The sequence below is a fragment of the Arthrobacter sp. Cza30 genome (genome assembly GCF_059090765.1).
On the sequence record NZ_JBNHGA010000001.1, the window covers coordinates 1,079,871 to 1,135,604 of the forward strand.

53 protein-coding genes and 2 riboswitches (2 of these 55 running past the window's edge) are annotated in these 55,734 nt (G+C 70.5%); of the genes, 30 read left to right on the forward strand and 23 right to left on the reverse strand.

The features are described from left to right. Window positions 1-656, reverse strand: the 5' portion of a protein-coding gene (gene fbaA, locus AC5RVZ_RS04930; protein ID WP_494064638.1) for a class II fructose-bisphosphate aldolase. It extends 376 nt beyond the left edge of the window; the window shows 656 of its 1,032 coding nt (coding positions 1-656); the start codon lies at window positions 654-656; its stop codon lies beyond the left edge, outside the window. Window positions 657-879: 223 nt separating this feature from the next. On the opposite strand from fbaA, the gene glpX reads away from it, so the two are divergent. Both glpX and AC5RVZ_RS04940 read left to right on the forward strand, forming a co-directional pair. After that, window positions 880-1,869 (forward strand): class II fructose-bisphosphatase, encoded by a 990-nt coding sequence (gene glpX / locus AC5RVZ_RS04935; RefSeq protein ID WP_494064639.1) that lies wholly within the window; start codon window positions 880-882, stop codon window positions 1,867-1,869. A 172-nt stretch (window positions 1,870-2,041) separates the two neighbouring features. Further along, window positions 2,042-2,254: a UDP-N-acetylmuramyl pentapeptide phosphotransferase gene (locus AC5RVZ_RS04940; protein ID WP_494064640.1), complete on the forward strand. Its 213-nt coding sequence runs from the start codon at window positions 2,042-2,044 to the stop codon at window positions 2,252-2,254. A gap of 4 nt (window positions 2,255-2,258) precedes the next feature. Here the strand turns inward: AC5RVZ_RS04940 and AC5RVZ_RS04945 are convergent, their stop codons facing one another. Both AC5RVZ_RS04945 and AC5RVZ_RS04950 read right to left on the reverse strand, forming a co-directional pair. After that, window positions 2,259-3,554, reverse strand: coding sequence for a DNA recombination protein RmuC (locus AC5RVZ_RS04945; RefSeq protein WP_494064641.1), 1,296 nt, complete (start codon window positions 3,552-3,554; stop codon window positions 2,259-2,261). A 60-nt stretch (window positions 3,555-3,614) separates the two neighbouring features. Next, window positions 3,615-4,217, reverse strand: coding sequence for an exonuclease domain-containing protein (locus AC5RVZ_RS04950; protein ID WP_494064642.1), 603 nt, complete (start codon window positions 4,215-4,217; stop codon window positions 3,615-3,617). 83 nt (window positions 4,218-4,300) lie between these two features. Here AC5RVZ_RS04950 and AC5RVZ_RS04955 point away from each other — a divergent pair, with 83 nt between their 5' ends. The 3 genes from AC5RVZ_RS04955 to AC5RVZ_RS04965 all read left to right on the forward strand — a co-directional run bounded on the left by AC5RVZ_RS04955 (window position 4,301) and on the right by AC5RVZ_RS04965 (window position 6,927). Continuing rightward, on the forward strand, window positions 4,301-5,059 hold the full coding sequence (locus AC5RVZ_RS04955; RefSeq protein WP_494064643.1) for a class I SAM-dependent methyltransferase: 759 nt from the start codon (window positions 4,301-4,303) through the stop codon (window positions 5,057-5,059). A gap of 64 nt (window positions 5,060-5,123) precedes the next feature. Continuing rightward, complete coding sequence (gene ychF, locus AC5RVZ_RS04960) at window positions 5,124-6,197, forward strand: redox-regulated ATPase YchF (RefSeq protein WP_494064644.1); 1,074 nt, start codon at window positions 5,124-5,126, stop codon at window positions 6,195-6,197. A gap of 55 nt (window positions 6,198-6,252) precedes the next feature. Next, window positions 6,253-6,927 (forward strand): alpha/beta fold hydrolase, encoded by a 675-nt coding sequence (locus AC5RVZ_RS04965; protein ID WP_494064645.1) that lies wholly within the window; start codon window positions 6,253-6,255, stop codon window positions 6,925-6,927. Window positions 6,928-6,974: 47 nt separating this feature from the next. On the opposite strand, the gene AC5RVZ_RS04970 is transcribed toward AC5RVZ_RS04965, so the two are convergent. After that, window positions 6,975-7,562 carry a TetR/AcrR family transcriptional regulator gene (locus tag AC5RVZ_RS04970; RefSeq protein WP_494064646.1) on the reverse strand — a complete coding sequence of 196 codons (588 nt, stop codon included), beginning with the start codon at window positions 7,560-7,562 and terminating at the stop codon, window positions 6,975-6,977. Window positions 7,563-7,626: 64 nt separating this feature from the next. Between AC5RVZ_RS04970 and AC5RVZ_RS04975 the strand changes: the two genes are divergently transcribed. The 3 genes from AC5RVZ_RS04975 (at window position 7,627) to AC5RVZ_RS04985 (ending at window position 10,380) form a co-directional block, all read left to right on the forward strand. Next, window positions 7,627-8,217 (forward strand): hypothetical protein, encoded by a 591-nt coding sequence (locus AC5RVZ_RS04975; protein ID WP_494064647.1) that lies wholly within the window; start codon window positions 7,627-7,629, stop codon window positions 8,215-8,217. A 170-nt stretch (window positions 8,218-8,387) separates the two neighbouring features. After that, a complete protein-coding gene (locus AC5RVZ_RS04980) occupies window positions 8,388-9,269 on the forward strand; it encodes an NAD(P)-dependent oxidoreductase (protein ID WP_494064648.1) in 882 nt (293 codons plus the stop codon). A 349-nt stretch (window positions 9,270-9,618) separates the two neighbouring features. Continuing rightward, complete coding sequence (locus AC5RVZ_RS04985) at window positions 9,619-10,380, forward strand: SDR family NAD(P)-dependent oxidoreductase (RefSeq protein ID WP_494064649.1); 762 nt, start codon at window positions 9,619-9,621, stop codon at window positions 10,378-10,380. A gap of 42 nt (window positions 10,381-10,422) precedes the next feature. Here AC5RVZ_RS04985 and AC5RVZ_RS04990 read toward each other — a convergent pair whose 3' ends face one another. The 3 genes from AC5RVZ_RS04990 to AC5RVZ_RS05000 all read right to left on the reverse strand — a co-directional run bounded on the left by AC5RVZ_RS04990 (window position 10,423) and on the right by AC5RVZ_RS05000 (window position 14,895). Next, the gene (locus AC5RVZ_RS04990) at window positions 10,423-11,715 is read right to left on the reverse strand and encodes a hypothetical protein (protein ID WP_494064650.1); all 1,293 of its coding nucleotides are present in this window, start codon (window positions 11,713-11,715) and stop codon (window positions 10,423-10,425) included. Between the two features lie 162 nt (window positions 11,716-11,877). Further along, window positions 11,878-13,047, reverse strand: coding sequence for an aminotransferase class I/II-fold pyridoxal phosphate-dependent enzyme (locus tag AC5RVZ_RS04995; RefSeq protein ID WP_494064651.1), 1,170 nt, complete (start codon window positions 13,045-13,047; stop codon window positions 11,878-11,880). Window positions 13,048-13,161: 114 nt separating this feature from the next. Continuing rightward, a complete protein-coding gene (locus AC5RVZ_RS05000) occupies window positions 13,162-14,895 on the reverse strand; it encodes an L-aspartate oxidase (protein WP_494064652.1) in 1,734 nt (577 codons plus the stop codon). Between the two features lie 76 nt (window positions 14,896-14,971). On the opposite strand from AC5RVZ_RS05000, the gene AC5RVZ_RS05005 reads away from it, so the two are divergent. After that, a complete protein-coding gene (locus AC5RVZ_RS05005; protein ID WP_494064653.1) occupies window positions 14,972-15,910 on the forward strand; it encodes a LysR family transcriptional regulator in 939 nt (312 codons plus the stop codon). Between the two features lie 73 nt (window positions 15,911-15,983). Here the strand turns inward: AC5RVZ_RS05005 and AC5RVZ_RS05010 are convergent, their stop codons facing one another. Together AC5RVZ_RS05010 and AC5RVZ_RS05015 are read right to left on the reverse strand one after the other, a co-directional pair. Then, window positions 15,984-16,265 (reverse strand): GlsB/YeaQ/YmgE family stress response membrane protein, encoded by a 282-nt coding sequence (locus tag AC5RVZ_RS05010; protein WP_494064654.1) that lies wholly within the window; start codon window positions 16,263-16,265, stop codon window positions 15,984-15,986. Between the two features lie 164 nt (window positions 16,266-16,429). Next, entirely contained in the window at window positions 16,430-17,182 is a 753-nt protein-coding gene (locus AC5RVZ_RS05015; RefSeq protein WP_494064655.1) for an EI24 domain-containing protein, read from the reverse strand. Between the two features lie 118 nt (window positions 17,183-17,300). Between AC5RVZ_RS05015 and AC5RVZ_RS05020 the strand changes: the two genes are divergently transcribed. Beyond that, window positions 17,301-18,023 carry a hypothetical protein gene (locus AC5RVZ_RS05020; protein WP_494064656.1) on the forward strand — a complete coding sequence of 241 codons (723 nt, stop codon included), beginning with the start codon at window positions 17,301-17,303 and terminating at the stop codon, window positions 18,021-18,023. Here the strand turns inward: AC5RVZ_RS05020 and AC5RVZ_RS05025 are convergent. Further along, window positions 18,012-18,230: a hypothetical protein gene (locus tag AC5RVZ_RS05025; protein WP_494064657.1), complete on the reverse strand. Its 219-nt coding sequence runs from the start codon at window positions 18,228-18,230 to the stop codon at window positions 18,012-18,014. The two genes, AC5RVZ_RS05020 and AC5RVZ_RS05025, sit on opposite strands and share 12 nt — an antisense overlap. 236 nt (window positions 18,231-18,466) lie before the next feature. Here AC5RVZ_RS05025 and AC5RVZ_RS05030 point away from each other — a divergent pair, with 236 nt between their 5' ends. The 3 genes from AC5RVZ_RS05030 to corA all read left to right on the forward strand — a co-directional run bounded on the left by AC5RVZ_RS05030 (window position 18,467) and on the right by corA (window position 22,632). Further along, a complete protein-coding gene (locus AC5RVZ_RS05030) occupies window positions 18,467-19,630 on the forward strand; it encodes a glutamate--cysteine ligase (RefSeq protein WP_494064658.1) in 1,164 nt (387 codons plus the stop codon). 191 nt (window positions 19,631-19,821) lie between these two features. Then, window positions 19,822-21,585, forward strand: coding sequence for an aa3-type cytochrome oxidase subunit I (ctaD, locus tag AC5RVZ_RS05035; RefSeq protein WP_494064659.1), 1,764 nt, complete (start codon window positions 19,822-19,824; stop codon window positions 21,583-21,585). 48 nt (window positions 21,586-21,633) lie between these two features. Beyond that, on the forward strand, window positions 21,634-22,632 hold the full coding sequence (corA, locus tag AC5RVZ_RS05040; protein ID WP_494064660.1) for a magnesium/cobalt transporter CorA: 999 nt from the start codon (window positions 21,634-21,636) through the stop codon (window positions 22,630-22,632). A gap of 92 nt (window positions 22,633-22,724) precedes the next feature. On the opposite strand, the gene AC5RVZ_RS05045 is transcribed toward corA, so the two are convergent. Next, on the reverse strand, window positions 22,725-23,138 hold the full coding sequence (locus tag AC5RVZ_RS05045; RefSeq protein WP_494064661.1) for a CBS domain-containing protein: 414 nt from the start codon (window positions 23,136-23,138) through the stop codon (window positions 22,725-22,727). Window positions 23,139-23,326: 188 nt separating this feature from the next. Here AC5RVZ_RS05045 and AC5RVZ_RS05050 point away from each other — a divergent pair, with 188 nt between their 5' ends. Genes AC5RVZ_RS05050 through AC5RVZ_RS05060 form a run of 3 tightly spaced genes read left to right on the forward strand, consistent with a single transcriptional unit; the run spans window position 23,327 to window position 24,694 of the window. Continuing rightward, on the forward strand, window positions 23,327-23,515 hold the full coding sequence (locus AC5RVZ_RS05050; protein WP_494064662.1) for a hypothetical protein: 189 nt from the start codon (window positions 23,327-23,329) through the stop codon (window positions 23,513-23,515). Window positions 23,516-23,534: 19 nt separating this feature from the next. After that, the gene (locus AC5RVZ_RS05055) at window positions 23,535-23,819 is read left to right on the forward strand and encodes a hypothetical protein (protein WP_494064663.1); all 285 of its coding nucleotides are present in this window, start codon (window positions 23,535-23,537) and stop codon (window positions 23,817-23,819) included. Between the two features lie 38 nt (window positions 23,820-23,857). Beyond that, window positions 23,858-24,694: a DNA-formamidopyrimidine glycosylase family protein gene (locus AC5RVZ_RS05060; RefSeq protein WP_494064664.1), complete on the forward strand. Its 837-nt coding sequence runs from the start codon at window positions 23,858-23,860 to the stop codon at window positions 24,692-24,694. 184 nt (window positions 24,695-24,878) lie between these two features. On the opposite strand, the gene AC5RVZ_RS05065 is transcribed toward AC5RVZ_RS05060, so the two are convergent. The 3 genes from AC5RVZ_RS05065 to AC5RVZ_RS05075 form a co-directional block, all read right to left on the reverse strand. Beyond that, complete coding sequence (locus AC5RVZ_RS05065; protein ID WP_494064665.1) at window positions 24,879-25,484, reverse strand: carboxymuconolactone decarboxylase family protein; 606 nt, start codon at window positions 25,482-25,484, stop codon at window positions 24,879-24,881. A gap of 86 nt (window positions 25,485-25,570) precedes the next feature. Continuing rightward, window positions 25,571-27,088 (reverse strand): DHA2 family efflux MFS transporter permease subunit, encoded by a 1,518-nt coding sequence (locus AC5RVZ_RS05070; RefSeq protein ID WP_494064666.1) that lies wholly within the window; start codon window positions 27,086-27,088, stop codon window positions 25,571-25,573. A gap of 148 nt (window positions 27,089-27,236) precedes the next feature. Then, window positions 27,237-27,446 (reverse strand): hypothetical protein, encoded by a 210-nt coding sequence (locus tag AC5RVZ_RS05075; RefSeq protein WP_494064667.1) that lies wholly within the window; start codon window positions 27,444-27,446, stop codon window positions 27,237-27,239. An 81-nt stretch (window positions 27,447-27,527) separates the two neighbouring features. On the opposite strand from AC5RVZ_RS05075, the gene AC5RVZ_RS05080 reads away from it, so the two are divergent. After that, a complete protein-coding gene (locus tag AC5RVZ_RS05080) occupies window positions 27,528-29,585 on the forward strand; it encodes an ABC transporter transmembrane domain-containing protein (RefSeq protein WP_494064745.1) in 2,058 nt (685 codons plus the stop codon). Between the two features lie 3 nt (window positions 29,586-29,588). Here AC5RVZ_RS05080 and AC5RVZ_RS05085 read toward each other — a convergent pair whose 3' ends face one another. Genes AC5RVZ_RS05085 through AC5RVZ_RS05110 form a run of 6 tightly spaced genes read right to left on the reverse strand, consistent with a single transcriptional unit; the run spans window position 29,589 to window position 36,371 of the window. Then, complete coding sequence (locus tag AC5RVZ_RS05085; protein WP_494064668.1) at window positions 29,589-30,554, reverse strand: glycosyltransferase family 2 protein; 966 nt, start codon at window positions 30,552-30,554, stop codon at window positions 29,589-29,591. After that, window positions 30,551-31,696: a cysteine desulfurase family protein gene (locus AC5RVZ_RS05090; RefSeq protein WP_494064669.1), complete on the reverse strand. Its 1,146-nt coding sequence runs from the start codon at window positions 31,694-31,696 to the stop codon at window positions 30,551-30,553. The genes AC5RVZ_RS05085 and AC5RVZ_RS05090 overlap by 4 nt, the downstream gene beginning before the upstream one ends. A gap of 10 nt (window positions 31,697-31,706) precedes the next feature. Continuing rightward, entirely contained in the window at window positions 31,707-32,564 is an 858-nt protein-coding gene (gene nadC, locus AC5RVZ_RS05095; protein ID WP_494064670.1) for a carboxylating nicotinate-nucleotide diphosphorylase, read from the reverse strand. Then, window positions 32,558-34,279 (reverse strand): L-aspartate oxidase, encoded by a 1,722-nt coding sequence (gene nadB, locus AC5RVZ_RS05100; RefSeq protein WP_494064671.1) that lies wholly within the window; start codon window positions 34,277-34,279, stop codon window positions 32,558-32,560. The genes nadC and nadB overlap by 7 nt, the downstream gene beginning before the upstream one ends. Beyond that, window positions 34,276-35,628 (reverse strand): quinolinate synthase NadA, encoded by a 1,353-nt coding sequence (gene nadA, locus AC5RVZ_RS05105; protein ID WP_494064672.1) that lies wholly within the window; start codon window positions 35,626-35,628, stop codon window positions 34,276-34,278. The genes nadB and nadA overlap by 4 nt, the downstream gene beginning before the upstream one ends. A 23-nt stretch (window positions 35,629-35,651) precedes the next feature. Next, the gene (locus AC5RVZ_RS05110) at window positions 35,652-36,371 is read right to left on the reverse strand and encodes an NUDIX hydrolase (protein ID WP_494064673.1); all 720 of its coding nucleotides are present in this window, start codon (window positions 36,369-36,371) and stop codon (window positions 35,652-35,654) included. Between the two features lie 130 nt (window positions 36,372-36,501). Here AC5RVZ_RS05110 and AC5RVZ_RS05115 point away from each other — a divergent pair, with 130 nt between their 5' ends. The 4 genes from AC5RVZ_RS05115 to gcvP all read left to right on the forward strand — a co-directional run bounded on the left by AC5RVZ_RS05115 (window position 36,502) and on the right by gcvP (window position 42,482). Then, on the forward strand, window positions 36,502-37,677 hold the full coding sequence (locus AC5RVZ_RS05115; RefSeq protein ID WP_494064674.1) for a MarP family serine protease: 1,176 nt from the start codon (window positions 36,502-36,504) through the stop codon (window positions 37,675-37,677). A 43-nt stretch (window positions 37,678-37,720) separates the two neighbouring features. Further along, window positions 37,721-37,817: riboswitch (glycine riboswitch) on the forward strand. A gap of 1 nt (window position 37,818) precedes the next feature. Further along, a riboswitch (glycine riboswitch) is annotated at window positions 37,819-37,942 on the forward strand. 45 nt (window positions 37,943-37,987) lie between these two features. Then, window positions 37,988-39,160, forward strand: a complete 1,173-nt coding sequence (locus AC5RVZ_RS05120; RefSeq protein WP_494064675.1) for a glycine cleavage system aminomethyltransferase GcvT — start codon at window positions 37,988-37,990, stop codon at window positions 39,158-39,160. Further along, the gene (gene gcvH, locus AC5RVZ_RS05125; RefSeq protein WP_494064676.1) at window positions 39,157-39,564 is read left to right on the forward strand and encodes a glycine cleavage system protein GcvH; all 408 of its coding nucleotides are present in this window, start codon (window positions 39,157-39,159) and stop codon (window positions 39,562-39,564) included. The genes AC5RVZ_RS05120 and gcvH overlap by 4 nt, the downstream gene beginning before the upstream one ends. Window positions 39,565-39,575: 11 nt before the next feature. Further along, complete coding sequence (gene gcvP / locus AC5RVZ_RS05130; protein WP_494064746.1) at window positions 39,576-42,482, forward strand: aminomethyl-transferring glycine dehydrogenase; 2,907 nt, start codon at window positions 39,576-39,578, stop codon at window positions 42,480-42,482. A 128-nt stretch (window positions 42,483-42,610) separates the two neighbouring features. On the opposite strand, the gene AC5RVZ_RS05135 is transcribed toward gcvP, so the two are convergent. Then, window positions 42,611-43,384 carry a hypothetical protein gene (locus AC5RVZ_RS05135; RefSeq protein ID WP_494064677.1) on the reverse strand — a complete coding sequence of 258 codons (774 nt, stop codon included), beginning with the start codon at window positions 43,382-43,384 and terminating at the stop codon, window positions 42,611-42,613. A gap of 418 nt (window positions 43,385-43,802) precedes the next feature. Continuing rightward, window positions 43,803-44,648, reverse strand: a complete 846-nt coding sequence (locus tag AC5RVZ_RS05140; protein ID WP_494064678.1) for a CPBP family intramembrane glutamic endopeptidase — start codon at window positions 44,646-44,648, stop codon at window positions 43,803-43,805. Between the two features lie 163 nt (window positions 44,649-44,811). Here AC5RVZ_RS05140 and AC5RVZ_RS05145 point away from each other — a divergent pair, with 163 nt between their 5' ends. The 3 genes from AC5RVZ_RS05145 to AC5RVZ_RS05155 all read left to right on the forward strand — a co-directional run bounded on the left by AC5RVZ_RS05145 (window position 44,812) and on the right by AC5RVZ_RS05155 (window position 49,521). Next, window positions 44,812-46,647, forward strand: a complete 1,836-nt coding sequence (locus AC5RVZ_RS05145; RefSeq protein ID WP_494064679.1) for an ABC transporter family substrate-binding protein — start codon at window positions 44,812-44,814, stop codon at window positions 46,645-46,647. A gap of 174 nt (window positions 46,648-46,821) precedes the next feature. Then, entirely contained in the window at window positions 46,822-48,339 is a 1,518-nt protein-coding gene (locus AC5RVZ_RS05150; protein WP_494064680.1) for an ABC transporter permease, read from the forward strand. Beyond that, on the forward strand, window positions 48,340-49,521 hold the full coding sequence (locus tag AC5RVZ_RS05155) for an ABC transporter permease (RefSeq protein ID WP_494064681.1): 1,182 nt from the start codon (window positions 48,340-48,342) through the stop codon (window positions 49,519-49,521). It abuts the gene before it with no gap. Between the two features lie 10 nt (window positions 49,522-49,531). Here AC5RVZ_RS05155 and AC5RVZ_RS05160 read toward each other — a convergent pair whose 3' ends face one another. Next, window positions 49,532-50,140: a PH domain-containing protein gene (locus tag AC5RVZ_RS05160; protein ID WP_494064682.1), complete on the reverse strand. Its 609-nt coding sequence runs from the start codon at window positions 50,138-50,140 to the stop codon at window positions 49,532-49,534. Window positions 50,141-50,171: 31 nt separating this feature from the next. On the opposite strand from AC5RVZ_RS05160, the gene AC5RVZ_RS05165 reads away from it, so the two are divergent. The 6 genes from AC5RVZ_RS05165 to fdxA form a co-directional block, all read left to right on the forward strand. Next, window positions 50,172-51,977, forward strand: coding sequence for a dipeptide ABC transporter ATP-binding protein (locus tag AC5RVZ_RS05165; RefSeq protein ID WP_494064683.1), 1,806 nt, complete (start codon window positions 50,172-50,174; stop codon window positions 51,975-51,977). Window positions 51,978-52,117: 140 nt separating this feature from the next. Then, the gene (gene typA, locus AC5RVZ_RS05170; RefSeq protein WP_494064684.1) at window positions 52,118-54,031 is read left to right on the forward strand and encodes a translational GTPase TypA; all 1,914 of its coding nucleotides are present in this window, start codon (window positions 52,118-52,120) and stop codon (window positions 54,029-54,031) included. A 118-nt stretch (window positions 54,032-54,149) separates the two neighbouring features. After that, entirely contained in the window at window positions 54,150-54,923 is a 774-nt protein-coding gene (locus tag AC5RVZ_RS05175) for an AzlC family ABC transporter permease (protein ID WP_494064685.1), read from the forward strand. After that, entirely contained in the window at window positions 54,920-55,234 is a 315-nt protein-coding gene (locus AC5RVZ_RS05180; protein WP_494064686.1) for an AzlD domain-containing protein, read from the forward strand. The genes AC5RVZ_RS05175 and AC5RVZ_RS05180 overlap by 4 nt, the downstream gene beginning before the upstream one ends. 51 nt (window positions 55,235-55,285) lie before the next feature. Next, a complete protein-coding gene (locus AC5RVZ_RS05185) occupies window positions 55,286-55,651 on the forward strand; it encodes a histidinol dehydrogenase (RefSeq protein WP_494064687.1) in 366 nt (121 codons plus the stop codon). A gap of 74 nt (window positions 55,652-55,725) precedes the next feature. Further along, window positions 55,726-55,734, forward strand: the beginning of a protein-coding gene (fdxA, locus tag AC5RVZ_RS05190; RefSeq protein WP_494064688.1) for a ferredoxin. Its footprint extends 315 nt past the window's final position; only the first 9 of its 324 coding nucleotides appear in the window; it begins with the start codon at window positions 55,726-55,728; its stop codon lies beyond the right edge, outside the window.

Here is a 55,734-nt window from a genome sequence, read left to right on the forward strand (position 1 = left end):
CCCGGCTTGTACACGCCGTGCACGTTGCCGAAGGTCAGAGCCGAGATGTAGCGGCCGTTCTCGCCGAGACCCAGCGCCTCGACCGCCTTCGTGACGTCGCCCACCGTGGTGTACAGCGCCTCGTTCGAGCCTTCGTGCTTGATCCCGTCCTCTTCGCCGCCGACGACGCCCACCTCGATCTCGAGGATCGCGTTGATGTTCTTCAGGCGAGGGAGCAGCTCCTTGGCGATCTCGATGTTCTCATCGAGCGGCACAGCCGACCCGTCCCACATGTGCGACTGGAAGATGGGGTTGCGCCCGGCGCGGACCTCCTCCTCTGACGCCTCGAGGAGCGGCAGCACGAAATTCGGCAGCGCCTCCTTGGGGCAGTGGTCGGTGTGGAGCGCGACCGTGATGGGGTAGTTCTTGGCGACCTCGGTGGCGTACCTCGCGAAGGCGAGGGCACCGGTCGCGCGGGCCTTGACGGTGTGGCCGGCGAAGTAGTCGGCGCCGCCCGTCGTGACCTGGATGATGCCGTCGGAGCCGGCTTCGGTCAGGCCCTGCAGGACGGCGTTGATGGTCTGCGAGCTGGAGACGTTGATCGCGGGATACGCGAAGCCACCGGCCTTCGCGCGGTCCAGCATGTCGGCGTACTGCTCGGGGGTGGCGACGGGCATGAGTGCTCCTTGTGAGTGCCGGGGCGGTGAGTGCGGGCGCTGTGCGACGAGCGCGGCGTCACGGGAAAGCCTAGCGAAGGGGACTTCATGCGGCGGCGGCGCGAAGGCAGCGGAGGCCGCCGGAACCCCAGGTCCTGCCGGTTGTGAAAGATTCCCGATTCCTTCGCCGCGGCGACGGGGTAAATCGCCGTCGTGGCGCGGGACGCTGGCTAGGCTCGAGCGCATGGTGAGCCTGACCGCGGACATGAGCCCGCTGCATCCCGACCGGAACCTCGCACTCGAGCTCGTTCGCGCCACGGAGGCGGCGGCGATCCGCGCCGTCCCGTTCATCGGCCGCGGCGACAAGGAGGCCGCCGACAAGGCCGCCGTCGACGCGATGCGGGCGTTCTTCACCACCGTGAACTTCGACGGCACCATCGTGATCGGCGAGGGGGAGAAGGACGAGGCGCCGATGCTGTTCAACGGCGAGCGCGTCGGCAACGGCCGCGGCCCCAGGGCGGACGTGGCCGTCGACCCGATCGACGGCACGTCGCTCACGGCGGCCGGACGCAACAACGCCCTCTCGGTGATCGCGGTCTCCGACAGCGGCACGATGCTCGACGCATCGAGCGTGTTCTACATGGACAAGCTCGTCACCGGTCCGGCGGGCGTCGGAGTGGTCGACATCCGGCTGCCGATCGGCGAGAACATCCGCCGTCTCGCCAAGGCGCTGGGCAAGCCGGTCGACGAGATCGTCGTGTCGGTGCTTCACCGTCCTCGGCACGAGCGCCTCATCGAGGACATCCGCGCGGCGGGCGCCGGCACCCGTCTGATGTCGGACGGCGATGTCGCGGGCGGCATCAACGCCGCGCGGCACAACGCCCGCACGGACATGTGCGTGGGCGTCGGCGGCAGCCCGGAGGGCATCGTGACGGCGTGCGCCATCAAGGCGCTCGGCGGCCACATCCAGGGGCGCCTGTGGCCGCGCGATGACGACGAGAAGCAGAAGGGCGTGGACGCGGGACTCAAGCTCGACGGTTTCGTGTACGAGGCCGACGACCTCGTCAAGGGCAACAACACGATCTTCGTCGCAACCGGCGTGACGGACGGCCAACTCGTAGCGGGCGTCCGGCGCGAGGGAGGCTACGTCTACACCGAGAGCGTGGTGCTGCGCGGCGCCTCCGGAACGCTCCGCCGCGTGTCGTCCGAGCACCTCGTCTCCAAATGGCTCTGATGCCATAGGGCACCGCGGGGCCGCCGTCAAGGGTCTGTGATCAGAGTTCACCACTGTGGCGGGTGTGAACTCGTGATCGTTTCGTAACGGCCGTTCTCAGGCTTGCCTGGCACAATGGGAGGCGTGTCGAGGGGGACACGTCGTTGTTTCCCAAGTCCGTAGGGGGTTCTCGATGGCCGCAACCACCGTTGGCCAATCTTCACCTCAGACCGGCGCTCACGCCGTCGTAAAAGACGCCGTCGACCCCGCTCGCCGCCCCGATGTCCTCCTTCGCGTGCGCCGCGAAGAGGGCCAGGAGATGAGCGCGTGGTGGATGATCGGCGCCTTCTTCGGCGTATCCGCAGCGGTCATCGTGCTGCTGAGCTTCGTGCCCGGCGGCGCCTGAGGCGTCAATCCTGCGCCGCGAGGCGCGCGCGCACGTCGCCCAGGTCGGCGAGTCCGCTGGGTTCGGCGAACTCCAGGGTCTGCTCGAGCAGTTCGGGTGCCGTGAGTCGCCGCGGGGTCTTCTCGATCGTTCGGGCCTCCTCGACGGCGTCCAGCTTCGTCGCGTCGATGCCGGGGAACTTCCGCGCGCTGACGAGCACCCGCGATTCGAGTGAGCCTGCGAACCGGTTGTAGCTGTCGACCGTCCGCTCGATCGCACGACGCAGATCGTCGGCGTGCGCCGCCAGCGATCCCAGCCGCTCATACAGCTGGTTGCCGAGGTCGAACAGCGTGCGGGCCTCCTGCGACACGTCCTGCTGCGTCCAGGTGTAGGCCACGGTCTTGAGCACCGCCCACAGATTCACCGGCGAGGCGAGGGCCACGCGCTTCCCGAAGGCGTAGTCCAGCAGTGCCGGGTCCTCCTCCAGCGCCGCGGCCAGCAGCGACTCGCTCGGCACGAAGCACACCACGAACTCCGGGCTCGAGCCCAGTCCCGCCCAATACGTCTTGCGAGCGAGGGCGTCGACGTGCGCGCGCACCGCCTTGACGTGCTTGTCCAGCAGGGTTCGCCGACGTGCCGCCTCGGCGCCCTGCGCCGTCAGCGGGATGGCGCTCGCCTCGAGGTACGCGTCCAGCGGCACCTTCGCGTCCACGGCGATGGACTTGCCACCGGGAAGGCGGATCACCATGTCGGGACGGCCGACTCCGGCGTCCGTGCTGATCGAGGTCTGCACGTCGAAGTCGACGTGGCGGGTCAGACCCGCCGCCTCCACGACCCGGCGCAGCTGCGTCTCGCCCCACACCCCTCGCGTGCTGCCCGAGCGCAGCGCGCTGGCGAGCGACTCGGTCGTCGAGCGCAGCGCCTCGTCGGACTCCTGGGCGCGCCGCAGCTGCTCGGCGAGCGTGCCGAACTGCGTGTGGCGGTCGCGCTCGAGCTCGTCGACCTTCCGCTGCATGGCCGTGAGGGTCTCCTGCACGGGCGCAAGAGCACGCAGCACCGTCTGCTCACGCCGCTCCCGTTCCTCACGGGCCGCCTGATCATGACGCGCCTGACCGGCCAGCTCCCGGTACAGCGCCTGCTGATGCTCGAGCTGCGCCTGCAGGCCCTGGCGTGCCGCCTCGGCGGCGGCGACCCGCGCCTGAAGGTCGGCGCGCTCGCGTCCCGTCCGCGCGACGCCGCGTGCCAGCCCCGCGGCCCAGCCGGCGACAGCGCCGAGCAGCAGCATCGCCACCGCGATCATCGAGACCAGAAGTGCATCCATGAGCTCAGGATGCCCGCAGCCCCCGACATCGCCGCGGACCGCGGCGCGGCATCCGGATGCTCACGCGAAGGCGACCGACAGCGCCGGCGCCTCGGCGACCACGATCTGCGAGACGCGGACGCCGGCTGCCTCGGCCAGCCCGTCGACGCTGTCCACGGCCAGGCGCCGAGCCGCGTCGATCATGACGTGTGCGCAGGCGAGCGCGTCGGCTGTGGCGTTGTGATGGGGAAAGTCGGCGAAGCCGGCTTCTGCGGCGACGAAGGGAAGGCGGTAGGACTCGAGGCGGTAGACCTTGCGGGCGACCTGCAGGCTGCACGCGTACCGGTACGGCGGGCAGTCGTCGCCCGTCGCCTCGCACGCGCGCTTGAGCACGGCCATGTCGAAGCCGGCGTTGTGGGCGACCAGCACGTCGCTTCCCGCGAAGGCCGCCAGCTCGCGGAGCTGCTCGCTCCACGTGGGTGCGTCCACCACATCGTCGGCGCAGATGCCGTGGATCCGCGTGTTCAGCTCGAAGAAGACGTCGTGACCCGCGGGCGGCCGGATCAGCCATCCCGTCTGATCGACCACGACGCCGTCGCGCACCCGCACCAGGCCCACCGCGCAGGCCGACGCGCTGCTGGAGTTCGCCGTCTCGAAGTCGATCGCGGTGAAGTCCAAGGGCACGGGCTCAGCCTCGCCCGAGGTGTCTGCGGCGCCACGAAGGCGCGCCGGAGACGTGGCGCATCGGTCGGCATAGGCTCGAAGGCATGGCAAGCCGCGAGGAGATGTCCACGTCGTTCGGCACCGCCGCGGGCGCCTATGAGTCCGGTCGACCCGACTACCCCCGCGAGGCGGTCGACTGGATGCTCGCGCCCGTGCGCCGGGACGCTCGCGCCCTGCGCGTGGCGGACGTCGGCGCCGGCACCGGCAAGCTGACGCGCACGATCGTCGAGACCGGCGCCGAGGTCGTCGCCGTCGATCCGGATGCCGGCATGCTCGCCGCGCTGCGCGAGCACGTCCACGGTGTCCCGACTTTCGTCGGAACGGCCGAGCGGCTTCCGCTGCCCGATGCCTCGGTGGACGCCGTGCTGCTGGGTCAGGCATGGCACTGGGTCGATCCCGTCGCCGCCTCCGCCGAGGCGGCGCGCGTCCTCCGCTCCGGTGGCGTCCTGGGACTGGTGTGGAACATCCGCGATGAATCCGTGCCGTGGATCGCACGACTGACGGCGGCCATGCACGGCAGTCATGCGGAGGAGATGATCTCCAGCGACGGCGTCCGCGTCGCCGAGCCGTTCACCGGCATCGAGGAGATGAGCCGGCGCTGGACGCGGACGGTGGACCGCAGCGCCTTCCTCGACATGGTGTCCTCGCGCAGCTTCGTCATCACCGCCTCGGAGGACGATCGCGCGCGCATCCTCGCACAGGCGGGGGAGCTGTTCGACGCGAACCGCCGCCGCGACGACGCCGGCGCCGATGTCGTCGACGTCCCCTACGTGACGCGCGCGCACCGCAGCATCCGTCCCTGACCGTCGCCGCGGCCGGGCCGCCGGTCGGCGGTCGCGGCGGCGCGCCCACGTAGACTGGATGCCCGTGGCTCTCACCATCGGAATCGTCGGTCTCCCGAATGTCGGCAAGTCGACCCTCTTCAACGCGCTGACCAAGAACCAGGTGCTCGCCGCGAACTACCCGTTCGCGACCATCGAGCCGAACGTCGGCGTGGTGAACCTCCCCGACCCGCGCCTGGACAAGCTCGCGGAGATCTTCCACTCCGAGCGCATCCTGCCCGCGGCGGTGTCGTTCGTCGACATCGCGGGCATCGTGCGCGGTGCCAGCGAGGGGGAGGGGCTGGGCAACCAGTTCCTGGCCAACATCCGCGAGGCGGACGCGATCGCGCAGGTGGTGCGCGGCTTCGCCGACGACGACGTCGTGCACGTCGAGGGCGCGGTGAACCCGAAGAGCGACATGGAGACGATCAACGCCGAGCTGCAGCTGGCCGACCTGCAGACGCTCGAGAAGGCGATCGCCCGCTATGAGAAGGAAGTGCGGGGGAAGAAGACCGATCCGGTCGTGCTCGAGACGGCGCTCGCCGCCAAGGACGCCCTCGAGCGCGGCATCCTGCTCTCGGCGGCGGGGATCGACCTGGCGCCCATCCGCGAACTCGGCCTCCTGACGGCCAAGCCCTTCATCTTCGTCTTCAACGTCGACGAGGCGGTGCTGACGGATGCCGCGCGCAAGGCGGAGCTCGAGGCGCTCGTGGCGCCGGCGAAGGCGGTGTTCCTCGACGCCAAGATCGAGTCCGAGCTCATCGACCTCGACCCCGACGACGCTGCGGAGCTGCTCGCGTCGACCGGCCAGGAGGAGTCCGGGCTCGACCAGCTCGCCCGCATCGGGTTCGACACGCTGGGTCTGCAGACATACCTCACGGCGGGACCGAAGGAGGCCCGCGCGTGGACCATCGGCAAGGGGTGGAAGGCGCCTCAGGCGGCCGGCGTCATCCACACCGACTTCGAGAAGGGCTTCATCAAGGCCGAGGTCATCTCGTTCGACGATCTCGTCGAGGCCGGCTCCGTCGTCGAGGCCCGCGCGCGCGGCAAGGCGCGCCTGGAGGGCAAGGACTACGTCATGCAGGACGGCGACGTGGTCGAGTTCCGCTTCAACGTCTGACGCTCGCTGCTCGAGCGAGCAATGCGCGATCCCACACCCCATGGAAGGACCCCCGGTGACCGACATCCGCATCTTCGAGCCCGACGGCCGCGCGATCCCCTACGTCGACGAAGGGCAGGGGCCCGCACTGGTGCTGATCCCCGGTCGCGGCCTGAAGGTCGGCTACCTCGGCACGCTGGCGGGTGCCCTGGCCGAGGAGGACTTCCGGGTCGTGCGGATCGGCGCGCGCCGCCCCGTGCCGGAGGCCGCCGTCACGATGCACGACCTGGCACAGGACGTCATCGACGTGATGGAGCACATCGGCCTGGCCGCCGCGTGGGTCGGGGGCCACTCGTTCGGCGGCGCAGTCGCGCGCACGGTGTCGCTCGACCACCCGGAGCGGGTCAGCGGCGTGCTGCTGCTCGGCGTGGAAGGGCCGGCCGACGCAGCGGACTCCGACTCCTCCGAGATCTCGCCGAACGCGCGGGATGCCGCCGTCGAAGCGATGCAGCGTGCGGCCGAGGCCGCCACCGCGGACGTCGAGTGGCTGACCCTCGCGCCGTCGTTCCCCGTGCTGGTGGTCCAGGGGACGGAGGACACGGTGACGCCGCCGGCCAATGGCGAGCGGCTGCGGGCGTCGGCGCCGCAGCTGGTCAGCGTCGTGTCGGTGGAGGGCGGCGGGCACCTGTTCCCCCTCACCCACGTGGGCGAGACGTCATGGGCGATCGAGGACTACCTCGACTGGGACTGAGCGCGTCGGCGTGACGAACGCGCGATGCGATCCGCCTCGACGACGGTTCATCCCACTGTCGTGATCCGATCGAGTTCCTCTCGCAGCGTCCCAAGCGCGCGAGCTCGTCCGCTGCCCGGGTCCTCCACGAGCAGGTGAAGCGCGAGACCGTCGACGAGGGCATGCAGACGTCGCGCTTCGGCATCCGCGCGGCGCGGATCGAGGTCGGGACCGACCAGGCTCACGACGTGCGCGCAGAGCATCCGCAGCTGCGCGTGCGCGTGATCGCGCACGGTCGTCAGCTCCGGCAGCGCCGGCGCCTCGGCGAACAGCGCGATGTTCACCTCCAGCTCGGCCCTGCTGTCGGGCTCGAGAGGCAGGACGTGGGACAGCAACGCCAGAGCGTCGGTGGTCGCGTCGCCCGTGCGGGGCGTGTCGGCGATGCGCTCGGTCGCCCGTCGCACCATGAGCTCCGCCGAGAACTGCAGCAGTTCCCCGCGGGTGGGGAAGACATGGCGCAGCGACCCGACCGCGACCCCGGCCTCCGCGGCGACGGTGCGGACCGAGACGGCACCGATGCCGCGATGGCGGATCGTGGCCCACACTGCCTCGGCGAGCTGCTGCCTGCGTTCGTCGAGGTCGATGCGTCGTGGCACCCCAGCAACGTAGCACGCCCGTGCTAGCTTGTTGCCAGTACAGGTGTGCTAGCAAGGAGGATCCGTGATCGTCGGCGTCATCGTGGTGTGCGAGATCGGCTTCTGGCTGCTCATCGTCCTCGGGCTGGCCGCGCGATACATCCTTCGGCGGCCGCGCGCCGGGGCGGCCCTGCTGCTTCTGACGCCGGTCGTCGACGTGGTGCTGCTTCTCGCGGTCGCGATCGACCTGAGCGCTGGCGGCACAGCGACCTTCGCGCACGCCCTGGCGGCGATCTACCTCGGGTTCTCGCTGGTCTACGGCCACCGCATGATCCGGTGGGCGGACATGCGGTTCGCCCACCGCTACGCCGGCGGTCCCGCACCCGAGAAGCTGCATGGTCTCGCGTACACGCGCGCCTGCTGGCTCGACGTGCTGCGTACCACGGCCGCCGTGGCCATCGCGGCGGCCGTGCTGTGGCTTCTGACCGTGCTCGCCGCAGACCCGACCGCCACCAGCGCCCTCACCGGAACGTCAGCGGTCCTCGGCGCCATCCTGGCGATCGAACTGCTGTGGGCGGTCAGCTACACCGTCTGGCCGAAGGGTGCGCCGCGGGAGCGCGAACCCCGCGCTCGCGGGCAGCGGCGAAGCGGACTCCTGTCGGATCACACGGGCTGATGGCGTGCCTGCGACCGCTGTCGCCGGCATGAGTCCAGAAGGTGCGATTGGACCGCGCGAGGGCCATCCGTGGTGCGGTCGGCTCTGATCGGCGGACGTGGACGGCGGAAGGCGTACGGGATGAGGGTGCGAGTGCTGCCGGCGCTCGTCGACGGCGAGGGGCCGAAGCCATGACCGATGGGGTCGGGTTCATCGGCCTGGGGCTGATGGGCTCGGCGATCGCGTCCCGCATGCTGCGCGCCCACTCGCTGCTCGTGTGGAACCGCACCGCGGCCGCATGCGCACCCCTCGCCGAAGCAGGAGCCTCCGTCGCCGCGTCGGCGGCCGAGGTGTTCGCCTCATGCCGCACCGTGTTCATCATGGTCACCGACGAGGTCGCCGTCGACGATGTCCTCGGCGCGGACGACGCCGCGCTGCGCGACAGGACGCTGGTGCAGATGAGCACCGTGCCGCCGGGATACTCGGGCCGTCTCGCGCGGCGGGTGGCAGGCGCCGGAGGTCGTTACGTCGAAGCGCCCGTCTCGGGGTCGCGGCAACCCGCGCTCAACGGACAGCTCATCGCCATGCTCGCCGGCGCCGACGCGGTGCTGGACGAGGTCGCCGTGCTGCTGCAGCCGGTCTGCGCGAGGGTGTTCCGGTGCGGGCGGCCGCCTCAGGCGATGCGCATGAAGCTCGCGGTGAACACCTTCCTCATCACGCTGGTCACCGGGCTCGTGGAGTCCTTCCATTTCGCCGAGGAGCACCGTCTGCCCGCCCCGCTGCTGGCCGAGATCCTCGACGCCGGTCCCATGGCGTCCTTCGTCTCTCGGGCGAAGGCGCACGCGCTCGTGACGGCGGACTACTCGCCGCAGGCGGCCATCCCGGACGTGCTGAAGAACGCCGACCTCGTCGTGGCCGCTGCGCGCGAGCAGAGGATCGCGTCCCCGCTGATGACCGACACCGCCGACCTGTTCGCCGAGACGCTCGCTCTGGGCCACGCTGCCGACGACATGGCCGCGGTCATCGCGGCGTACCGCGCGCGCACCGCCCGCCTGCGCGGCGCCGACGGCTAGCCCGGTCGCAGCGCGGGGCCCGTCCACTTCCGGGCACTGGATCGCGTGGCGCGGCGCGAGGACGTGATTGCCTGCGGTGGTGACCGCTGCCCTTCCTGTCCTGGAGTACCTGCGACGGCAACTCGCCGGCGAGCTGGATGCGGATGGATCTGGCAGGCGACGCTCACAGCGACCGCATCGGCGGTGCGAGCCGGCCGCACGATCAGCCACTACCGGTGCGAGATCCGCGACGACGCGGGTCGCGTCGTGGCCACGGCGGACGGCTCGGTCATGACACTGCGCGGTGAGGCGGCACTGGAACGGAAGCGATCGACAGGCCACGATCGAGGGAACGAAGGAGACGGACTGCATGCACGCAACGGTTCGTGAGGCTCTCGGCACCGTGGCCGTCGTCACCGGTGGCAGCCGCGGCATCGGCCGTGCGGTCGTGGAGCGGCTGTCGCGACGCGGTCACGTCGTGGTCTTCACCTACAGCGACGACGACGAGGCCGCACGCGCGGTGCGGCGGGATGTCGGTTCGTCGGTCGTGCCGCTGCGGTGCGATGTCACAGCGCCGGACGCGCCCACCCGGATCCTCGATGCGGCGCAGGCGCACGGCGAGGTGACGATCCTCGTCAACAACGCCGGTGTCACCGGCCCCATCGGACCGCTCGCCACGGTGAGCGACGAAACGATCCGCCGCGTGCTGGAGGTCAATCTGACCGCCACGCTGCGGCTGTGTCGCGAGGCGGTCACCCGCTGGCAGGTGGGCGACATCCGCAGCGACCGCAGCATCGTCAACATCTCGTCGGTCGCCGCTCGCACCGGGGCACCGGGGGAGTACATCTGGTACGCGGCGTCCAAGGCGGGCGTCGAGACGCTCACCGTGGGGCTGGCGAAGGAGATCGCGCCGCTCGGCGCGCGCGTCAACGCGGTGAGCCCGGGAACCACCGACACCGCCATCCATGCCCGCGCCGGCCGCCCGGGTCGCGCAGCCGACGTCGGCATGCGGACCCCGATGGGCCGTGCTGCCGCGCCCGACGAGATCGCAGCCGCCGTGGATTGGCTCACCACCGCGGACGCCTCCTACGTGACCGGCAGCGTGATCAGCGTCAGCGGAGGGATGCCGTGAGACTCGGCGCCACCGCGGACCGGCGTGCCGCCGTCCTGGCGGTCACGGGTTGGCAAGGGTCCAGAGCAGGAAGACGGCGACGGCCTGCAGCACGATGCACGCCGTGACGAGCCAGCGCCGGCGACGGGGTGTCGTGGACAGTCTGCTGTCTGCCAGGAGCGGCGCCAACGGCATGACCAGGCGCGGCAGGCTCTGGGTCGGCAGGAACACCGCCAACAGGTAGAGCGTGTAGCTGAAGGCGAAGCCCACGATCTCCAGACCCAGCATCCGGATCGGGCGGGAGAGCGTCCACCGGAACGCCGCCAGTGCGACGCCGAGGATGACCAGCACGCCGACCGGGCCGAGCCAGACCCAGCCCATCACCACGCCCGGCGCGAACGGCACGGAATGCCCGTCGCCGAGGAACGGCTCCCACCACGCCATCTCGGTGCGCACATACGCCGACGGCGATCCGGTGACCGCATCGGCGACGACGGGCCACATCAGTCCGGCGGCCGCCGTGGACAGACCCGACACGATGAGGCCGACGAGCTCGGGCCTCGAGATCGGGTCGCGTGAGCGCAGCATCAGTCGCCCGACCAGGAGGATGCCGAGTCCCAGTGCCAGCGCGAGGGCCCCCGGCCGCGTGAACGCGGCGACCACGCCCAGCGGTGCGATCAACAGGTACCGGCGACGGACCGCGAGCAGCAGGGCGGCGAACAGAAGGAGGAGGAAAAGGGACTCGGCGTAGCCGACCACGAACACGAAGGACAGCGGCGCCAGGGAGAACAGCACGACGGCCCATCTGGCTGCCTCCGGTGCCGTGACATGACGAAGCAGCGCGTAGAGGACGACGGTGGCGGCGCAGGACGCCCCCATGCTGAGGAGCACGCCTGCGACCTGCCACGGCATGCCGAACGCATCGGAGAGGAGGCGCTCCAGCAGCGGGAAGACCGGCAGGAACGCCCAGTTGTTCATCAGCACGTCGCCGTCGGCCCCGACCGGCAGCGTCACGGGATAGCCCTGCATGGCGATGCTGCCGTAGCGTGCGGCATCCCACCCCGAGAGGAAGTCCAGGAAGGTCCTCGCGCGCTCGCCGTCGGGGCCGAACGTCCAGCCGGACTGCGTCGACACCAGGAATGCGGCGTACAGGAACGACAGATTCAGCGCCCGGCCGGCGGCCCAGACGAGGATGACGGAGCGGGCCCACCCGCGCTCCAGAGGGACGGCGTGCGCCCGTCGGCCGAGCAGCTCGGCGGCCCTCAGGCGCGCGATCCTTCGCCATGGGCTCTGGGCGGCGGGAACGAGCTCACGCTCGCCCGCGCCGCGGCGGACTGCGGATCTCTGGTCAGTCATAGGCGTCAACGTGTCCTGTCATGGCGTCTCCTGACCCGAAGCGGAGACCTCCAGATTCCGCACGCGCCGCGTCGAAGGCAAAGGGGTTGACGCCGCCCGGGCCGGGCGCCATGACGGCCGTGGCGCACGCGCCGATGCCCGAGCCGGGGACGAGCGCGGCGCTCAGCTGAGGTCGGCGGCCACCTCCACCAGGCGGGGGAGAGCCTGGTCGATCATGTCCATCGTGGCGGTCAGTGAGATCCGGAAATGGTGCGGCTGCGAGAACAGCGTGCCGGGCATGACGTAGACACCGCGTTGGGCGAGGGCATCGCAGAATCGGGTCGCGTCGCCGCCCGGGGCTCTGCCCCACAGGTAGAAGGTCCCCTCGGGGCGCGTGACGGCGATGCCGGCATCCGTCAGGGCGGCGTACAGGCGGTCGCGCTTGCGGGTCAGCTCCTCCAGATCGATCGAAAGCGTCTCCAGCTGCGGAACGGCGTACTGCATGACGGCGTCGGGGAAGCCCCACCCGATCGCAAGGCCCAGCGGCATCAGCCCCGCGCGCAGCTCATCCCGCTCGTCGACGGGGATGAGCGGCGAGAGCGCGAGATACCCGAGCCGCTGTCCGGGCGCGAGCAGCACCTTCCCGTAGCTGTAGTCGATGAGCGTCCACGGGTACACGGCGGCGGGACTCGTGAAGGCGATGCCGTCGAATCGGATGCGGCGGTACGGCTCATCCGAGAGCAGCCAGATGCGCCGCCCATGCTCCCGCGAGGCCCGTTCGAGCACGTCGGCGAGCGCCTCCCACGAGGATGCCGGGTAGACCCGGCCGGTCGGATTGGCGGGGGAGTTCACGATGACGATCCGGGTGCGCGGGGTGATCGCTCGCGCGATGGCGTCCACGTCGAGGTCGAACGTCTCCGTGTCCAGTTCCGCCCGGACGGGCACCAGATCCGCAGCATGGAGCATGGGCTCGTAGCAGAACCAGCCGGGGACGGGGACGATCACTTCGTCGCCGGCATCCGTCAGCAGGGCCAGCGCGAGCGAGATCGCACCGAACGCGCCCTGCGTCATGGCGATGTCCTCGGGTTCGAACGGCAGTCCCAGCTCAGCGGCGAGCCCCGCGGCGACGACCCGCTGCGCCTCGGGCTCGCTCGTCTTGTACGCGAACCAGTCCACGGACCGCGGCTCGGCGTGCGTGCGTATCGCCGCCGACAGCCCGGGCAGCGCCGTCTCGTGCGGATTGCCGAAGGTGAAGTCGAGCGCCTCCGGGTCGCTCGCCAGGGCCTGGATGCGGCCGAAGAAGGCGGTGACGATGTCCACCGCGGCCTTGGCCTGCGTTGCCCGCGTCGACATCCCCACAGCCATCACCTCGTCCCCAGCGCCGTACGTGATCCCGTCAGGATCCCAAGCGGCCGGGGTCGCGTCAATGGCCGACGCCGCGCGGCCGTCGCTCGGGATCCGGGAGCTCTACTCGACGAGCTTGCCGGCGACGGAGACCTCGCGCATCAGCGCGGCGATCTCCGCGGGGATCGGCGGGATCTCTTCGCGCACGACACCGGTTCGCGGCGACCACACGAGGTTCACCTGCAGCTCGGGGTCGAGGTCGGGATAGTCGCTCCGATTGTGACAGCCGCGCGTCTCCCGCCGCTCGAGGGCGGCTTCGAGGGTGGCGCGGGCGGCCAGCGCGGCCGACTTGAGGTCGAAGGCGTGCGCGAGGTCGTGGTAGCCCGCGATGTCGGGATGCACGCCGATGTCGGCCATGCGGGCCTCGATCACGTCGAGCTCGGCCAGACCGGTCAGCAGGCCCTGCTCGTCGCGGACGACGCCGGCGTACTCGGTCATGGTGTCGCGGATCGCGCGCTGCAGCGCCCGGACGTTCTCGGTGCCGGATGCCGCCAGCAGGTCGGCGATCTCCGCCCGAGCCGTCTCGACGGCGGCGCGGGACCGCTTCTGCGCCGGAAGCGACGCCGAGTATGCGGCGGCCGCCTGACCGACGATCCGGCCGAAGACCAGCAGCTCGATCAGCGAGTTGCCGCCGAGGCGATTCGCGCCGTGGAGGCCGGAGGACGCCTCACCGATCGCGTAGAGGCCCGGCACGTCGGTGGAGTGGTCCGACGAGCGGACCCACACCCCGCCCATCGAGTAGTGCGCCGTCGGCGCGATCTCGATCGGCTCCTTCGTGATGTCGAGCATCTGCAGCTCGAGCATCGTCTGGTACACCCGCGGCAGGCGGGTCATGATCGTCTCGCGGGGCAGATGCGAGACGTCCAGCCACACACCGCCGCCCGGGGTGCCGCGGCCCTCCTTGATCTCGGTGTAGCAGGCCAGTGCCACGCGATCACGGGTGGACAGCTCGAGGCGCTCGGGGTCGTACTTGTGCATGAAGCGCTCGCCGAGGCCGTTGCGCAGGATGCCGCCCTCGCCACGTGCCGCCTCGGAGATGAGCGTGCCGGCCGCGCTCTCGGGCTCGATGATGCCGCTGGGGTGAAACTGCACCAGTTCCGGGTCGCGCAGTCGGCCGCCCGCCTCGACCGCGAGGCGGAACGAGTCGCCGGTGTTCTCGTCGCGTCGAGACGATGTGCGACGCCAGATGCGGTTGTGGCCGCCCGCGGCGAGGATCACCGCGTCGGCGTGGATGAGGTACCGCGTGCCGTCCTCGAGGTCGAACCCGTACGCGCCGAAGACGGCGCCGTCGTCGTTGACGAGGATGCGGCTGACGTACACCGTGTCGAGCACGGGCACGTGCAGCTGGGCGGCCCGGTTGACGAGGGTGCGCTGGATCTCCAGGCCCGTGTAGTCGCCGGCGAACGCGGTGCGACGGTAGGTGTGCGCGCCGAAGAAGCGCTGCGAGATCCGCCCGTCGGCTTCGCGTGCGAACGGCATCCCATAGCGCTCGAGGTCCTCGATGCCGCGCGCGGCGCCGGAGGTCACGATCTGAACGGTCTCGGGATTGGCGAGCAGGTAGCTCTCCTTGAGTGTGTCCGCGGCGTGCTGCTGCCAGCTGTCGTCGGCGTCCATCGTCCCGAGCGCGGCGTTGATGCCGCCCGCGGCCAGCGAGGTGTGCGCGTCGGACTTGGGCCGCTTCCCCAAAGCGAGGACGTCGACGCCTGCTTCGGCGAGTTCAATGGCGGCGCGGAGGCCGGAACCGCCCGTGCCGATCACGAGGACGGTGGTGGAAAGCTGGCGCTCGGAAGTGTTCACTCTTCAACGGTAAGAACGCGGGTGCGATTACTCCAATGAATCTTCCTGCTCACCGCCATAGCGATACGCTATACGTATGAACCTGGAGCAGCTGCGCGGGTTCGTCGCCGTGGCGCGACTGGGCAACTTTACCCGTGCCGCCGAGCAGCTCCATCTCGCGCAGCCGTCCCTGAGCCGCCAGATCGCGACCCTCGAACAGGACCTCGGAGCCGAGCTGTTCCACCGCGCGCGAGGCGGCAGCACGCTCACGGCTGCCGGCGAGGCGCTGCTTCCGTTAGCGCGTCGGATGCTGGCCGACGCCGCATCGGTGCGCCGCGACCTCGACGAACTGGCGGGACTCCGGCGGGGTCGCGTGCGCCTGGGGGCGACGCCGACGCTGTGCATCAGCCTCGTCGCGGAGGTGCTGAGCACGTTCCATACCGACTACCCCGGGGTCGAGCTGCACATCACGGAGCAGGGCTCCCGCCGGCTGCTCGACGACCTGGCCGGGGGAGAGCTCGACCTCGCCCTCATCACGACCTCGGGCGGGGCATCCGCCGACCGGTTCACGGTGACCCCTCTGCTCGTCGAGGAGCTCGTGGTGATCTCCTCGAGCAGCGCACCGCCGATCACCGAGGGAGGCAGCATCCCGCTGTCGGCGGTCGCCCGCCTGCCGCAGGTGGTCTTCAGCTCCACCTACGATCTGCGAAGGACGACGGATGCGGCATTCCGAGCCGCGGGGCTCAGTCCGGACGTCTCCGTCGAGGGGGCCGAGATGGATGCGGTGCTGCGGTTCGTGGAGCGGGGGATCGGGGTCGCGATCGTCCCGGCTGTCGTCCTCATCGACCGGCCCGGACTTCGAGCCGTGCGCCTGTCGGAGCCGACACTGACACGGACCATCAGCATCGCCCGTGTCAGTGACATCGCTCCGGCGGCCGCGGTGGAGGTGATGCAGCAGACGATCGTGCGCACGGCGACCGACCTGGCGGCCCGCCCCGAGGCGACCATGCGGCGGGCAGACCCTCGCAGCGAGTGATCCTCGCCGCCATCAACGCCGTCAGCCGCCCGCAATGTGCGGACGGCTGACGGGCGCGCGGAGGAGCTGCGCGTTATCGCGTGTGCGGCTGGCGGCGACGCGTCGCGAAGACGTAGATGCCCAGCACGATGATCGACCCGAGGATCGAGCCGATGATGCCCGACGGCTGCAGGAATCCGCCGTTGGGGTCGCTGCCGAAGATCAGGAATCCGAGGAAGCCGCCGACGAACGAGCCGACGATTCCGAGGACGATCGTCATGAGGATTCCCATGCTTTGCTTGCCGGGGATGATGGCCCGGGCGATGAAGCCGGCGATGAGGCCGATGATGATGAGGCCGAGGATGGTCCAGAGCATGATCTCTCCTTCGGGTCGAGTACGCCGGAGGTGATCCGGCGCATCAGTTGAGACGCTGTTTTCGGTGCCCTCAACGATGGCGGACCGCAAGATTCGGCAGCCCGCTCTTCACATCGAGCCGGCACCGCTGTATCATCCGGCCGCCCGGAGAAGCGATGCGCGGGTCACGCCCGTTCGCGGGCGCGGCCGGGCGCCGCGTCGAGCAACGACCGGGCCAGCAGCGTGGATCCCGCCACGGCGGCCGGCATCGCCGCGACCGCGCCGAGGGGCACGAGGAAGCAGAGCTGGGTGGCGACGCCGAATCCGAGGACGCGACCGCGATGCCTCCGCATCAGCCTTCGGCGATCGGCGCGCGGCATCCCTCGGGCGGTGAGCGCGCGAGAGACCAGCTCGTCGGCCAGAAGCCAGCCGGTGAGCAGCGCGGCGATCACGGCGCTGAGGATGCCGCCGACGAGGGGGATGAAGCCGATCAGCACGGTGACGAGGGCGACGGCGACCCCGCGCGCGATCAGGGCGACGGCATCGCCCACGGACCGCCAGAAGCCGTACGGGGCCTCGAGGTCCACATCCCCCTGGTCTGCTTCCACGGCGCGCCAGATCCGCTCGTAGAAGGGCTCGCCGATGAAGAGCGTGACGGCTGTGAACGACACCGCGACCACGACGACGGCCGCCCCGAACACCGCGGTTCCGACCGCGATGCGAAGGACGCCCGCCCAGAAGTCGGGCCAGTCGGCGGCGAACGGTGTGACCGTCTCAGTGATCGTCGGCAGGAACAGCGCGAGCGCGATCAGTCCGGTGAGGAAGACCGCCCCGACGATCAGCGCCGGCACGATGCCCAGTGCCATGAGGCCCGGGCGCCGCCGCCAGTACGCGAATCCCCGCCCCAGCAGACCGACACCCCGGGTGAATTCGCGCACCGCCTCAGACTACGTCGCCGGCCTCGCACCAGCCCCGGCGCGCACGGCATCGTAGCGGGAGGATCGGCGCCGGGCCACGGGGCGGTGCGGAAGCCGTCGGTCCGGCGATACTGACGACGTGCTCACGCGATTGGCCGCCACCGGAGGAGCGGCTCTCCGCTTCGTCTTCGGCGCCATGCTCCTGGTCCGGCGGCCACGGCCCATCCATGCGCACGGGATCGTGCTGACGGGGGAGCTCGCACGGATGGGCACGACGGCGACCTCGGGCATCCGGTGGATCGACGCCGAGCCGGGGGAGGCCGAACCGGTCGTGGCGCGGCTCTCGCGCTCGATCGGCCTTCCGTCCTGGGCGCCGGATGTCATCGGGCTGGCGCTGCGGTTCGAAACGCCCGTCGGGCCCGCGGACCTCGAACTGTCCACCACGGGCATCGGCGTACCCGGTCGCTTCGTGCTGGTGCCGCGCCGCTCACCTGCCGGGGCCACGTTCGGGACGCTGCTTCCGTATCGGGCAAAGAACGGAGCGATCCTCGTGTGCGCGCGCAGTGCGGCCGATCAGCCGCTGCCGGCGGACCTGGACGGCATCGCGGATTCCCTCCGGTCGCATCCGTGGCGGCTGCGCCTGTACTTCGCGTCCCCGACCGGGAGATGGCATCCGTTCGCCGACCTCGCCCTCCGGTGCGGCGCGGACCGGGACGACGCCGAGCTGCGCTTCGACGCGGTGCGTCGCCCGCTTCCCGGAGCGGGATCGTACGCGTGGGTGCGGCGTCTTCGGCAGCCGTCGTACCTTCTCGTCCAGGACGGGAACGGCCGCCCCTCGCCGCCTCGCTCGTCAGCCGGCTGAGTCGTCACCGGGGATGGGGATGAGCGCGACCGGGGTCCCGGACGTGAGCAGCAGGTAGGCCTCCTGCAGGCCACCTTCGCCATGGTTGACCTTCAACCAGTAGCCTCCGTCGGCGACCCCTCGCGTGATCTCCGCCTGCAGCTCGCCCAGGTCGCGTCCGCCGACGCTGTAAGCGCCGTCGCCGTAGAGGATGTCGGTGCGTTTCATGTCAGTCCCTGCCCTCGCGTCCGCGGTGGTCCCGCGTGCACCCACCCTGCCGGTGCGCCGGGGGCGCGGCTCACACGATTGACAGGGAGGCGGATCTGTGCCGTCGCGCCGCCGGCACCGGCTCGGACGCCGCGGGGAGTACACAACGGGCGCCGGGAAATCAATCCCCACCCGATGTCGGCCGTGATGGCACAAGCTGGCGCCAGACAACCTCACAAGACGGGAGCGAGGACGCCATGACCATCGTGCAATCCCCGCGGGTCGGGGAGAGCGGATCGACGTCTGCCCCCGCGCTCCGGTCGGTGGGCGTCGAGGAGGAGCTCCTCCTCGTCGACGCGCGGACGCTCATGCCGACGCCTGTCGCCGAGGCGGCGCTGGGTGCTTCGGCCGCTCGGCAGGCGCTTCGCGCCGGCGCGGCGCCGGCTGTGCCGATCGCGCTGGAGTTCGAGGTGAAGCGCGAGCAGATCGAAGTCGTGTGCCCGCCGCTGCACACCGCTGCCCAGCTCGCCGACGCGATCCTGGAGGGCCGGCGGCTGGCCGATGAAGCGGCCCAGGCGGTGGGCGCGCGCGCCGTGCCGCTCGCGACCGCGCCGTCGCGCTGCGAGACGCACGCCGTGTCCGCGCCCCGCTACGAGATGATGCGCGAGCGGTTCGCCTACACGCTCGACAACCAGCTCACCTGCGGGTTCCACGTGCACGTCGGGATCTCCTCGGAGGACGAGGGGGTGGCCATCCTCGATCGCGTGCGCCCGTGGCTGCCGGTGCTGCTCGCCCTCACCGCGAACTCCCCGTACTGGCATGGTGCCGACACCTCCTTCGCGAGCTATCGGTACCAGGCGTGGGGGCGGTGGCCGACCGCCGGCCCCACGGACCTCTTCGGCAGCTCTGCCGCCTATCACGCGTCGGTGATGGACGCGCTGGCCACCGGAGTGAGCCTCGACGCGGGCATGATCTACTTCGACGCCCGCCTGTCGTGCCATGTTCCGACCGTCGAGGTCCGCATCTCCGACGTGTGCCTGAAGCCCGAGGATGCAGCGACCGCCGCCGTTCTGGTCCGCGCCCTCGCGGAGCGGGCGGTCGCGGACTGGCACGCCGGCGGGACGCCGGACGGCGTCGGCGCGAACGTCCTGCGCCTGGCGAGCTGGCGGGCGAGCCGGTACGGGCTCCAGGGAGAGCTCGTGCACCCCGCGACGCATCGCCTGGTGCCCGCGAAGGATGCCGTCGTGGCGCTCCTGCGGCACATCGACGGCTTCTTCTCCGACGCCGCCGAGCGCGAGTTCGCCCGCCGAGGTGTCCAGACGATCCTCCGCCGCGGGAACGGCGCGGCGCTCCAGCGCGAGGCGGTGGGGGAGTCGGGCGACCTCACGCGGGCGGTGGCTGCGGCGATCGCGACCGGCTAGGGGAGACGACGCCCGGCGTCGCGGCGTGCGTGAGGCGCCAGCGGCGCCGCCGCGACGGCGATCGCGAAGCGAGCGGCGCTACGCCATGGCTGCGGCGCCGCACAACCCCCATGGAGTAATCGCCCGCAGAGTCTTACCATTCGGACGGCATCGTCGCCGCGCGGGCGAGATGCGATCGTGAGGAGCACGCGATGGTGACGACGGAGCCGGGCACTGCGCAGACGGGCACGCGCCCGACGACCATGCCCCCGCGCCAGGCCGCACTGCTGAGCAGGACGCGCGTTCAGCACAAGGGCAACATGATGGTCAAGTGGGTCACCTCCACCGACCACAAGACCATCGGGTACCTGTATCTGATGGCCTCGGTGCTGTTCTTCCTGCTCGGGGGCGTGATGGCCCTGGTCATCCGGGCGGAGCTGTTCGAGCCCGGCATGCAGCTGGTGCCGACGAGGGAGCAGTACAACCAGCTGTTCACGATGCACGGCACGATCATGCTGCTGATGTTCGCGACGCCGCTGTTCGCGGGCTTCGCCAACGCCATCATGCCGTTGCAGATCGGCGCACCCGACGTGGCGTTCCCACGCCTGAACGCATTCTCGTTCTGGCTGTTCCTGTTCGGATCCATCATCGTGGTCGCCGGCTACCTCACCCCGCAGGGTGCCGCGTCCTTCGGATGGACGGCGTACCGACCGCTCGCCGACGACACCTTCACGCCCGGGGTGGGAGGAACGCTGTGGTTCATGGGGCTCGGGATGAGCGGCTTCGGCACCATTCTCGGCGCCGTGAACTTCATCACGACGATCATCACGATGCGCGCGCCCGGCATGACGATGTGGCGGATGCCGATCTTCACGTGGAACACGCTCGTGACGAGCATCCTGATCCTGCTCGCCTTCCCGGTGTTGGCGGCGGCGCTGTTCGCCGGGGCCTCCGACCGCATCCTCGAGTCGCACGTCTTCGACCCGCAGAACGGCGGTGTGCTGCTGTGGCAGCACCTGTTCTGGTTCTTCGGTCATCCCGAGGTGTACGTGATCGCGCTGCCGTTCTTCGGCATCATCTCGGAGGTGATCCCGGTCTTCAGCCGCAAGCCGATCTTCGGGTACAAGACCCTTGTCTACGCCACGATCGCGATCGCCGCGCTGTCGGTGGCGGTGTGGGCCCACCACATGTACGCGACCGGCGCGGTGCTGCTGCCGTTCTTCGCGATCATGACGATGCTGATCGCGGTGCCGACCGGCGTGAAGATCTTCAACTGGATCGGCACGATGTGGCGCGGGTCGGTGACGTTCGAGACGCCGATGGTGTTCGCCCTGGGCTTCCTGGTGTCGTTCGTCTTCGGCGGGCTCACCGGCGTGATCCTCGGCTCCCCGCCCCTGGACTGGCACCTCACCGATTCGTACTTCGTCGTGGCGCACTTCCACTACGTGGTGTTCGGCACGGTGGTGTTCGCGATGTTCGCCGGGTTCTACTTCTGGTGGCCGAAGTGGACCGGCAAGATGCTGAACGAGCGCCTCGGATACCTGCAGTTCTGGATGCTGTTCATTGGCTTCCACATGACCTTCCTCATCCAGCACTGGCTGGGCGTCGACGGGATGCCGCGCCGCTATGCGGACTACTCCGGCGAAGACCAGTGGACGTGGCAGAATCAGGTCTCCACCGTGGGTGCGATGCTGCTGGGCGCATCGATGATCCCGTTCCTGTTCAACGTCTGGATCACCGCCCGGAAGGCTCCCAAAGTCGCCGTCAACGACCCGTGGGGTTACGCCGCATCGCTGGAGTGGGCGACGTCGTGCCCGCCGCCGCGGCACAACTTCACGTCGATCCCGCGGATCCGCAGCGAGCGTCCGGCGTTCGACGTCAACCACCCCGAGGCGGGACTTCCCGTCGGCGTGGGCCCGGCGAAGGACGCGCCCGACACCCCGATCGCCGACGCCGGTGACGGCGAGGTCAAATGACCGCTCGCTGATTCCGGGGCGTGCGGGTCCGTCGGCGACAATGGGCGGATGCCGATCATCGACAACGCCGTGTACGTGGAGGGGCGGCGGATCACGAATCCGTCCAGCCTCGAGCAGACGTTCGAGTACATGCGCGCGAACGGCGGGATGGCGTGGATCGGACTGTTCCGGCCCACCAAGGAAGAGGTCGAGCAGGTCGCGGCGGAGTTCTCACTGCATCCTCTCGCGGTCGAGGACGCGCTGAGCGGGCACCAGCGCGCCAAGCTGGAGCGCTACGGTGACATCCTCTTCGCCGTGCTCCGCCCAGCGCGCTATGACGATGCGACCGAGACGGTCGACTTCGGGGAGCTCCACGTGTTCGTCGGTCCCGACTTCGTCGTGACGATCCGTCACGCGGATTCGCCGGACCTCGCCAAGGTGCGCCGGCGCCTGGAAGGTCAGCCGGCGCTTCTGGCGCGCGGACCCGAGGCGGTCCTCTACGCGGTCATGGACGAGGTCGTCGACGAGTACGCGCCCGTCGTCGAGGGGGTGCAGAACGATCTCGACGAGATCGAGGACGCGCTGTTCCGTCACACCGACACCGCGCTCTCCCGGCGGATCTACGAGCTCTCCACCGAGGTGATCTCGTTCCAGCGAGCGACGGGGCCGCTGACGGGCATGCTCGAGGCGCTGCTGCGCGGCGCCGACAAGTACGGCGTCGACATCGAGCTGCAGCGCTCGCTGCGTGACGTGTACGACCATGCCTTGCGGGTGGCCGACCGGCTCGCATCCTTCCGGGCGGTCCTGGACAACGCCCTCACCGTCAACGCGACCCTGGTGACCCAGCGGCAGACCGAGACGGCGCTCCAGCAGAACGAGCAGGTCAAGAAGATCTCGGGCTGGGCGGCGATCCTGTTCGGGCCGACGCTGGTCGGCACGGTCTACGGGATGAACTTCGAGCACATGCCCGAACTGGATCTGCCGTGGGGCTATCCTGCGGCGCTCCTGCTCATGGTCGCCACCTCCGTCGCCCTGTACACGATGTTCAAGCGACGTCACTGGCTCTGACCCGCGGCGCCGCGGACGGCGTCAGCGGAGGCTCGCGACTGCGGATCGCCTCGGCGTGGGGAGCGCCGGGCGATCCGCAGCCCCGGGGTCTGTCACTCCGAGATCTCGGCGACGGTCTCGCCGGTGTCGTCCGGGCTGAGCGCGAGGGCGACGTCGGCTTGGCTGATGATGCCCACGAGGTCGTGCCCGTCGATCACGGGAAGCCGGCGGATCTGATGCTTCTGCATCATCTCGAGGGCCTCCTGCACGTCGTCATCGGCGCCGATCGTCACCGGCTTGCCCTGCGCGAGGGATCCCGCGGTGACGCTCGAGGGGTCACCGCCCTCGGCGATGCACTTCACGACGATGTCACGGTCGGTGAGCATGCCCTTCAACCGCTTGTCCTCGCCGCAGATCGGCAGCGCGCCGACGTCGAGCGACGCCATCAGCCGTGCGGCGTCGACGAGTGTCTCGTTCTCGCCCACGCAACGAGGCGCGGGCGTCATGATGTCTCTGGCTACGGTCATATCCGCTCCTTTCGCTGCGAGCGACGCTATGAAGCCGCCTCCCCGACGGCAGAGGGGATTGACATCGCCGCAGGAGGCGCGTAGCGCCGCGGGTGTGACCGTCCCTCGCTAGTGAAGCGCGTGTCGGTGTGTCAACCCCCTGGCACCAGGGATGAAGCCGACGCATCCTCCTCCCCAGGAGGTGTTCTATGAACGAGAGCACTGGCCATCGACGCGCGACCACTGCGACGGAGCAGGAGCGCGAAGCCGAAAGACCCGCCGACCACTCGATCGGGACCGACGACCGCACCGACGCGGAGCGTCGCCGCACAGGCGGCGTGGGAGGTCCCGGACGTTTCGAACGATCGCTGCCGATGCCGGCCGACCGGCACGAGTGATCGCACAGGAGGAACCCCCATGCCTCGCGAACATCATCTCGTCCTCATGCCGCTGGACGACCGCTCCTGGCGACTGTGCGACCGCAGCGTGCCTCACCACGACCCGCGACGCGTCGTCGCCTATGTCGAGCTGGCCCCGAGCGGCGGCTACGAAGTGACGTGGGTGTCCGTCGGCTTCGGGAGCGCGCGCTACTCCTCACTCGAGGGACTGCTCCACGCCGCGGTGAAGCTGATCTCGAGCCGGCGCAGCTCCGGCGCACTCAAGCCCCAGCCCATACCGCACCGGCCTCCCGCACACGCCTGATCCGGCCCGCTGTCGGCCTCCGGTGACAGGATGTCCCCATGCCGGAGTCACCCGAGGTGGACGCCCTCGCCCGCTTCCTCGATGCAGAGGCGAGCGGACGCATGATCCAGGCCGCCGACGTGCTGGAGTTCCGAACGGTCAAGACCAGGGCGACGCCACCGGCCGCCATCGTGGGAAGCATCGTCACGGGTGCCCGGCGGCACGGCAAGCACGTCGAACTCGAACTGGGCGATCGCCGGCTCGTCATCTCGCTCGGCCGCCACGGCTGGGTCCGCTGGCACCACGGCAGCAGTGCGGAAGGCGGCGTCCCCTCGCCTGAGGAGCCTCCTTCGCTGACGACGTTCGAGCTCTCCGGCGACGCTTCGATCGAGGTGACGGATGCCGGCACGTGGGTGTCCCTCGGGCTCTTCGTCGTGGATGCGGTGCGCGACGTGCCGGCGATCGCGAAGCTCGGACCCGATCCGCTCGACGTCGCGTTCACCCGCGCCGACCTCGACGGGGCACTCGGACACCGGCGCAAGCAGGTCAAGGCCGTTCTTCAGGAGCAGGAGTCGCTCGCAGGCATCGGCAATGCGTACTCCGACGAGATCCTGCATGCCGCGCGCGTCTCGCCGGTCGCCCACGCTGCCGCTCTGACCGACGACGAGCGGGACCGGCTCTTCGAGGCGACCGTCGGCGTCATGCGGGGGGCGCTGCAGGCGCGACGCGGAATCGCCATCGATCAGCTCAAGGCCGCGAAGGTCGCCGCGATGCGCGTGCACGGGCGGTCGGGCCAGGCGTGCCCCGTCTGCGGTTCGACCATCCGCGATCACACGTTCGCGGGCGCATCCGCGCAGTACTGCCCGACCTGTCAAACCGGTGGCGCGCTGCTGTGACCGGTCGTGCGGCCCCGTGTGGCGGATCGCGGTTAGCATGGGGGACATGACGACCTCTCCGCTTCCGAGCCCCGTCACGGCGAAGCCGTCCGACGAGAAGAACCTCCTCACCGTCGTCCAGTCGGGCGGATCGTGCTGCGGCGGAGGCAGCTGCAGCATCGACTGAGGCCCGTACCGCTCCGCGTCACGGCGCGTCTGAGCGTGTCGGTGTCCCGGCATGCCACGGTGACAGCAGGGCCTGCACCAGTTCCGGACTGAGATCGGGCATCTCCTCCACGGGCACCGCCAGCGCCTGCAGCGCCCGGCTGAGGTAGTTGCGCGCCGCTGCCGCGAGCGTGATGTCCACGATCTGGCGGTCGCTGAAGCCGGCATCGCGCAGCCGCCGGCTGTCGTCGTCTGTCATCCCCTGCGGGTCGCGTGACAGCTTGTCGGCGTACGCCATCACGGCGATATCCGCCTCGCTGAGGCCCGCGGCGGTGTCGCCGCGGGCTACCCGCTCGAGCTGATCGGCATCCATTACGCCGGCGCGCAGCGTCTTGCGGCCGTGCGCGAGCAGGCAGTGCGGTGACGGGATCGCCCGCGCGGCCGCCAGCGTCGCGAGCTCGTAGGTGCGGATGCCGATGGAGGGCACGATCGCCTGGATCAGCGCCTCGAACGCCTGGTGGGCGTCGGGGTTGACGGCCAGCGCGCGGGTGTGGGCGAGGACCACGCCGACGTCCGACACGTCGCCGGCGTACATCTCGGCGGCGTGCCCGGTGGCGTCCTCGGGTGCCGGAGTGGTGACGATCATGGCGGGCCTCCCGATGCCTGGATGAGGCTTCCAGGATCGCGGATGCCTCACCCCGGCGTCGAGGGGTGAGGCATCCGCGCGAGCCGCTAGTGCCCGGCGGGCGGACTCATCGGCTGGTCGGCCGGCTTGCGGATGAGGAAGGCCCCGACCAGCAGCGGCAGCGACAGGATCGCGGCGATGAGGAACGCCGCGTGCGTGCCGGCGGCCTGCGCGGCCAGCTCGCCCGCGCCGGACTCGCTCGCGCTCGCGGACGCCGCGGCCATGATGCCGAACATCAGCGCGATGCCGGCGGCACCGGCGACCTGCTGGACGGTGCCGACCACCGCGGAGCCGTACGAGTAGAACCGCGGCTGCAGCGATGCCAGCGACGCCGTGAACAGAGGCGTGAACGACAGGGACAGTCCGATCGAGAGCGCCGTCTGCGCGACCGCGACGACGGCGACCGGCGTCTGCGCCGAGAACGTCGTGTAGAACCACAGGAGCGCGCTGGTGATGACGGCGCCCGGCACCAGCAGCACCGTGGTGCCCCACCGGTCGTAGATGCGGCCGATGAACGGACCGAGGAGCCCCATCGCCAGTGCCCCGGGCAGCACGATGAGGCCCGTCACGAGCGGACTGACGCCGAGGACGTCCTGCACGTACAGCGGCACCACGGTGATAGCGCCGAAGAACGCCATCGACATGATCGCCATCTGCCCGATCGACAGCGAGAAGTTCGCCGAGCGGAACACCCGCAGGTCCAGCAGCGCGTCGTCCTTGCGCTGGAGCAGGACCTGGCGCCATCCGAACAGACCCAGCGCGACGACGCCGACCGAGATCGCGATCACGAGGGTGGTCGTCGAGGTCGCCGTCGCCGCTGCGGCAGCGGCGCCGCCGCCGTGGCCTCCCGCGCCGAGCTGGCTGAGTCCGAACACGAGACCGCCGAATCCGAACGCCGAGAGGATCACCGAGAGGACGTCGATCGGCGCGTGCGTCGTGTCGCCGAGATTGTGGATCCAGCGCGCGCCGACGGCGAGGGCGACGATGGCGATCGGCAGCACGACCCCGAAGATCCAGCGCCACTCGAAGTAGTTCAGAAGTGCGCCGGCCAGCGTCGGACCGATGGCCGGGGCAAGCGACATCACGATGCTGACGCGTCCCATCATGCGACCCCGGATGGCCGGAGGCACGACCGTCATGAGCGTCGTCATGAGCAGCGGCATCATGATCGCGGTGCCGGATGCCTGCACGACGCGCGCGACCAGCAGCATCGGGAACCCGGGCGACAGGAAGGCGATGAGCGTGCCGATGGAGAACAGCCCCATCGCGGCGACGAACATCGTACGGGTGGTGAAGCGGCGCAGCAGGAAGCCCGTGATGGGGATGATGACCGCCATCGTCAGCATGAACGCCGTCGTGAGCCACTGAGCCGCCAGAGCCGTGATGCCGAGGTCGGTGATGAGGTGCGGGATGGCGACGCCCATCGTCGTCTCGTTGAGGATGGCGACGAAGGCGGCCGCGAGCAGCAGCCAGATGACGCGGCTCTCCTCGGGGCGCAGCGCCGGCGCCGGCGCCTGGCCGGTGGGGATGCTCCCGGTTCCGGGGGTCGTATCGATGGCGGCCATGAATGGTCTCCTGGAAGGTCGTCGGACGAGGGGACGGCCACCCGGAGGATGGCGAGCGTCCAAGATAACGGTGAGGTCAGACGTCGAATTCCCGATGACGGGAGGAAAGTGCCGGAATCCGCTCAGAGCAGAGCGGGACGCGCATGGTTCAGCTCTCGGGCGCTTCGGCGTCGCGGCGGTCCCACTCCTCGCCGCCGATCGGGTCGGTCGCATGCGGGTCCGGTTCCCGCTCCTCGACGTTGCGTGGCACCGGGCTGACGATCTCCTCGTGCGGGATCGCCTTGAGCGCATCGATCTCCTCGCGGAGCTCGGCCAGGTCGCTGCCGTCGTGCTCGGGGATGCCGGGGATCGAGGTCACGGCGCTCAGCATAGCGCCGGCGGTCGCTCGGCTCACCCCCTGAGCTTCGTCGGCGCCGCTCATTACGCTGGTCTGGTGAGTATGCGCGGCGGCGGCGGGCATCCCGGGTTCCGTCCGATCGACATCGAGGCGCAGCGTCGTCAGAACGCCGAGGCGCCTCGGATCCCGCACCTCGGCCGTCGCGTCGTCGCGCTGTTCCGGCCGTACGCGCTCTCGATCGCGGTCACGGGCGTGCTCGTCGTGGTCGGCGCCGGCATCGCGGTCATCCCGCCGCTTCTCGTGCAGCGCGTCTTCGACGACGCCCTGTTCCCGGTCGACGGCTCCGGGCCGGACGTGCGCCTGCTGTGGCAGCTGGTCGCACTCATGATCGGGCTGTTCCTGCTGTCAGCGGCACTCGGCGTCGTGCAGACCTGGCTGACGTCGACGGTCGGCAACAAGGTGACCGGCGACCTGCGGGTGCGGCTCTTCGAACACCTGCAGTCGATGGAGCTCGGATTCTTCACCCGCACCAAGACCGGCGTCATCCAGTCGCGGCTGCAGAACGACGTGGGCGGGGTCTCCGGCGTCCTCACCAACACCGTCACCAGCATCCTCGGCAACGCCGTGACGGTGATCGCCTCGCTCGTGGCGATGATCCTCATCGAGTGGCGCCTCACCCTCATCGCGGTGTTCCTCATGCCGTTCCTCGTGCTCGTGCAGCGCCGCGTGGGACAGGTGCGCGCCCGGATCGCGGGCCAGACGCAGGAGTCGCTGTCGGAGCTGACCGCCATCACGCAGGAGACGCTGAGCGTCTCGGGCATCCTTCTGTCCAAGTCGTTCAACCGGCAGCGCACCGAGTCGGCGCGGTACGCCGACGAGAACCGCAATCAGGTGCGGCTCCAGGTACGCCGCGCCATGAGCGGGCAGGGGTTCTTCGCCGTCGTGCAGGTCCTCATGGCGAGCGTTCCGGCGGTCATCTACCTCGTCTCGGGCTATCTGATCACCGGCGGGACGGACACCATCACCGCGGGGACGATCGTGGCCTTCACCACGGTGCAGGCCCGGCTGCTCATGCCGCTCATGGGCCTGATGCGCGTCTCGCTGGACCTGCAGACATCCGCCGCTCTGTTCGCGCGCATCTTCGAGTACCTGGATCTGGTGCCGGCGATCAGCGACCTGCCCGACGCGATCGACGTGGAAGCCGCGCCCGGGCCCCTCGGCCGGATCGAGTTCCGCGACGTCGTCTTCCGCTATCCGGATGCCGCCCCCGACGCCCGTCCGACGCTGCAGGGGGTGTCCTTCACCGTCGACCCGGGGCAGCACGTCGCCTTCGTCGGGCCGTCCGGCGCAGGCAAGACGACGGTGCTGTATCTGACGCCGCGCATGTACGAGGCATCCGCGGGCTCCGTGCTGTTCGCGGGGGAGGACGTCCGGCGACTGCGGCTGGAGTCCATCATCGACAACGTCGGCATCGTCTCCCAGGAGACGTACCTGTTCCACGCGAGCATCCGCGAGAACCTGCGTTACGCCAAGCCCGACGCCACGGACGCCGAGATCGAGGCGGCGTGCCGCGCCGCCAACATCCACCATGTGATCGATTCGTTCGAGAAGGGCTATGACACCGTGGTGGGCGAGCGCGGGTATCGGCTCTCGGGCGGCGAGAAGCAGCGGATCGCGATCGCACGCGTGCTGCTGAAGGATCCGCCCGTCCTGCTGCTCGACGAGGCGACGTCGGCGCTGGACACCGTGTCGGAACGGGTCGTCCAGGAAGCGCTGGAGGCCGCCGCTCGCGGCCGCACGACCCTGTCGATCGCGCACCGGCTGTCGACGGTCATCGACGCCGATGTCATCCATGTCGTCGAAGCCGGGCGCATCGTGGAATCGGGCACCCACGGCGCGCTGATCGCCGCCGGAGGGCTCTACGCCGAGCTCGCCGCGCAGCAGCTGGCGTCCTCGCGGATCCTCGAAGCGGAGGCGGCCGAGGGCGAGCCCGACCACGCCGACCGCCGCGCCGATCGTGCGCCTGAAGACGCGGCGCCCGACCCGGTCGCCACGACGCCCGCCGTGCTCGCATCGTCGGCGGCCGACGTCATGGTGCCGCCGGCGACGAGCGCCGCCGTCCCGCCCGCGACCGCCACCCCCACCTCGCCCGCGGAGTGAGGGTCACCACAGTCGCGCCGCGGCGAGCGCCCGCGAGACGCGGGTGTCCATCGCGACGCCGTCGGCCCGCGCCCACAGGTCTCTGACGAACGCGCCGAGCAGGCGTCGGTACGCCGGGGCGGGGTGATCGCGAGCGAGCTGCACCAGCGGCGGGAGGTCCATGCTCAGGATGAGCCGGACACGGGATGCGGCAGCCCTCGTGCGACCGGCGGCATCCAGCACGGCGATGCCGCCGGCCAGCGCCTCGAGGTAGTCCCGCAGCACCGGCAGCTCGTCCTTGTGCTGGGTGATGGAGGAGCCGTCCGCGCGCTCGCGCCATTCCACGACCACGTCCGGGATCACGTCGAAGGACCGCGCCCGGGTGTACATCTGCTGGGCGACGACCTGATCCTCGTACGCCTTGCCGACGGGGAACCGCAGACCCGTGCGGCGCCACAGATCCGTGCGACTGACCTTCGACCACGCCACGATGTTGCCCGAGGCATCCGGGTGCTCGTCGATCGTCGTGGCGATGCGGGCGGGATCGGTCGCGGCGCTCACCCACGGCTGCACGACGCCGGCGGTGTAGCCGCCCGCGGCGTCGGGACGCAGGCGCACGTACGCGCCCGCGGCGAAGTCGCTGCCGCTGGCGTCCACCGTCTCCACGAGACGCTGCAGCGCCGTGGGTGTCATCCGGTCATCGGCGTCGAGGAACGCCACGAACGGCGTGTCGACCAGATCGATGCCGGTGTTGCGCGCGGCGCCGAGCCCGCGCTGCTCGTGGTGATGCACCACGCGGAAGCGGGGGTCCTCTGCGGCGGCACGATCGAAGATCTCGCCCGTGGCATCGGTCGAGGCGTCGTCGACCAGGACCGCCACCCAGTCGGCGAGCGTCTGAGCCCTTAACGAGTCGAGGGCGTCGGCGGCGTACGCGGCGACGTCGAACCCGGGCACGATGACCGTGACGACGGGCGTGGAAGGCGAGGTCACCCGCCCGATCGTACCGCCGCGACCGAGGCGGCGACCGCGTCAGCGACGGCATCCAGCGGCCGGGTCAGCGTGTGGGGGAAGGTGAAGCGCACCGCGGTCTGCGCCACCTCGTCCGGCACCCCCATCGCCACGAGGACGTGCGAGGGCTCGTCGCTGCCTGCCGCGCAGGCCGAGCCGCTGGAGGAGACGACGCCGCGCCGCTCGAGCTCGAGCAGGACGGCTTCGCCGCTGGTGCCCGCGAACGTGAAGCTGGCGGTGCCCGCGAGGCGGTGCGCGGGGTGCCCTGTCAAGGTGGCGGACGGCACGCCGGCGAGGACACGGGCGACGAAGCGGTCCCGGAGTGCGGCGACGCGCGCCGCCGCCTCGGCGCGCTCGGCCTCGGCGAGTTCGAGCGCAGTGGCGAAGCCGACCGCCCCGGCGACATCCTCGGTTCCGCTGCGGCGGCCCCGCTCCTGGCCCCCTCCGTGCAGCAACGGCTCGAGCGGGATGCGACCGCGGACGCCGAGGACCCCCGTGCCCTTCGGCGCTCCGAGCTTGTGCCCCGCGAGCGAGATGGCGTCGTAGCCGAGCTCGGCCGCGCCCAGCGGCAGCCATCCCGCTGCCTGCACGCCGTCGAGGTGGAGCGGCACCCCGTGCGCGCGCGCGACGGCGGCGATGCCGGCAGCATCCTGAACGGTTCCCACCTCGTTGTTGGCGTAGCCGATGCTGATGAGCGCCGTGTCTTCGCGCAGCGCCGCAGCGACGGCATCCGGTGCCACACGCCCGTCCCCGTCGACCGCGACCTGCGCCACCTCCACGCCGTGGAAGCGGCGCAGGTAGTCCGCCGACTCGAGCACCGACTCGTGCTCGATCGGCGTCGTGACGAGGTGGCGGGCGCCGCGTGTAGCCAGAGCCGCGAGGGCGATGCCTTTGATCGCGAGGTTGTTCGCCTCGGTGCCCCCCGAGGTGAAGACGACGTCACCGGTGCGCAGCCCGAGGATGCCGGCGACCCGTGCGCGCGCGTCGGCGAGGGCCGTCGCGGCGGCCTCTCCCACGGTGTGGTGACTGGATGGATTGCCGAACCAGCGGGTGAGGAACGGCGCCATGGCCTCGAGCACCTCGGGCCGCACCGGCGTCGTCGCGGCGTTGTCGAGATAGAGCATCGTCGTGGCCTCAGGGTGCGTCGATCCGGACGTCCAGCCCGAGATCGAGGGCCCGCGCGGAGTGCGTCAGCGCGCCGACCGAGATGACGTCGACGCCGGTCTCGGCGATGGCGCGCACCGTCTCCAGCGAGACCCCGCCCGAGGCCTCGACCACCGCGCGCCCCGCGATGAGGGCGACGCCCGCGCGCAGATCGTCGAGCGAGAAGTTGTCGAGCATGATCGTGCCGATCCCCGCCTCCAGCACCGGCTCGATCTGGTCGAGACGATCGACCTCGACCTCGATGTGCGTCGTGTGCGGTAGCCGGTCCTTCGCCGCCTGCAGCGCGGCCGTGACGGAGGCGTGCGTGTGGGCGAGGACCGCCAGGTGATTGTCCTTGGCCATGACCGCGTCCGAGAGCGAATGCCGGTGGTTGCGGCCGCCGCCGTCGCGCACCGCCTTGCGCTCGAAGGCGCGAAGTCCGGGCGTGGTCTTGCGGGTGTCGACGATCCGCGCGGCGGTGTGGGCGACCTCCGCGACGTATCGTCCTGTCAACGTCGCGATGCCCGACATGCGCTGTGCGAAGTTGAGTCCGATCCGCTCGGCGGTGAGCACCCCGCGGGCGGGGCCGGTGACGACCGCGAGCACCGCGCCCGACTCGAACCACTCGCCGTCCTCGACGACGAGCTCCACGTCGATGCGCGGGTCGGTCAGCCGGAAGGCGGCCGCGAACACCTCGCCGCCGCTGAAGACCCCGTGCTCGCGCGCGACGAGGTCGGCGCGTGCCCGTGCGTTCTCGGGAAGCAGATACTCGCTCGTGAGGTCGCCCCACGGGGCGTCCTCCTCCAGCGCGGCGGCGACGACCCGGTCGATGTGGGCCTGCGTCAGCACGCGACGGCCTCCTCTCGCACGAGATCGCGGGCCGCGCTGCCGAGCTCCGACGTCGCCGGGAGCGTCCGCGTGGCGACGGCGGGCGCAGGAGCCGGCTCCGCGGGAGCGGCGTGCGAGGCGGCGTCGCGACGGAAATGGGCTCCGACCGAGACCCGCCGTGCTCGCGCCGCGGCGACGAGGTGGGCGGCGACCAGGAGGAGGTTGTCGTCCTCGAGCTCCCGCTCCGTCATCGGGAGGCGCTCCTCGGCGCGCCAGGCGGCGATGACGGCTGCGGCGTGCGCCAGACCGTCCTCGTCGCGCACCAGCCCCGCGTGCTCCCACATCAGCTCCTGCAGCGCTCGCCGCGAGAATTCTTTCCCGTCGGGCTCGTTCGTCACGGATGCCGGCGGAAGGAGCCGTTCTGCGTTCATGTGCGACGACGCAGCGGGGAGTGCCGGAGTCGGGGCATGGGCGGGCGGGGGAGCGGGCCAGGCTCCGGATGCCGCATCCGCCGCGATCGCATCGCCCGCGCGCGCTCCGAAGACGGCGCCCTCCAGGAGCGAGTTCGACGCCAGCCGGTTCGCGCCGTGCACGCCCGTGCGTGCCACCTCGCCGACCGCGTACAGTCCCGGCAGTGTCGTGCGCCCGTGCAGGTCGGTGACCACGCCACCCATGAGGTAGTGGGCGGCGGGCGTGACCGGGATCGGCGCGCGTGCCCAGTCGAGGCGGCGGTCCCGCACCGCCCGGTCGATCGTCGGGAACCGCTGCGCGAGGAAGGCCGCGCGCCGCGCGGGGTCGGCGTCATGCACGCCGGTCGCGTCGAGCAGCACCGGCCGGCCGTCCTGCGCCTCCATGCGCCGTGCGATCGCTCGGGCGACGACGTCCCGCGGCGCCAGCTCGCCGTCCCGGTGGTCGTCGAAGGCGAATCGCCGGCCGTCCTCGTCGACGAGGGTCGCGCCCTCCCCGCGCACGGCCTCGGACACCAGGAACGCCTCACCCGCGGCGAGGACGGTGGGGTGGAACTGGTAGAACTCCAGATCGGCGACCGCCGCCCCGGCGCGGATGGCCGCAGCGATGCCGTCACCGGTGGCGACGGCGGGATTGGTCGAGTGCGCGAAGAGCTCGCCCGCGCCGCCGGTGGCGAGCACGACGGCATCCGCGTCGATGCGCACGCGACGACCGGCGGCCTCACCGGGCCGCTCGAGGAGGAGGTCCACTCCGCGCACGCGGCGCGGTGCGCCGTCGGCGGCGGCGCTCGTCACGAGGTCGACCAGGAACGCGTGCTCGATGACCGTGACGTCGCTCGCGCGCAGCCGGGCGACCAGCGCCCGTTCGATGGCCGTGCCGGTCGCATCGCCGCCGGCGTGCAGGATCCGCGGGTACGAGTGGGCTGCCTCCAGGCCCTTGACGAAGCCGCCGTCAGGATCCCGGTCGAACGCCACACCCAGCGCCACGAGCTCGCGGATGGCGGCGGGACCCTCCTCGACGAGCACGCGCACGGCGTCGGGGTCGTTCAGCCCGGCGCCGGCCGCGAGGGTGTCGCGCAGGTGGTCGTCCACGCGGTCGTCGTCGAACATGACCCCCGCGATGCCGCCTTGCGCGTAACGGGTGTTCGCGTGCTCGAGGACGTCCTTCGTCACGAGCGTGACGCGGCAGCCGTCCGCGACGGCATGCAGCGCGACGGTGAGTCCGGCGATGCCCGATCCCACGATCACCGCGTGCGCGGGCGCCGTCATGACGCGTTCTCCCCGTGCGAGGCGGGCGCCGCAGGGGGCTTCGCGGCCAGCATCCGCTCGAGCGCCAGCCGCGCCGGCTCGGCGACGTCCGCCGGCACGGTGATGCGGTTGGGCCGCTCGCCCGCGACGAGCGCCTCGAGAACCCATGCGAGGTATCCGGGGTGGATGCGATACATCGTCGAGCACGGGCACACGACCGGGTCGAGGCAGAAGATCTCGTGCTGCGGATGCTGCGCGGCAAGGCGCTGCACGAGGTTCACCTCGGTGCCGATCGCGAAGGTCGTCGGCTCGGTCGCCGCTTCGATCGCCTTGCGGATGTAGTCGGTGGAGCCGGCCTCATCGGCGGCGTCGACGACCTCCATCGGGCACTCGGGGTGCACGATCACCCGGACCCCGGGATGCTCGGCGCGCGCCGCCGTGATCTGGTCGACGGTGAAGCGCCGGTGCACCGAGCAGAAGCCGTGCCACAGGATGACGCGTGCGTCCTCGAGCGTCGCGGCATCGGACCCGCCGAGCGGCTTGCGGGGATTCCACATCGGCATCTGCTCGAGCGGCACGCCCATCGCCTTGGCGGTGTTGCGGCCGAGGTGCTGGTCGGGGAAGAACAGCACCCGCCGCCCGCGCGCGAACGCCCACTCCAGCACCGTCCGGGCGTTGGACGAGGTGCACACGATCCCGCCGTGCCGACCCACGAAGCCCTTGATGGCGGCGGAGGAGTTCATGTAGGTGACCGGGACGACCGGCACCCGCCCCTCGGCATCCGGCGCGTCCAGATCCCCGTAGACCTCGGCGAGCTGCTCCCAGCACTCCTCGACCTGGTCGATGTCGGCCATGTCGGCCATCGAGCATCCGGCGGCGAGGTTCGGAAGGATCACCGCCTGCTCGGGACGCGAGAGCAGGTCGGCCGTCTCGGCCATGAAATGCACGCCGCAGAAGACGATCGCCTCGGCATCCGGATGCTCCAGCGCGGCGTTGGCCAGCTGGAACGAGTCGCCCACGTAGTCGGCGTGCGTGACCACCTCCTCGCGCTGGTAGAAGTGCCCGAGCACCACGACCCGGTCGCCGAGCGTCGCCTTGGCGGCGCGGATCCGCTCGGCGAGCTCCGACTCCGAGGCCTCGCGGTACTCCCGCGGCAGCTCGCCCTGTCGGGGGGCGCCGGTGGGGATGACGTCTCCCATCGACGACCCCGGTCCGTAGCCGGGGCGGATGTCGAAGTCCCACGGCCCGGCGGCGAGATCGGTGGTGCATGTCGCGGCGGTCGAGGCGCCGGCGACGATGGCCTGGATGGCGTGATCGACGGAGGCGTCGCGCTGCGGGCGACTCTGAAGGGCGATGTTGACGGCGGGCATGGCGGGCCTTCGTTCTTCGGTGATCAGGGACGGGCGTCGAGCGGACCGCGGTCGGCCAGCTCGACGTCCTGGTTGTAGCGGTACAGCCGCGCCGGACGATGGCTGCCGGTGCGGAAGCGGTCGGTGGGGATGAGCGTGCCGGAGTGCTCGACCTGCCGGCGGAAGTTCGCCGGATCCAGGTGCCGGCCGAGGATCGTCTCGTACACCTCGCGGAGCTCGGCCAGGGTGAACTCGTCAGCGAGCAGGCCGTGCGCGATGCGGCTGTAGCCGACCTTGTTGCGCAGACGCCACAGGGCGTAGCCGACGATCTCGTTGTGATCGAACGCCAGCTGCGGCAGCGCGGAGGCATCGAACCACTCGACGTTCTCGACGGATCCGTCGGGCACCTCGTCGGGTCGGATGAGGGCCCAGTAGACGATGGAGACCACGCGGCTGGGGGAGCGGTCGACGGCGCCGAAGGCATAGAGCTGCTCGAGGTAGCTCGGTGCGAGCCCCGTCGTCTCGGCGAGGGTGCGCGATGCCGCGGCATCCAGGCTCTCATCGACATCGAGCCAGCCGCCGGGGAGCGCCCACAGTCCCTGATGGGGGTCCCGCGTTCGGCGGACGAGCGGAAGCACCACGGCGGTGCCGGCGGAGCCGGGAAGCCGGCGAAGAGTGAAGATCACCGTCGAGACGGCGACGCGGATCGCATCGGCCGCGGCCTCGGCGGCGGACGGGGTGGGAAGGGCGGCGGTTCTGGTCATCGTGACTCTTACTCTCGGCTCGATCATAGTGTCACCATGACCAGAAGCCAAACGCCGTCCCTGACGTTGTGATCGAGGCCGCCTCCCAGGCGACCTCAGTACCCTGGCGGGACAAGCCGAAGGGGTGGGGATGATCGTCGTCGACGTGCTGGTGGTGCTCCTTCTGGTGGGCGCGCTGATCGGCGGCATCCGCCGCGGGTTCTTCGCGAGCATCGGAACGCTCGCGGGCCTTGCCGCCGGCGCCGTCGCCGCGTTCTGGCTCACCCCCATGGTGAACGCCTGGGTGCCCTCAGCCGCGTGGCGCGGCGTCGCGGTGCTCGCCACGGCCGTCGGCCTGCTCATCCTGGGTGCCGCGGCGGGAGCGGCGATCGGGCGCGCGCTGCGCTCCGGCGCCGACCGGCTCAAGCTCCGGGTCATCGAGCGCCTGCTCGGCGGTGCGGCATCCGTCGTGGCGGCGGCGCTCGCGCTGGTTCTCGTCGCGCCGGCCATCGCCGTGGCCGGTGTCCCCGCGGTGTCGGCGGCGGTGGGCTCGTCGGCCGTGCTGCGCGGCCTCGACGCCCTCACGCCCCCGTCGATGGATGCGGCGCTCGCGGAACTGCGCAGCGCCGTGATCGAGGACGGGCTGCCCCGCTTCGGCGAGCTCCTCGGGCCGGGTGCCACCGCGCCCGTCGGCCCTCCGGTCGCGCTGGACGATCCCGAGCTCACCCGGGCCGCGGCATCCGTCGCCCGGGTCTCGGGCACCGCCTACGCGTGCGGCCGCGGCTCCACCGGCACCGGCTTCGTCGTCGCGCCCGACCGCGTCGTCACCAACGCGCACGTCGTCGCCGGCGTGGACACGCCGGTGGTCGAGCTGCCGGGAGGCGTCGCACGAGACGGTCGCATCGTCTACTTCGATCCGGTCGACGACCTCGCCGTCATCGCGGTGGACGGCCTGAGCGCCGAACCGCTTCCGTTCTCGGAGACGCTCGGGCCGGGGACGGCCGCGGCGGTGCAGGGCTATCCGCATGGCGGACCGTTCACCATGGTCAACGCCACGGTGCTCTCGACCGGGACGGCGCCGGTGCCCGACATCTACGGCGGGGCGTTCGCCCCGCGGGAGCTGTACTCCCTCGAAGCCGTCGTGCGGCCCGGCAACTCCGGCGGACCGCTCCTCACCGGCGACGGCGCCGTCGCCGGCGTCGTGTTCGCGCGATCGGAGGACGACCCCGACCGCGGCTTCGCCATAACGATGGCCGAGCTCACGCCCGTCGTCGAGCAGGCCCCCTCGCTGAGCGACGCCGTGTCGAGCGGCCGCTGCACCGGCTGACGACGCCGACCGGTATGCTGGCACCGCAAGTCAATACCGGCCAATGACCCGGGCGGGAGAGCCTCGGCAGCACGATCGTCGAGCACCGAAGGAGCAAGCCTCCCCGCCAATCTCTCAGGTACGCGTACCGTCCGGGCCCGGCCGACTCTGGAAAGCGATTCGAGCGCAGCAGGTCGCGCTGGATCCGCCGACGGTGAAACCCCCGGCATCCTTCGACAAGAGGATGCCGCGGTGAAGCTCTCAGGCCTATGACAGAGGGGGAGTTCACAGACGCCGTCCGGCGTCTGCCCGCCCACGAACGGGAGAACTCATGACCGCACCTCGCACCACGGCCCTGCACGAGCGCCACGCGACGCTCGGTGCGTCCTTCACCGATTTCGGCGGCTGGTCCATGCCCGTGCGGTACACGTCCGACCTCGCCGAGCATCACGCGGTGCGCACGGCCGCGGGCCTGTTCGACATCTCCCACATGGCGGAGTTCCTGATCTCCGGCCGGGACGCCGCCCCCTTCCTCGACTACGCCCTCGCCGGCCGCGTCAGCGCCATGGCCGTCGGCAAGGCCAAGTACTCGCTCGTGCTGGCCGAGGCGGGAGGGATCATCGACGACGTCATCGTCTACCGCATCGCCCAGGAGCGCTTCCTCGTGATCGCCAATGCCGGGAACCGGGATGCCGTCGCGGCGGCGTTCGACGACCGTGCGCGCGGGTTCCGTGCGCCGGGACCGGGGGATCCGCTTCCGGAGGGCTCGTTCGCGTTCGTCTCCGGTCAGCCGCGCGCGCTGGTGGAGGACATCACGGACGCGGCGTCGCTGCTGGCGGTGCAGGGGCCCCGCGCTCGGGCCATCCTCGAGCAGACCCCCGGCATCGAGAGCGTGCGCCCGGCGCTCGAAGAGCTCGGCTACTACGCGTGGGCGTCGGGAACCTTCGACGACGCCCCGCTGTTCGTGGCCCGCACGGGCTACACCGGCGAGGACGGCTTCGAGCTTCTCGTGCCGAACGCCGCGGCACCGGCGCTGTGGGACGCGCTGCTGCGCGCCGGCGAGCCGCACGGCCTCGTCCCGGCAGGACTCGCCGCACGCGACACGCTGCGCCTCGAGGCCGGGATGCCGCTGTACGGCCACGAACTCTCGCTGGACGTCCTGCCGGCTCAGGTGGGCCTGGGTCGAGTGGTCGCCGCAGACAAGGAGGACTTCGTCGGGAAGGGCGGGCTCGGCGCGGCCGAGTCGCGCGACGCGCCGGTCCTCGTCGGGCTGACATCCGAGGGGCGCCGCGCCGGCCGCGCCGGCTACGCCGTGATGGACGGCGACACCGCGGTGGGACAGATCACCAGCGGTGCCCTCAGCCCGACGCTCGGGCATCCCATCGCCATGGCGCTGGTGTCCCCGGCGTGCAGCGACCCCGGCACCGAGCTCTTCATCGACGTGCGAGGAACCCGCATCCCCGCGACCGTGACCACCCTGCCCTTCTACAGGAGGAACAAGTGACCGACCTCAGCCGCCTCAAGTACACCGCCGAGCACGAGTGGGTCGCCTTCGACAGCGACCCGTCGACCACGTCGGGGACGATCACCGCGACCGTCGGCATCACCGACTACGCCGCCGACAAGCTCGGCGACGTCGTGTTCGTCGAGCTGCCCGCCGCGGGATCGGCCGTGGCCTCGGCGACCGTCGTGGGTGAGATCGAATCCACCAAGTCCGTCGGCGAGCTGTACGCGCCCCTGAGCGGCGAAGTCGTCGAGGTCAACGACGCCGTCGTCGACGACCCGTCGCTGGTCAACTCCGACCCGTTCGGCGAGGGATGGCTGCTGAAGATCAGCGTCGACGCCGCGACGGTGACGGGCCTGCTCGACCGCGACGCGTACGTCGCGCTCACGGGTGGCGCCGAGTGAACGAGACCATCATGCCGCCGGCGGGCGCACCCGCGGGCTTCGCGGCCCGCCACATCGGAACGGATGCCGCAGCACAGCGCGTCATGCTCGACACGCTCGGCTTCGACTCGGTCGACGCTCTCGTGCGCGCCGCGGTCCCGGCATCGATCCAGACGACGCCGCGCGAGACGAGCAGCATTCCGCGCCCCGCCAGCGAGGCGGAGGCGCTGGCGGAGCTACGCGCGCTGGCGTCGCAGAACCGTCTCGCGCGTCCGATGATCGGCCTGGGCTACTACGACACCTTCACGCCGTCGGTGATCGCGCGCAACGTGCTCGAGAACCCGTCCTGGTACACCGCGTACACGCCGTATCAGCCCGAGATCTCGCAGGGACGCCTCGAGGCGCTCATCAACTTCCAGACGATGGTCACCGATCTCACCGGCCTCGCGACGGCGAACGCGTCGATGCTCGACGAGCCCACCGCCGTGGTCGAGGGCATGCTCGTGGCAAGGCGCGCCTCGAAGTCGGCATCCGACGTCTTCGTCGTCGACGCCGATGCCCTGCCCCAGACCAAGGCCCTGCTGCGGCATCGCGCCACGGCGGTCGGCATCGAGCTCGTCGAGCTCGACCTCGCGCACGGTGCGACGCTGCCCGATGAGCTCTTCGGCGTGTTCCTGCAGTACCCGGGCGCCTCGGGGAACGTCTGGGACCCCGCCGGGGTGGTCGATGCCGCCCACGTCGCGGGCGGTCTGGTCGTCGTCGCGGCGGACCTGCTCGCCCTGACGCTGCTGCGGTCGCCCGGCTCGTTCGGCGCGGACGTCGCCGTCGGCACGACGCAGCGGTTCGGCGTGCCGCTGGGCTTCGGAGGTCCGCACGCCGGATACATGGCGGTCCGCCAGGGTCTGGAGCGTCAGCTCCCCGGGCGTCTGGTGGGAGTCTCGCGGGACGCCGCCGGGCACCCCGCGTACCGGCTGGCCCTGCAGACGCGCGAGCAGCACATCCGCCGCGAGAAGGCGACGTCGAACATCTGCACCTCCCAGGTGCTGCTGGCCGTGATGGCCGCGATGTACGCGGTCTACCACGGCCCGGACGGCCTCCGGGCCATCGCCACCGAGGTCGCCCAGAAGGCCGAGGCGCTCGCCGACCGGCTGCGCTCGTACGGCCTGTCGCTGGCATCCGACTCGTTCTTCGACACCATCCGCGTGACCACGCCCGGTCCCGCCCGCCGCGTGATCGAGCGCGCCCGCTCACTGGGGTACCAGCTGTTCTGGGCCGACGACGCGACCGTGGGGGTCTCGGTGGACGAGACCACCACCGCGGATGACCTCGCCGCTGTCGCGTGGGCGTTCGGGCTGCCGGAGGACGAGTTCCTCGGCGCAGGAGAGCAGGGGGAGCGCGCGGTGGACTTCGCCGACGCGCAGCCGTTGGCCGGGGTGCCGGCAGGTCTCCACCGTGTCGAGGAGTTCCTCACCCACCCCGTCTTCACCGCTCACCGGTCCGAGACGGCGATGATGCGCTACCTCAAGCAGCTCGCCGACCGCGATTACGCCCTGGACCGCGGCATGATCCCGCTCGGATCGTGCACCATGAAGCTCAACGCCGCCACCGAGATGGCCGCGGTGTCGTGGCCGGAGTTCTCGCGCGTGCACCCGTTCGCGCCGGAGGCCGACGTGCACGGCTACCTCGCGCTGATCGAGCAGCTCGAGTCGTGGCTCGCCGAGGTCACCGGGTACGACGCCGTCTCGCTGCAGCCGAACGCCGGGTCGCAGGGCGAGCTCGCCGGACTCATGGCGATCCGCGGCTATCACCGCGCGAACGGGGATTCGCAGCGCACCGTGTGCCTCATCCCGTCCTCGGCGCACGGCACGAACGCCGCGTCGGCCGTGCTGGCGGGAATGAGCGTCGTCGTGGTCGCGTGCGACGAGCAGGGCAACGTCGACCTCGACGACCTGCGCGCCAGGATCGCCGAGCACGCCGACGCGCTGGCCGCGCTCATGATCACGTATCCGTCCACGCACGGCGTGTACGAGCACGACGTGCTCGAGATCACGCAGGCCGTGCACGACGCGGGCGGCCAGGTCTACATCGACGGGGCGAACCTCAACGCGCTGCTCGGGTACTCGCGCTTCGGCGACCTGGGCGGCGACGTGTCGCACCTGAATCTCCACAAGACGTTCGCGATCCCGCACGGCGGCGGCGGCCCGGGGGTCGGCCCGGTCGCTGCCAAAGCCCACCTCGCGCCGTACCTGCCCTCGCACCCGCTGTCGCAGCGCAAGGACCATGCCGGCGGCGTGTTCGACGGTGGACCGATCTCCGGCGCGCCGCACGGGTCGGCCGGCATCCTGCCGATCTCGTGGGCGTACGTCCGCATGATGGGTGCCGAGGGACTGCGGGATGCCACCGCGGCGGCCGTGCTGTCGGCGAACTACATCGCCGCGCGTCTGCGCGAGCACTACCCGGTGCTCTACACCGGAGACGACGGGCTCGTCGCGCACGAGTGCATCCTCGACCTGCGGCCGCTGCGCGAGGCCACCGGCATCACGGTCGATGACGTCGCGAAGCGGCTCATCGACTACGGATTCCACGCCCCGACGATGTCGTTCCCGGTCGCAGGCACCCTCATGGTCGAGCCGACCGAGTCGGAGGACCTCGCCGAGATCGAGCGGTTCATCGAGGCGATGATCGCGATCAGGGCCGAGGCGGACCGCGTCGCGGCGGGGGAGTGGCCCGCGTCGGACAACCCGCTCGTGAACGCCCCGCACACCGCGGAGTCCGTGGTCGCCGGCGAGTGGTCGCATCCGTACTCGCGCGAGACCGCCGTGTATCCGGTCCACTCGCTCGTGCGGACGAAGTACTGGCCGCCGGTGCGCCGCATCGATCAGGCCTACGGGGACCGCAACCTCGTGTGCGCCTGCCCGCCGATCGAGGCCTTCGCCTGACCTGACCCGCGACGGCGGTCCCACCCGCGAGACTGCATCGGAGCGCCGAGACTGCACTTCCCGGAGTGCTGTCTCGGCGCTCCGATGCTGTCTCGGCGTCAGCGGGGGCGGGAGCGCCGACGGAGGGGTCAGCGGCGGAGGGGCGTGAGCAGGCGCGTCAGCGAGCGCAGTGAGGCCGAATCCTCCGGACGGGAGGGTTGCAGGCCGACGGCGAGAAGCGCCGCCCGCAGGGGCGCGACCTCGATGACATCGTGCCAACCCCAGTGCGCGGTCGCCGCAACACCGCGGGCGAGCAAGCGCGCATCGCGGTCACGGCGCGCACGCAGGACCGTCACAGCATCCGTATCGGAGTACTTGACGTCGCCGTCCGCCTCGCCGCCGATCCGCGAATACTCCCACCAGAAGTCGAGGCGGTCGGCATCGCCAGGAGCCCGGCCGCAGATCCACTTCTGCAGCACCGGCGCAGGGAAGCCGAGCCACTCGATCACCGCCAGGCTCACGTGCTCGAGCGTCGACTCCGGCACCGGCGACGCCCGGTCGAGCACCCAACGAGCGTGCCGCCTCCCGCGACTGCTCACCCGCAGGCGATTCACCTCGTGCAGCACTGCGGGTGTGAGCCCCGGATGCCGACGCAGCACGGTACCCGCGACCGCCAGTCCGACGGCGTGATGGCGCACGCGCGCGATGTCGACTGCGATGTCCGCCGGTCTCGCGACCAGCATCCCTCCGATCTCCTCCACGAGGGGAAGTCGCTCCGCTGTATGAACGCGGACCCCGCCAACGGCGCGGGAAGTGGCGAGCGGCGTCGCGGTGATGTGCACGTCCGCCGGCTCTCCGAAGATCGGCAGACCGCGCAGCGCTGCAGCCGACTCGAGCACGAACCGGGCCTCTGGTAACACCATGCCGTGGCATGCACTCGGGCGAGGTACCGATTCCAGGGAGCCAGTCGAGACCATTCATCCGCGTCGGCGTAGACGCCCCTCCGGACCGACACCACCTGTCTCATCCGGATGGCGCGCTCGGGATGAGGCAGCTCGTCCCGTCGGAGCAGTGCGACCGGGCTCGGAAGGACGTCGCCCGCCGACGCCGTCGATGTCATCCCCCGATCGTCGCCCCGCTGCGCCGTGCACGGTGCACCGCCCCGGTCGCCTGCGAGAACGTCTGGTCTCGCCCCCCATGTGGAGGAGCCGTCCTGTCCCCATCCGCCCGCTCACGGTCGTCGCGACCCCACCCGCGAGACTGCATCGGAGCGCCGAAACAGCATGCGGAAGGGGGCTGTCTCGGCGCTCCGATGCAGTCTCGCGGACATCGCGAGCGGGCTCAGCCGGTGGTGGTGGGGGTGGGGGTGGGGAGGGGCGCGAACAGTTCGGGCCAGAGGCCGGCGGCGAGCGGATACCCGACGAAGGCCACGATGTCGATGACGGTGTGGGCGACCACGAGCGGCATGACCCGGCCCCAGCGGCGGTAGCACCAGCCGAAGACGATGCCCATGACGACGTTGCCGACGATCGCGCCGATCCCCTGATACGCGTGATAGGCGCCGCGCAGCGCGGCGGTGGAGAGGATGATCGCCCACCAGTTCCAGCCGAAGCGGCGGAGGCGGTCGAAGAGGTAGCCGATGAAGACCACCTCCTCCGTCAGTCCCGCCCGCAGCGCCGCCAGCAGCAGAAGCGGGACGGTCCACCACGCCGCATCCAGCGGAGACGCGACGACCGCGACGGTGACACCCGCCGCGCGGCCGCCCGCGTAGAGCGCCAGTCCCGGCAGACCGATCACGGCGGCCAGCAGGATGCCACGGCCGAGGTCGCCGCCGAACCGCGAGAAGTCGAGGCCCATGCGGCGCAGGGCGTTCGCGCCGGGCTCCCAGAGGAGGTAGACCACCAGGGCCACCAGCGCCAGGCCGAAGAAGAAGGACAGGACCTGATAGACGATGTCCCACAGGGCCACGGCGTCCCGAGAGGGATTGACCTGAGCCGCCTGGGCCCCCAGCGGCACCGGTGCGAGAAGGCGACGCACGAGCGCAAGCACCGCGTAGACCGCGGACTGCCCGACGGACACCGCGAGGACGAGCCAGACCTCCCACGTCAGGCGGCGGCGCTCATACCCGCCGAGCGCAGGCGAGATCGTGGGTTTTTCGCGGTCATCGAGCCGATTCGGCGGCGTCACCTTGTCAGATTGTCACACTTGAAGTCGCTTGAGTTAAGGCTCTGTAACGTTTTCGTCCATCGTTTTGACCATCTCACAAGGGGTGCATATCGTTTTCCCATCCGCGCCCCGTCCGGCCTCGTCAGACGTGTGCGCACAACCCTGCACAGGAGGAACAGTGAGAATGAAGCGCATTTCGGCAGCGGTGGCGCTCACCGCAGCCGGCGCACTGGCGATCTCGGGCTGCGCCGCCGGTGGCGGCGACAACGGCGGCGACGACTCCGGTCTCGTCGAGGGCTCGTCGATCACCGCAGCGTGGAACCAGGCGTTCTACTCGATGAACGGCAACACGTCGTTCGGTAACGCCACGGCGAACAACAACATCAACTACCTGACCCTCGATGGGTTCAACTACTACAACAACACGCCCGAGCTGGTGCAGAACGAGTCGTTCGGCACCTACGAGCTCGTCAGCGAAGACCCGCTCACGGTCAAGTACACCGTCGCAGAGGGCGTGAACTGGTCGGACGGGACCCCGGTGGACGCCGCGGACCTCATGCTCAACTGGGCCGCACTGTCGCGCGCCCTGGACACCCCGGACTTCGATCCGGGCGAGTTCACCGACCCCGAGACCGGTGAGTTCACCGAGTCGTTCCCGACCGACGTCGTCTACTTCGACTCGGGTGCCACTCCCGAGTCGGGCATGGGCCTGGTCACCCAGACCCCCGAGATCGGCGACGACAACCGTTCGATCACGATGACGTTCGACAAGCCGTTCGTCGACTGGGAGCTCGTCTTCACGTCGCCGCTGCCGGCGCACGTCGTGGCCAAGAACGCGCTCGGCCTGGACGACAACGAGGAGGCCAAGCAGGCTCTCATCGAGGCGATCGAGAACAACGACGCCGCGGCGCTGGCTCCGATCTCGGCCTTCTGGAACTCGGGCTTCAACTTCACCGAGCTGCCGGACGACCCGGAGCGCTACCTGGCGAGCGGCCCGTACATGATCAGCGACTTCGTCGCCGACCAGTACATCACCCTCGTGGCCAACCCCGAGTACAACGGCGAGAACGCCGCCAACATCGAGGAGATCACGATCCGCTTCATCCCCGACCCGCTCGCCGCGGTTCAGGCGCTGGAGAACGGTGAGGTCGACATCATCTCGCCGCAGGCGACCGCCGACATCAAGACGGCGCTCGACGGCATCGACGGCATCACGGTCCTGACCGGTCTCGAGGGCACCTACGAGCACGTCGACCTGCAGTTCGACCAGGGCAAGAACCCGCAGAACATCTTCTCGAACGCCAAGGCGCGCGAGGCCTTCATGAAGGTCATCCCGCGTCAGGAGATCGTCGACACCCTGATCAAGCCGATCATCGGTGACGACGCGATCCTGCGCGACTCGCAGCTGTTCGTCCCGGGCGCTGCCGGCTATGACGAGGCCGCCGAGAACAACACGTCGGCCGAGTACGCCGAGGTCGACATCGAGGGCGCCAAGGCGCTGCTGGCCGAGTCGGGCATCACCGACACCTCGGTCTGCATCCTCTACGCCTCGAACAACCCGCGCCGTGTGAACGAGTTCGCGCTCATCCAGGAGTCGGCCAACCAGGCGGGCTTCAACGTCACCGACTGCGGCTCGGAGGAGTGGGGCGGTCTGCTCGGCACGCCGGGCGCCTACGACGCGTCGCTGTTCGGCTGGCAGTCGACGAGCCTCGGTGTGACCAACTCGCTCCCGACGTTCGTGACCGGCGGCATCAACAACATGAACTTCTACTCGAACCCTCGAGTGGACGAGATCATCGCTGAGCTCAACGGCACGTTCGACGAGGAGAAGCAGATCGAGCTCCAGGTCGAGATGGACCGCCTGCTGTGGGAGGACTTCTACGGCGTGACCATCTTCCAGTTCCCGAGCGTCACCGCGTACAGCGACCGTGTGGAGGGCATCGACCCGTCGATCATCGCGCCCACGATCTTCTGGAACGCGTGGGATTGGTCTGTGACCGACGGCGGCTCGGAGGAGTAATCCGATAAGCACGATGCCCGCCCGGCGATGGCCGGGCGGGCATCGGGCGGGGTGCAGGTCCCCGAGGGGGCCTGCACCCCGCCGCGTTAGACTCCTCTCAGTGGCAGGGCCTGCTCCGGACACGATCCGAACGGCCGGCCCGCGCTGTTTACCCGATTGGCAGGCGGCCACACCATGGCTTCATTCATCATCCGGCGGTTGATCGCGTCGATCTTCGTGCTCTTCGCCGCCACCTTCCTGATGTACATCCTCACGGCGCTGTCCGGGGATCCGCTCGAGGACCTTCGGCAGAGCAACGCCCCGAACAAGGCCGAGCTCATCGAAGCTCGCACCAGACTTCTCAATCTCGACGTCCCGCCCCCGCTGCGCTACTTCCTGTGGCTCGGCGGGATCTTCCGCGGCGACTTCGGCATCAGCATCCAGAACCAGCCGGTCAACGCTCTGCTGGCAAACGCGATCACGTCGACGCTGACGCTGGTCACCACCGCCACGATCGTGGCGATCGTTCTGGGCATCACCGTCGGAATCGTCTCGGCGCTGCGCCAGTACACCGGCTTCGACTACGGCGTCACCCTCATCTCGTTCCTGTTCTTCTCGCTGCCCATCTTCTGGGTCGCCGTGCTGCTGAAGCAGTACGGCGCGATCCAGCTGAACAACTGGCTGGGCGATCCGACGATCTCCGTGCCGGTGATCATCGGGATCTCGCTCGTCGCCGGCCTGATCTGGATGTCGCTCCTCGGGGGACGGTGGCGTCGCCGGCTCATCGTGTTCGCGGTCTCGGCCGTGGCCACGGGCGCGGTCCTGACCTACCTCTCCGTCACGGAGTGGTTCGCCGACCCGAGCATCGGGATCGTGGTCTACGCGTTCCTGGCGCTGGGCGTGGCGGTCGGTGTGACAGCCATCTCGACCGGGCTGCGCAACCGCAAGGCGCTGTACGCCTCGCTCATCGTCGCCGCGATCGGCATCGCGCTGTACTTCCCGATGATGAACTACATCCTCAACGGGATGACGCTGTGGTTCTTCGTCGTCCTCGCGGTGCTGACCATCGTGGTCAGCGGCGGGATCGGCTGGTTCATGGGTGCCCCGGACCGGGCTCCTGTGGTGCGCACGACCGCGATCGTCGGGGTCCTCGTCGCGTCGTTCATCGCCGTCGACAAGTACATGTCGTACTGGGAGGCGTACGCCAACTCCAGCCGTGTGCGCGGCCGCCCGATCGCCACCGTGGGCGCATCCACGCCGGGCCTGGGCGGCAACTTCTGGGTGCAGGGCATCGACCTGTACACGCACCTCCTGCTGCCGACGATCGCGATCATCCTGATCTCGTTCGCCAGCTACACCCGCTACTCGCGCGCGAGCCTGCTCGAGGTGATGAACCAGGACTACATCCGCACGGCGCGCGCCAAGGGTCTGACCGAGCGCACGGTGGTCGTGCGTCACGCGTTCCGCAACGCGCTCATCCCGATCACCACGATCATCGCCTTCGACGTGGGTGCCCTGATCGGCGGCGCGGTCATCACCGAGACGGTGTTCGGCTGGACGGGCATGGGGCGCCTGTTCGTCACCGCGCTCGGCGCGCATGACCCCAACCCCGTGATGGCGTTCTTCGTCGTGACGGGAACCCTGGCGGTGGTGTTCAACCTGATCGCCGACCTCGTCTACGCCGCACTCGACCCGAGAATCAAGGTGGGCTGAATGAATACCACGACCTCTCAGGAGCCCGGCCTCGAGACGCAGGCCATCGCCGAGATCTCCATCGAGCAGAAGGAGACCGAGGGCCTCAGCCAGGGGCAGATCGTCCGCCGGCGGTTCTTCCGCCACCGCGCGGCGCTCATCTCAATGATCGTCCTCGCCTTCATCGTCGTCCTCGCGTTCACGTCGGTGGGCGTCGATCTGTGGGGACTGCGCGTCCCCGGCTGGTGGCAGTACTCGTGGAACGAGATCCCCGCCAAGGTCAACAACGGCGTTCCGACGCTGAGCCTGTGGCCGCTGCAGTTCGGCGACCACCCGTTCGGCCAGGACGAGGTGGGCCGCGACATCTTCGCGGTCGTCATGCGCGGCACGCAGCAGTCGATCATGGTGATGGTCATCGCCGGTGTGGTCGCGACCATCATCGGCGTGGTGATCGGCGCGGTCGCCGGCTACTACGGCAAGCTGACCGACTCGGTGCTGATGCGCTTCACCGACATCATCATCACCATCCCGCTCATCGTGATCGGCTCGGTGCTCGGCAACACGTTCGGCAGCCTCGGAGCCGCCGTGCTCGGTGTCGTCATCGGCCTGTTCGCGTGGACGACGATGGCACGTCTGGTCCGCGGCGAGTTCCTCTCCCTGAGGGAGCGGGAGTTCGTCGACGCCGCACGCGTGTCGGGTGCCCGCGACCGGCGGATCATCTTCCGCCACATCCTGCCCAACGCGGTCGGCGTCATCGTCGTGAACGCGACGCTGCTCATGGCCGGAGCGATCCTGCTCGAGTCGGCGCTGAGCTTCCTCGGCTTCGGCGTGCAGTCGCCGGACACCTCGCTGGGCAAGATCATCTCGGAGAACCAGGCCGCCTTCTCGACGCGCCCCTGGATCTTCTGGTGGCCGGGCGTCTTCATCATCGCGATCGCCCTGTGCGTCAACTTCATCGGCGACGGTCTCCGCGACGCGTTCGACCCGCGCCAGAAGAAGATGCCGAGCGAGCGGGCGATGGCGCGCGCGGGTCGTGCCGGTGGTCCGGTGCCCACGCCGGTCGACACCACCGCCTCGACGGATGCCCCGACGGTGACGGTGTCGGGCGAAGCGGTGTACACCGGCGACGTGGTCAACTACCAGGACCCGCGTCCGGACTCGCCCGGCGACAGCCGGCGCGGGCCGCTCGACCCGGAGCGGTGACGTGACGCTGCTAGACCAGCAGTCCGATCGCGGTCGCGGCGGCGAGCAGAGCGATCAGCGCGATCGTCGCCCAGTGCCACGTGGTGGTGGACGCCTCGGGGTCCACGCCGCTGGCGAAGGCGCCCGCATCGCGCAGTCGCTCCCAGTGGCCGCGGATCAGCTGCGCCAGGTTGCCGGTGGGCGTCGTGATGGCGTCCGCCGGCCGCAGACCGCCGTGCAGGCCGCGGGCCGAGGACGAGACACCGTCGAAGTCCTTGCTCGCAAGCCCCAGCTGACGGTGCCGGCCCGGCGCCGGCGCGGCCCACACCGGCACGCGGCCGGCGACGGTGTGCAGCGTCAGGGAGTAGCGCGTGTCGATCGACACGATGGAGGGCCACGGGACGAAAGCGGTGCGGAACACGTTCTCCACGGTGATGCCGTGCTCCTGCACCAGGAGGCTCGGACGCCAGAACAGCGCCCACGCCAGCACCGCCACCAGCAGGATCGGCCAGGCGTAGCGCAGGGCGGACGCGGGCTCCGCCCAGAACAGCGCGATCAGACCGAGCGCGCACACCACGACGGTCACGACAGCGAGGATGCGGCCGAACACGGGCCGGTAACGGACCTCCTGGAAAGACATGACTTCAAGCTTCGCAGATGGGACATCACGAATGACTGACACGACGGGCGCCGACGCCACCTTCGCGGCGTCGCACGAGGCCCTTCCGGAGACGATCCTCGAGGTCAAGAACCTCGGCGTGGAGTTCTGGGTCGAGGGGGAGTTCTACCCCGCCGCGATCGGCATGGACTACGCGGTGCGTCGCGGCGAGGTGCTGGCGATCGTGGGCGAGTCCGGGTCGGGCAAGAGCACCAGCTCGATGGCGCTGCTCGGCCTGCTGCCGGAGAACTCCCGCGTCACCGGCTCGATCCAGCTGATGGGCCGCGAGCTGCGCGGCGCCGACCCGGCGACGCTGCGGTCGCTGCGCGGCAACGAGATCGCGGTCATCTTCCAGGAGCCGATGACCGCGCTGAACCCGGTCTACACGATCGGATTCCAGATCATGGAGGCGCTGCGTTCCCACGACCGGTCGCTCGCCCCCAGCGACGCGAAGGCGCGGGCGATCGAGCTGCTGGGCATGGTCGAGATGCCCAACCCCGAGCAGTCGTTCCACAAGTACCCGCACCAGCTGTCCGGCGGTCAGCGTCAGCGCGCGATGATCGCGCAGTCCATCTCCTGCGACCCGCTGCTGCTCATCGCCGACGAGCCGACGACGGCTCTGGACGTGACCGTGCAGGCGGAGGTGCTCGACCTGCTGCGCAGCCTCCACAAGCGGCTGGATTCGGCCATCATCCTCATCACGCACGACATGGGGGTGGTCGCCGACCTCGCCGACCGCATCATGGTGATGAAGAACGGCGTGGTCGTGGAGTCCGGGACGGTGGACAAGATCTTCCACGCCTCGCAGCATCCGTACACGCAGCAGCTGCTCGCGTCGGTGCCGCACCTGGGACTGGGCGTCCTCGAGGAGGCCGCGCCGGCGCCGGAGGTCGTGGCCACCGAGACCTCGGCCGTGCCGACCGTGTCGTCCATCCGCGAGCGGGCGACGGAGGCGGCGGAGGAGATCATCGAGACCCGCACGCCGGTCCTGCATTTCGAGGACGTCGCGATCGACTACCCCAAGCGCGGCCGCATCCCGGCCTTCCGCGCGGCCGAGCACGTCGACCTGGCCATCTACCCCGGTGAGATCGTCGGCCTCGTCGGCGAATCCGGCTCCGGCAAGACGACCCTGGGCCGCGCCGCGATCGGCCTGCTCCCGATCGCCGAGGGCAAGCTCACCGCCGTCGGCACCGACATCTCGCATGCCAGCCAGAAGGAGCTGTTCGCGATCCGCCGCAAGACGGGCATCGTGTTCCAGGATCCGGCGTCGTCGCTGAACCCGCGCATGCCGATCGGCCAGTCGATCGGCGAGCCGATCCTGCTGGCCGGGGAGGCCAAGGGCAAGGACCTCGACCGGCGCGTCGAGGAGCTGCTGACCCAGGTGGAGCTGCCCGCGTCGTACCGCAACCGGTTCCCGCACGAGCTGTCGGGTGGTCAGCGTCAGCGTGTCGGCATCGCGCGCGCCCTGGCGCTCGCCCCGGAGCTGCTCGTCGCGGACGAGCCCACATCGGCCCTCGACGTGTCCGTGCAGGCGCGATTCCTCGATCTGCTGCAGGAGCTGCAGCACCAGCTGCAGTTCGCGTGCCTGTTCATCAGCCACGACCTCGCCGTCGTCGACATCCTGGCGCACCGGATCGCGGTGATGCACCACGGCAAGCTCGTCGAGACCGGCACGCGCGACGAGATCCTGCGCGGCGCGCAGGACCCGTACACCCAGCGCCTCATCGCGGCCGTGCCGGTGCCCGACCCCGACGAGCAGCGCATCCGCCGCGAGGCCCGCGCGGCGCTGCTGCAGCGCTCCGGCTCGGTCGCGAGCTGACCGGCCGTCGCATCGGAAACCGTGTGCCGTCCGGGGCTTCCCCGGGCGGCACACCGGCGTGCGGGGGAGGACGCGGCGCGTCCCGGTAGACTGGGGGATGCCGGCATCCCGGCGATTCCCCGTATTCCAAGGATTCCCTCATGGCGCGCGCCCTCCGTCCGGACCTCCGCAACGTCGCGATCGTCGCCCACGTCGACCACGGCAAGACGACGCTCGTCGACGCGATGCTCCGCCAGACCGGCTCCTTCGGCGAGCACGCGCACGTCGAAGAGCGCGCGATGGACTCGAACGATCTGGAGCGCGAGAAGGGCATCACGATCCTCGCCAAGAACACGGCGATCACCTACAACGGCGCCCACACCGATGTGCCGGTGACCATCAACGTCATCGACACGCCCGGGCACGCCGACTTCGGCGGCGAGGTCGAGCGCGGCTTGTCGATGGTGGACGGCGTGGTGCTCCTGGTCGACGCGAGCGAGGGCCCGCTGCCGCAGACCCGCTTCGTGCTGCGCAAGGCGCTCGAGGCGAAGCTGCCGGTCATCCTCCTCATCAACAAGACCGACCGGCCCGATGCCCGGATCGCCGAGGTCGAGGAGGAGGCGCACGACCTGCTGCTGGGCCTGGCCTCCGACCTCCACGAGGACGTCCCGGACCTCGATGTCGACGCACTGCTGGACGTGCCGGTCGTGTACGCCAGCGGACGCGCGGGCGCCGCCTCGCGCACCCGTCCCGCCAACGGCGAGCTTCCCGACAACGACGACCTCGAGCCGCTGTTCGCCGCCATCCTCGAGCACGTGCCGGCGCCGTCCTATGACGACGAGGCGCCGCTGCAGGCGTGGGTGACCAACCTCGACTCCAGTCCGTTCCTCGGCCGCCTGGCGCTCCTGCGCGTGTTCAACGGCACGCTGAAGAAGGGCCAGACCGTGGCGTGGGTGCGCCACGACGGCTCGCACTCCAACGCCCGCATCACCGAGCTGCTCAAGACCCGCGCGCTCGAGCGGTACCCGGCCGAGTCCGCCGGCCCGGGCGACATCGTGGCCATCGCCGGCATCGAGGAGATCACCATCGGCGAGACCATCGCCGACCCCGACGACGTGCGGCCGCTGCCGGCGATCACCGTCGACGAGCCGGCGATCTCGATGACCATCGGCACCAACACGTCGCCTCTGGTCGGCAAGGTCAAGGGCCACAAGGTCACCGCCCGCATGGTCAAGGACCGTCTCGACCGTGAGCTGATCGGCAACGTCTCGCTCAAGGTCGTCGACATCGGACGCCCCGATGCCTGGGAGGTGCAGGGCCGCGGCGAGCTGGCTCTGGCGATCCTCGTCGAGAACATGCGCCGCGAGGGCTTCGAGCTCACCGTCGGCAAGCCGCAGGTGGTCACCCGCAAGGGCCCGAACGGTCAGACGCAGGAGCCCTTCGAGCACCTGACCATCGACGTGCCCGAGGAGTACCTGGGTGCGATCACGCAGCTGCTGGCCGCCCGCAAGGGCCGCATGGAGACGATGACCAACCACGGCACCGGCTGGGTGCGCATGGAGTTCATCGTGCCCTCACGCGGCCTCATCGGCTTCCGCACCGAGTTCCTGTCCATCACGCGCGGCACCGGCATCGCCAACGCGATCTCGCACGGCTACGACGACTGGGCAGGTCACATCCAGGCGCGCCAGAACGGCTCCATCGTCGCCGACCGGGCCGGCGTCGTGACCCCGTTCGCGATGATGGCGCTGCAGGAGCGCATGACATTCTTCGTCCAGCCCACCGAAGAGGTGTACGAGGGCATGGTCGTGGGTGAGAACACGCGCGCCGACGACATGGACGTGAACATCACCAAGGAGAAGAAGCTCACCAACATGCGCTCGTCGACCGCCGACGAGCTCGAGAAGCTCACGCCGCCGCGGCAGCTCTCCCTCGAGGAGAGCCTCGAGTTCGCCCGCGAGGACGAATGCGTCGAGGTGACGCCCGAGAAGGTGCGCATCCGCAAGGTGATCCTCGATCAGACCGAGCGCGCTCGCGCAGCCTCCAGACTGAAGCGCCAGGACGCCAACGCCTGACCGGTCCGACACCGGATGCCGGCGGTGCGGTGATCCGCCGTCCGGGCGACGGCCCTGCGGGCCACGGGTGTGACGGCGGCGCGGGAGGGTGTCGGAGGCTCCTCGGTACGATGGCGAGGTGAGTCCGGAACCGCACGTCGACGATGTCGATGCCGCCGGCGAGGGTCGACGGGCCGTGCGAGAGGGCCTCGGGGTCGCGCTCGCGACGAGTGCCTACGGCATCTCGTTCGGTGCTCTGGCCGTCGCGTCGGGCCTGGACGTGTGGCAGACATGCGTTCTCAGCCTGATGATGTTCACCGGCGGCTCGCAGTTCGCCTTCGTCGGCATCGTCGGCGCGGGCGGGCTGACCGCCGCGTGGTCGGCGATCGCGTCGGCCACGCTGCTGGGCGTGCGCAACGTCGCCTACGGCATCCGGATGTCCCCGGTGATCGGTGCGGGGTTCTGGCGACGCGCGGCGGCCGCGCAGTTCACGATCGACGAGTCGACGGCGGTGTCGCTCGCGCAGCGGACGCCCCGCGCCCGCACCCTCGGGTTCTGGGTCACCGGCATCGGGATCTACATCGGCTGGAACCTCTCCACCCTCGCCGGTGCGCTGCTGGGGGATGTCCTCGGCGATCCGCGCACGTACGGCCTCGACGCTGCGGCCGCGGCGGCCTTCCTGGCGCTGCTGTGGCCGCGCCTGCGGGCCCGGCAGCCGATCGCCGTGGGTGTCGCCGCCGCCGTGATCGCCACGATCCTGACGCCCATGCTGATGCCGGGCCTGCCGGTGATCGTCGCCGCGGCGGTCGCGATCGCCGTCGGCTGGACCAACTGGCTCGGCACGCGGGACGCGGAAGGCTCGACGCGATGGCGGGAGCCGGACGACGTGGCCGAAAGGGAGGGACTGCCGTGACCATGTGGAACGCCGTGCTCGTGGCATCCATCGTGTGCGTCGCCCTGAAGACCGTCGGATACCTCATCCCGGCCCGGTGGGTGGAGGCGCCGCGGCCCCTGCGGATCGCGGACCTCCTCACCGTCGCCCTGCTGGCGGCGCTCGTGGCCGTGCAGACGCTCGGCGCGGGCCAGGCCGTCGTCGTCGACGCCCGGGTGCCGGCGATCCTGGTCGCCGCCGGGCTCCTGCTGCTGCGCGCCCCCTTCCTGGTCGTGGTCGTCGCCGCGGCCGCCGTGGCAGCGCTGCTGCGCCTGTGGGGCTGGGCCGCCTGAGGGGCGACGCGCGGGGCGCAGCGGCATCCGTCGTCCGCGTAGAGTTCTCGGGTGCGCTCTTCCGTTCCCGCCCGCATCGGCACGTGGATCGTCGCGCTGGCGGCGGGGACGGTCTATGGACTGGCCGGCACGATCGCGCACGCCTATACCCTCGCAGGGCTCCCTGTCGGACTCGTCCTCGGGGTGCTCGGCAGCGCCGCGCTGCTGGTCGCGGTCCGACTCCTGGCCGCCGACCGGTGGGCGACCCTCGCATCCGGCGGCGGGATGCTGCTGGCCACACTCGTCTTCTCCGGCAGCGGGCCCGGCGGCTCGGTGATCGTCCCGCAGACCGGCCTCGCCGTCGTGTGGACCTTCGCGGTCCCGGTCGTGATCGCCGTGGTGGTCGCCTGGCCCGACCGCACACGCGCTCGGCGCTGACGGCGCTCCCGAGCGGAGGGCCGAGCGTCGATGGTCGGGGCCGCTGAGGCGGGGGACCGAACTAGACTGATGCCGTGACGTAC

What these genes read in the sequence shown, in the direction of transcription:
- AC5RVZ_RS05120 (WP_494064675.1), top strand. Translation starts at nt 37,988, where the DNA reads ATGACCGCACCTCGCACCACGGCCCTGCACGAGCGCCACGCGACGCTC.
- AC5RVZ_RS04945 (WP_494064641.1), bottom strand. Translation starts at nt 3,554, where the DNA reads ATGGATGCACTTCTGGTCTCGATGATCGCGGTGGCGATGCTGCTGCTC.
- nadB (WP_494064671.1), bottom strand. Translation starts at nt 34,279, where the DNA reads ATGACGGCGCCCGCGCACGCGGTGATCGTGGGATCGGGCATCGCCGGA.
- AC5RVZ_RS05115 (WP_494064674.1), top strand. Translation starts at nt 36,502, where the DNA reads ATGATCGTCGTCGACGTGCTGGTGGTGCTCCTTCTGGTGGGCGCGCTG.
- gcvP (WP_494064746.1), top strand. Translation starts at nt 39,576, where the DNA reads ATGCCGCCGGCGGGCGCACCCGCGGGCTTCGCGGCCCGCCACATCGGA.
- AC5RVZ_RS05155 (WP_494064681.1), top strand. Translation starts at nt 48,340, where the DNA reads ATGAATACCACGACCTCTCAGGAGCCCGGCCTCGAGACGCAGGCCATC.
- glpX (WP_494064639.1), top strand. Translation starts at nt 880, where the DNA reads ATGGTGAGCCTGACCGCGGACATGAGCCCGCTGCATCCCGACCGGAAC.
- corA (WP_494064660.1), top strand. Translation starts at nt 21,634, where the DNA reads ATGCCGATCATCGACAACGCCGTGTACGTGGAGGGGCGGCGGATCACG.
- AC5RVZ_RS05135 (WP_494064677.1), bottom strand. Translation starts at nt 43,384, where the DNA reads ATGGTGTTACCAGAGGCCCGGTTCGTGCTCGAGTCGGCTGCAGCGCTG.
- AC5RVZ_RS05005 (WP_494064653.1), top strand. Translation starts at nt 14,972, where the DNA reads ATGAACCTGGAGCAGCTGCGCGGGTTCGTCGCCGTGGCGCGACTGGGC.
- AC5RVZ_RS05030 (WP_494064658.1), top strand. Translation starts at nt 18,467, where the DNA reads ATGACCATCGTGCAATCCCCGCGGGTCGGGGAGAGCGGATCGACGTCT.
- AC5RVZ_RS05010 (WP_494064654.1), bottom strand. Translation starts at nt 16,265, where the DNA reads ATGCTCTGGACCATCCTCGGCCTCATCATCATCGGCCTCATCGCCGGC.
- AC5RVZ_RS04995 (WP_494064651.1), bottom strand. Translation starts at nt 13,047, where the DNA reads ATGTCGACGCGGGCAACGCAGGCCAAGGCCGCGGTGGACATCGTCACC.
- AC5RVZ_RS04955 (WP_494064643.1), top strand. Translation starts at nt 4,301, where the DNA reads ATGGCAAGCCGCGAGGAGATGTCCACGTCGTTCGGCACCGCCGCGGGC.
- AC5RVZ_RS05165 (WP_494064683.1), top strand. Translation starts at nt 50,172, where the DNA reads ATGACTGACACGACGGGCGCCGACGCCACCTTCGCGGCGTCGCACGAG.
- AC5RVZ_RS05055 (WP_494064663.1), top strand. Translation starts at nt 23,535, where the DNA reads ATGCCTCGCGAACATCATCTCGTCCTCATGCCGCTGGACGACCGCTCC.
- AC5RVZ_RS05150 (WP_494064680.1), top strand. Translation starts at nt 46,822, where the DNA reads ATGGCTTCATTCATCATCCGGCGGTTGATCGCGTCGATCTTCGTGCTC.
- AC5RVZ_RS05090 (WP_494064669.1), bottom strand. Translation starts at nt 31,696, where the DNA reads ATGCTCTATCTCGACAACGCCGCGACGACGCCGGTGCGGCCCGAGGTG.
- AC5RVZ_RS05045 (WP_494064661.1), bottom strand. Translation starts at nt 23,138, where the DNA reads ATGACCGTAGCCAGAGACATCATGACGCCCGCGCCTCGTTGCGTGGGC.
- AC5RVZ_RS04990 (WP_494064650.1), bottom strand. Translation starts at nt 11,715, where the DNA reads ATGACTGACCAGAGATCCGCAGTCCGCCGCGGCGCGGGCGAGCGTGAG.
- AC5RVZ_RS05070 (WP_494064666.1), bottom strand. Translation starts at nt 27,088, where the DNA reads ATGGCCGCCATCGATACGACCCCCGGAACCGGGAGCATCCCCACCGGC.
- AC5RVZ_RS04985 (WP_494064649.1), top strand. Translation starts at nt 9,619, where the DNA reads ATGCACGCAACGGTTCGTGAGGCTCTCGGCACCGTGGCCGTCGTCACC.
- AC5RVZ_RS05160 (WP_494064682.1), bottom strand. Translation starts at nt 50,140, where the DNA reads ATGTCTTTCCAGGAGGTCCGTTACCGGCCCGTGTTCGGCCGCATCCTC.
- AC5RVZ_RS05110 (WP_494064673.1), bottom strand. Translation starts at nt 36,371, where the DNA reads ATGACCAGAACCGCCGCCCTTCCCACCCCGTCCGCCGCCGAGGCCGCG.
- AC5RVZ_RS05025 (WP_494064657.1), bottom strand. Translation starts at nt 18,230, where the DNA reads ATGAAACGCACCGACATCCTCTACGGCGACGGCGCTTACAGCGTCGGC.
- nadA (WP_494064672.1), bottom strand. Translation starts at nt 35,628, where the DNA reads ATGCCCGCCGTCAACATCGCCCTTCAGAGTCGCCCGCAGCGCGACGCC.
- typA (WP_494064684.1), top strand. Translation starts at nt 52,118, where the DNA reads ATGGCGCGCGCCCTCCGTCCGGACCTCCGCAACGTCGCGATCGTCGCC.
- AC5RVZ_RS05050 (WP_494064662.1), top strand. Translation starts at nt 23,327, where the DNA reads ATGAACGAGAGCACTGGCCATCGACGCGCGACCACTGCGACGGAGCAG.
- AC5RVZ_RS05145 (WP_494064679.1), top strand. Translation starts at nt 44,812, where the DNA reads ATGAAGCGCATTTCGGCAGCGGTGGCGCTCACCGCAGCCGGCGCACTG.
- AC5RVZ_RS05080 (WP_494064745.1), top strand. Translation starts at nt 27,528, where the DNA reads ATGCGCGGCGGCGGCGGGCATCCCGGGTTCCGTCCGATCGACATCGAG.
- AC5RVZ_RS04980 (WP_494064648.1), top strand. Translation starts at nt 8,388, where the DNA reads ATGACCGATGGGGTCGGGTTCATCGGCCTGGGGCTGATGGGCTCGGCG.
- ctaD (WP_494064659.1), top strand. Translation starts at nt 19,822, where the DNA reads ATGGTGACGACGGAGCCGGGCACTGCGCAGACGGGCACGCGCCCGACG.
- AC5RVZ_RS05065 (WP_494064665.1), bottom strand. Translation starts at nt 25,484, where the DNA reads ATGATCGTCACCACTCCGGCACCCGAGGACGCCACCGGGCACGCCGCC.
- AC5RVZ_RS05060 (WP_494064664.1), top strand. Translation starts at nt 23,858, where the DNA reads ATGCCGGAGTCACCCGAGGTGGACGCCCTCGCCCGCTTCCTCGATGCA.
- AC5RVZ_RS04940 (WP_494064640.1), top strand. Translation starts at nt 2,042, where the DNA reads ATGGCCGCAACCACCGTTGGCCAATCTTCACCTCAGACCGGCGCTCAC.